General features: G+C 37.9%; 58 protein-coding genes, 1 pseudogene and 3 riboswitches (1 of these 62 running past the window's edge). Of the genes and pseudogenes, 46 read left to right on the forward strand and 13 right to left on the reverse strand.

Annotation, left to right across the window (positions count from 1 at the left end):
* Positions 1-222 precede the first annotated feature (222 nt).
* The 3 genes from ACHABW_RS14225 to ACHABW_RS14235 all read right to left on the reverse strand — a co-directional run bounded on the left by ACHABW_RS14225 (position 223) and on the right by ACHABW_RS14235 (position 1,637).
* The gene (locus ACHABW_RS14225) at positions 223-639 is read right to left on the reverse strand and encodes a VanZ family protein (protein WP_435755973.1); all 417 of its coding nucleotides are present in this window, start codon (positions 637-639) and stop codon (positions 223-225) included.
* 294 nt (positions 640-933) lie between these two features.
* Positions 934-1,287: a hypothetical protein gene (locus tag ACHABW_RS14230; protein ID WP_435755975.1), complete on the reverse strand. Its 354-nt coding sequence runs from the start codon at positions 1,285-1,287 to the stop codon at positions 934-936.
* A gap of 146 nt (positions 1,288-1,433) precedes the next feature.
* A complete protein-coding gene (locus ACHABW_RS14235; RefSeq protein ID WP_435755977.1) occupies positions 1,434-1,637 on the reverse strand; it encodes a hypothetical protein in 204 nt (67 codons plus the stop codon).
* Positions 1,638-1,930: 293 nt separating this feature from the next.
* Between ACHABW_RS14235 and ACHABW_RS14240 the strand changes: the two genes are divergently transcribed.
* The 3 genes from ACHABW_RS14240 to ACHABW_RS14250 all read left to right on the forward strand — a co-directional run bounded on the left by ACHABW_RS14240 (position 1,931) and on the right by ACHABW_RS14250 (position 3,417).
* Positions 1,931-2,569 carry a uracil-DNA glycosylase gene (locus tag ACHABW_RS14240; RefSeq protein ID WP_435755979.1) on the forward strand — a complete coding sequence of 213 codons (639 nt, stop codon included), beginning with the start codon at positions 1,931-1,933 and terminating at the stop codon, positions 2,567-2,569.
* A 154-nt stretch (positions 2,570-2,723) separates the two neighbouring features.
* Positions 2,724-3,023, forward strand: a complete 300-nt coding sequence (locus ACHABW_RS14245) for a hypothetical protein (protein ID WP_110938888.1) — start codon at positions 2,724-2,726, stop codon at positions 3,021-3,023.
* A 208-nt stretch (positions 3,024-3,231) separates the two neighbouring features.
* Positions 3,232-3,417, forward strand: a complete 186-nt coding sequence (locus ACHABW_RS14250) for a type Z 30S ribosomal protein S14 (RefSeq protein WP_435755981.1) — start codon at positions 3,232-3,234, stop codon at positions 3,415-3,417.
* 145 nt (positions 3,418-3,562) lie between these two features.
* On the opposite strand, the gene ACHABW_RS14255 is transcribed toward ACHABW_RS14250, so the two are convergent.
* Positions 3,563-4,933 carry a dipeptidase gene (locus ACHABW_RS14255; protein WP_435755983.1) on the reverse strand — a complete coding sequence of 457 codons (1,371 nt, stop codon included), beginning with the start codon at positions 4,931-4,933 and terminating at the stop codon, positions 3,563-3,565.
* 213 nt (positions 4,934-5,146) lie between these two features.
* On the opposite strand from ACHABW_RS14255, the gene zupT reads away from it, so the two are divergent.
* From zupT to secY, 4 genes are all read left to right on the forward strand, one after another.
* Positions 5,147-5,956, forward strand: coding sequence for a zinc transporter ZupT (zupT, locus tag ACHABW_RS14260; RefSeq protein WP_110938890.1), 810 nt, complete (start codon positions 5,147-5,149; stop codon positions 5,954-5,956).
* 133 nt (positions 5,957-6,089) lie between these two features.
* Positions 6,090-7,790, forward strand: coding sequence for a dihydroxy-acid dehydratase (ilvD, locus tag ACHABW_RS14265; protein ID WP_435755985.1), 1,701 nt, complete (start codon positions 6,090-6,092; stop codon positions 7,788-7,790).
* A 254-nt stretch (positions 7,791-8,044) separates the two neighbouring features.
* A riboswitch (SAM riboswitch) is annotated at positions 8,045-8,183 on the forward strand.
* Between the two features lie 224 nt (positions 8,184-8,407).
* On the forward strand, positions 8,408-9,694 hold the full coding sequence (locus ACHABW_RS14270) for a homoserine dehydrogenase (protein WP_435755987.1): 1,287 nt from the start codon (positions 8,408-8,410) through the stop codon (positions 9,692-9,694).
* Positions 9,695-9,901: 207 nt separating this feature from the next.
* A complete protein-coding gene (gene secY / locus ACHABW_RS14275; protein WP_435755989.1) occupies positions 9,902-11,203 on the forward strand; it encodes a preprotein translocase subunit SecY in 1,302 nt (433 codons plus the stop codon).
* Positions 11,204-11,684: 481 nt separating this feature from the next.
* Here secY and ACHABW_RS14280 read toward each other — a convergent pair whose 3' ends face one another.
* A complete protein-coding gene (locus ACHABW_RS14280) occupies positions 11,685-12,014 on the reverse strand; it encodes a spore coat protein (protein ID WP_435755991.1) in 330 nt (109 codons plus the stop codon).
* Positions 12,015-12,035: 21 nt separating this feature from the next.
* On the reverse strand, positions 12,036-12,305 hold the full coding sequence (locus tag ACHABW_RS14285; protein ID WP_110938895.1) for a hypothetical protein: 270 nt from the start codon (positions 12,303-12,305) through the stop codon (positions 12,036-12,038).
* Between the two features lie 275 nt (positions 12,306-12,580).
* Between ACHABW_RS14285 and ACHABW_RS14290 the strand changes: the two genes are divergently transcribed.
* The 24 genes and pseudogenes from ACHABW_RS14290 (at position 12,581) to ACHABW_RS14405 (ending at position 39,382) form a co-directional block, all read left to right on the forward strand.
* On the forward strand, positions 12,581-14,968 hold the full coding sequence (locus tag ACHABW_RS14290; protein ID WP_435755993.1) for a 3-hydroxyacyl-CoA dehydrogenase NAD-binding domain-containing protein: 2,388 nt from the start codon (positions 12,581-12,583) through the stop codon (positions 14,966-14,968).
* A 36-nt stretch (positions 14,969-15,004) separates the two neighbouring features.
* A complete protein-coding gene (locus ACHABW_RS14295) occupies positions 15,005-16,186 on the forward strand; it encodes an acetyl-CoA C-acetyltransferase (protein WP_435755995.1) in 1,182 nt (393 codons plus the stop codon).
* 23 nt (positions 16,187-16,209) lie between these two features.
* On the forward strand, positions 16,210-17,991 hold the full coding sequence (locus ACHABW_RS14300; RefSeq protein ID WP_435755997.1) for an acyl-CoA dehydrogenase family protein: 1,782 nt from the start codon (positions 16,210-16,212) through the stop codon (positions 17,989-17,991).
* A gap of 347 nt (positions 17,992-18,338) precedes the next feature.
* On the forward strand, positions 18,339-18,695 hold the full coding sequence (locus ACHABW_RS14305) for an arsenate reductase family protein (protein ID WP_435755999.1): 357 nt from the start codon (positions 18,339-18,341) through the stop codon (positions 18,693-18,695).
* An 86-nt stretch (positions 18,696-18,781) separates the two neighbouring features.
* Complete coding sequence (gcvH, locus tag ACHABW_RS14310) at positions 18,782-19,165, forward strand: glycine cleavage system protein GcvH (protein WP_110938900.1); 384 nt, start codon at positions 18,782-18,784, stop codon at positions 19,163-19,165.
* Positions 19,166-19,349: 184 nt separating this feature from the next.
* On the forward strand, positions 19,350-19,673 hold the full coding sequence (locus tag ACHABW_RS14315) for a DUF2553 family protein (RefSeq protein ID WP_435756001.1): 324 nt from the start codon (positions 19,350-19,352) through the stop codon (positions 19,671-19,673).
* A 210-nt stretch (positions 19,674-19,883) separates the two neighbouring features.
* Positions 19,884-20,216 (forward strand): SCP2 sterol-binding domain-containing protein, encoded by a 333-nt coding sequence (locus ACHABW_RS14320; protein ID WP_190238715.1) that lies wholly within the window; start codon positions 19,884-19,886, stop codon positions 20,214-20,216.
* Between the two features lie 73 nt (positions 20,217-20,289).
* A riboswitch (SAM riboswitch) is annotated at positions 20,290-20,407 on the forward strand.
* Between the two features lie 125 nt (positions 20,408-20,532).
* Positions 20,533-21,558, forward strand: coding sequence for a methionine ABC transporter ATP-binding protein (locus ACHABW_RS14325; protein ID WP_435756004.1), 1,026 nt, complete (start codon positions 20,533-20,535; stop codon positions 21,556-21,558).
* Positions 21,559-21,607: 49 nt separating this feature from the next.
* Positions 21,608-22,237 carry a methionine ABC transporter permease gene (locus tag ACHABW_RS14330; RefSeq protein ID WP_183041201.1) on the forward strand — a complete coding sequence of 210 codons (630 nt, stop codon included), beginning with the start codon at positions 21,608-21,610 and terminating at the stop codon, positions 22,235-22,237.
* Positions 22,238-22,270: 33 nt separating this feature from the next.
* Positions 22,271-23,170 (forward strand): MetQ/NlpA family ABC transporter substrate-binding protein, encoded by a 900-nt coding sequence (locus ACHABW_RS14335; protein WP_435756006.1) that lies wholly within the window; start codon positions 22,271-22,273, stop codon positions 23,168-23,170.
* Positions 23,171-23,671: 501 nt separating this feature from the next.
* Positions 23,672-24,049: a carboxymuconolactone decarboxylase family protein gene (locus ACHABW_RS14340; RefSeq protein WP_110938905.1), complete on the forward strand. Its 378-nt coding sequence runs from the start codon at positions 23,672-23,674 to the stop codon at positions 24,047-24,049.
* Between the two features lie 945 nt (positions 24,050-24,994).
* Positions 24,995-25,777: a Fe-S cluster assembly ATPase SufC gene (sufC, locus tag ACHABW_RS14345; protein ID WP_435756008.1), complete on the forward strand. Its 783-nt coding sequence runs from the start codon at positions 24,995-24,997 to the stop codon at positions 25,775-25,777.
* Positions 25,778-25,803: 26 nt separating this feature from the next.
* Positions 25,804-27,111 carry a Fe-S cluster assembly protein SufD gene (gene sufD, locus ACHABW_RS14350; RefSeq protein WP_435756010.1) on the forward strand — a complete coding sequence of 436 codons (1,308 nt, stop codon included), beginning with the start codon at positions 25,804-25,806 and terminating at the stop codon, positions 27,109-27,111.
* Positions 27,111-28,334, forward strand: coding sequence for a cysteine desulfurase (locus tag ACHABW_RS14355; protein ID WP_435756012.1), 1,224 nt, complete (start codon positions 27,111-27,113; stop codon positions 28,332-28,334). The genes sufD and ACHABW_RS14355 overlap by 1 nt, the downstream gene beginning before the upstream one ends.
* Positions 28,321-28,767: a Fe-S cluster assembly sulfur transfer protein SufU gene (sufU, locus tag ACHABW_RS14360; protein ID WP_110938909.1), complete on the forward strand. Its 447-nt coding sequence runs from the start codon at positions 28,321-28,323 to the stop codon at positions 28,765-28,767. Before ACHABW_RS14355 ends, sufU begins: the two co-directional genes overlap by 14 nt.
* Positions 28,768-28,945: 178 nt before the next feature.
* On the forward strand, positions 28,946-30,343 hold the full coding sequence (sufB, locus tag ACHABW_RS14365; protein ID WP_435756015.1) for a Fe-S cluster assembly protein SufB: 1,398 nt from the start codon (positions 28,946-28,948) through the stop codon (positions 30,341-30,343).
* A 159-nt stretch (positions 30,344-30,502) separates the two neighbouring features.
* Positions 30,503-31,362 (forward strand): annotated as a pseudogene (locus ACHABW_RS14370) (DUF72 domain-containing protein).
* A gap of 52 nt (positions 31,363-31,414) precedes the next feature.
* Positions 31,415-32,239, forward strand: coding sequence for a sulfite exporter TauE/SafE family protein (locus ACHABW_RS14375; RefSeq protein WP_435756017.1), 825 nt, complete (start codon positions 31,415-31,417; stop codon positions 32,237-32,239).
* An 89-nt stretch (positions 32,240-32,328) separates the two neighbouring features.
* Positions 32,329-33,729, forward strand: a complete 1,401-nt coding sequence (locus ACHABW_RS14380) for a bifunctional metallophosphatase/5'-nucleotidase (RefSeq protein WP_435756019.1) — start codon at positions 32,329-32,331, stop codon at positions 33,727-33,729.
* Positions 33,730-33,773: 44 nt separating this feature from the next.
* Positions 33,774-34,871 carry an HD-GYP domain-containing protein gene (locus tag ACHABW_RS14385; RefSeq protein ID WP_435756021.1) on the forward strand — a complete coding sequence of 366 codons (1,098 nt, stop codon included), beginning with the start codon at positions 33,774-33,776 and terminating at the stop codon, positions 34,869-34,871.
* 274 nt (positions 34,872-35,145) lie between these two features.
* Positions 35,146-35,940 carry a thymidylate synthase gene (locus ACHABW_RS14390; RefSeq protein WP_435756023.1) on the forward strand — a complete coding sequence of 265 codons (795 nt, stop codon included), beginning with the start codon at positions 35,146-35,148 and terminating at the stop codon, positions 35,938-35,940.
* Positions 35,937-36,422: a dihydrofolate reductase gene (locus ACHABW_RS14395; protein WP_435756025.1), complete on the forward strand. Its 486-nt coding sequence runs from the start codon at positions 35,937-35,939 to the stop codon at positions 36,420-36,422. The genes ACHABW_RS14390 and ACHABW_RS14395 overlap by 4 nt, the downstream gene beginning before the upstream one ends.
* Before the next feature lie 174 nt (positions 36,423-36,596).
* Positions 36,597-37,418: a sporulation protein YunB gene (yunB, locus tag ACHABW_RS14400; protein ID WP_110938917.1), complete on the forward strand. Its 822-nt coding sequence runs from the start codon at positions 36,597-36,599 to the stop codon at positions 37,416-37,418.
* A gap of 84 nt (positions 37,419-37,502) precedes the next feature.
* Positions 37,503-37,681: riboswitch (Lysine riboswitch) on the forward strand.
* 138 nt (positions 37,682-37,819) lie between these two features.
* Positions 37,820-39,382 carry a Na+/H+ antiporter NhaC family protein gene (locus ACHABW_RS14405; protein ID WP_435756027.1) on the forward strand — a complete coding sequence of 521 codons (1,563 nt, stop codon included), beginning with the start codon at positions 37,820-37,822 and terminating at the stop codon, positions 39,380-39,382.
* Between the two features lie 136 nt (positions 39,383-39,518).
* On the opposite strand, the gene ACHABW_RS14410 is transcribed toward ACHABW_RS14405, so the two are convergent.
* Positions 39,519-40,526: a M23 family metallopeptidase gene (locus tag ACHABW_RS14410; protein WP_435756029.1), complete on the reverse strand. Its 1,008-nt coding sequence runs from the start codon at positions 40,524-40,526 to the stop codon at positions 39,519-39,521.
* A gap of 106 nt (positions 40,527-40,632) precedes the next feature.
* On the reverse strand, positions 40,633-41,214 hold the full coding sequence (locus ACHABW_RS14415) for a YhcN/YlaJ family sporulation lipoprotein (protein WP_435756031.1): 582 nt from the start codon (positions 41,212-41,214) through the stop codon (positions 40,633-40,635).
* Positions 41,215-41,344: 130 nt separating this feature from the next.
* Between ACHABW_RS14415 and ACHABW_RS14420 the strand changes: the two genes are divergently transcribed.
* A complete protein-coding gene (locus tag ACHABW_RS14420; protein ID WP_110938920.1) occupies positions 41,345-41,635 on the forward strand; it encodes a YutD family protein in 291 nt (96 codons plus the stop codon).
* A 215-nt stretch (positions 41,636-41,850) separates the two neighbouring features.
* Here the strand turns inward: ACHABW_RS14420 and ACHABW_RS14425 are convergent, their stop codons facing one another.
* Complete coding sequence (locus ACHABW_RS14425; protein WP_110938921.1) at positions 41,851-42,120, reverse strand: DUF3055 domain-containing protein; 270 nt, start codon at positions 42,118-42,120, stop codon at positions 41,851-41,853.
* A gap of 112 nt (positions 42,121-42,232) precedes the next feature.
* The gene (glpX, locus tag ACHABW_RS14430) at positions 42,233-43,210 is read right to left on the reverse strand and encodes a class II fructose-bisphosphatase (RefSeq protein ID WP_435756034.1); all 978 of its coding nucleotides are present in this window, start codon (positions 43,208-43,210) and stop codon (positions 42,233-42,235) included.
* A gap of 169 nt (positions 43,211-43,379) precedes the next feature.
* Here glpX and ACHABW_RS14435 point away from each other — a divergent pair, with 169 nt between their 5' ends.
* The 3 genes from ACHABW_RS14435 (at position 43,380) to ACHABW_RS14445 (ending at position 46,047) form a co-directional block, all read left to right on the forward strand.
* Positions 43,380-43,832 (forward strand): DUF86 domain-containing protein, encoded by a 453-nt coding sequence (locus ACHABW_RS14435; protein ID WP_435756036.1) that lies wholly within the window; start codon positions 43,380-43,382, stop codon positions 43,830-43,832.
* A 306-nt stretch (positions 43,833-44,138) separates the two neighbouring features.
* Positions 44,139-44,906, forward strand: a complete 768-nt coding sequence (locus ACHABW_RS14440) for a TIGR01457 family HAD-type hydrolase (RefSeq protein WP_435756038.1) — start codon at positions 44,139-44,141, stop codon at positions 44,904-44,906.
* 406 nt (positions 44,907-45,312) lie between these two features.
* Positions 45,313-46,047 (forward strand): HAD family hydrolase, encoded by a 735-nt coding sequence (locus ACHABW_RS14445; RefSeq protein ID WP_435756040.1) that lies wholly within the window; start codon positions 45,313-45,315, stop codon positions 46,045-46,047.
* A 79-nt stretch (positions 46,048-46,126) separates the two neighbouring features.
* Here ACHABW_RS14445 and ACHABW_RS14450 read toward each other — a convergent pair whose 3' ends face one another.
* A complete protein-coding gene (locus ACHABW_RS14450; protein ID WP_435756042.1) occupies positions 46,127-46,300 on the reverse strand; it encodes a hypothetical protein in 174 nt (57 codons plus the stop codon).
* 144 nt (positions 46,301-46,444) lie between these two features.
* Between ACHABW_RS14450 and yutH the strand changes: the two genes are divergently transcribed.
* Positions 46,445-47,488 carry a spore coat putative kinase YutH gene (gene yutH / locus ACHABW_RS14455; protein WP_435756044.1) on the forward strand — a complete coding sequence of 348 codons (1,044 nt, stop codon included), beginning with the start codon at positions 46,445-46,447 and terminating at the stop codon, positions 47,486-47,488.
* 162 nt (positions 47,489-47,650) lie between these two features.
* Complete coding sequence (locus ACHABW_RS14460; protein WP_435756046.1) at positions 47,651-48,634, forward strand: 2-hydroxyacid dehydrogenase; 984 nt, start codon at positions 47,651-47,653, stop codon at positions 48,632-48,634.
* Between the two features lie 49 nt (positions 48,635-48,683).
* Here the strand turns inward: ACHABW_RS14460 and ACHABW_RS14465 are convergent, their stop codons facing one another.
* On the reverse strand, positions 48,684-48,920 hold the full coding sequence (locus ACHABW_RS14465) for a NifU family protein (RefSeq protein ID WP_110938928.1): 237 nt from the start codon (positions 48,918-48,920) through the stop codon (positions 48,684-48,686).
* A 162-nt stretch (positions 48,921-49,082) separates the two neighbouring features.
* Between ACHABW_RS14465 and ACHABW_RS14470 the strand changes: the two genes are divergently transcribed.
* On the forward strand, positions 49,083-49,391 hold the full coding sequence (locus tag ACHABW_RS14470) for a YuzD family protein (RefSeq protein WP_435756048.1): 309 nt from the start codon (positions 49,083-49,085) through the stop codon (positions 49,389-49,391).
* 91 nt (positions 49,392-49,482) lie between these two features.
* Here the strand turns inward: ACHABW_RS14470 and ACHABW_RS14475 are convergent, their stop codons facing one another.
* Entirely contained in the window at positions 49,483-50,553 is a 1,071-nt protein-coding gene (locus ACHABW_RS14475) for an NAD(P)/FAD-dependent oxidoreductase (protein WP_110938930.1), read from the reverse strand.
* 244 nt (positions 50,554-50,797) lie between these two features.
* On the opposite strand from ACHABW_RS14475, the gene ACHABW_RS14480 reads away from it, so the two are divergent.
* The 8 genes from ACHABW_RS14480 to kdgD form a co-directional block, all read left to right on the forward strand.
* Positions 50,798-51,034, forward strand: coding sequence for a YuzB family protein (locus ACHABW_RS14480; RefSeq protein WP_110938931.1), 237 nt, complete (start codon positions 50,798-50,800; stop codon positions 51,032-51,034).
* A 109-nt stretch (positions 51,035-51,143) separates the two neighbouring features.
* On the forward strand, positions 51,144-51,380 hold the full coding sequence (locus ACHABW_RS14485; RefSeq protein WP_110938932.1) for a hypothetical protein: 237 nt from the start codon (positions 51,144-51,146) through the stop codon (positions 51,378-51,380).
* A 411-nt stretch (positions 51,381-51,791) separates the two neighbouring features.
* A complete protein-coding gene (locus ACHABW_RS14490) occupies positions 51,792-52,520 on the forward strand; it encodes a FadR/GntR family transcriptional regulator (RefSeq protein ID WP_110938933.1) in 729 nt (242 codons plus the stop codon).
* Between the two features lie 227 nt (positions 52,521-52,747).
* The gene (locus ACHABW_RS14495) at positions 52,748-53,761 is read left to right on the forward strand and encodes a mannonate dehydratase (RefSeq protein ID WP_110938934.1); all 1,014 of its coding nucleotides are present in this window, start codon (positions 52,748-52,750) and stop codon (positions 53,759-53,761) included.
* Positions 53,762-53,788: 27 nt separating this feature from the next.
* Complete coding sequence (locus ACHABW_RS14500; protein WP_435756052.1) at positions 53,789-54,286, forward strand: tripartite tricarboxylate transporter TctB family protein; 498 nt, start codon at positions 53,789-53,791, stop codon at positions 54,284-54,286.
* 12 nt (positions 54,287-54,298) lie between these two features.
* Positions 54,299-55,816, forward strand: coding sequence for a tripartite tricarboxylate transporter permease (locus ACHABW_RS14505; RefSeq protein ID WP_435756054.1), 1,518 nt, complete (start codon positions 54,299-54,301; stop codon positions 55,814-55,816).
* Positions 55,817-55,884: 68 nt separating this feature from the next.
* On the forward strand, positions 55,885-56,940 hold the full coding sequence (locus ACHABW_RS14510; RefSeq protein WP_435756056.1) for a tripartite tricarboxylate transporter substrate binding protein: 1,056 nt from the start codon (positions 55,885-55,887) through the stop codon (positions 56,938-56,940).
* A 222-nt stretch (positions 56,941-57,162) separates the two neighbouring features.
* Positions 57,163-57,671, forward strand: the 5' portion of a protein-coding gene (gene kdgD / locus ACHABW_RS14515) for a 5-dehydro-4-deoxyglucarate dehydratase (RefSeq protein ID WP_435756058.1). The gene runs 430 nt beyond the window's last position; only the first 509 of its 939 coding nucleotides appear in the window; the start codon lies at positions 57,163-57,165; the stop codon falls past the right edge of the window.

A 57,671-nucleotide genomic window follows, 5' to 3' on the forward strand; every position in this document is an offset into this window, starting at 1 on the left:
GTTTCCCCTTTTTTATAAATAGTCATGTTTTTTCCCCTTTCATTGGCCACTTAAAAAAATGTCTCTTCATCCTATCGTACATATAATTTTTAAAAAGAAAAAGCTTATTGAAAAAAATCAAGCTGATGGCATTCTGATTAAGGCATCATTGTTTGATCTTAAATACCTTTTGTATGAGTGGATGAAACAGGAAGCCGAAACACACTCCTAACACGTTAAGTATCAAATCATCAATATCCAAACTGCCCTATTGCTTATATACTGTAATCCTTCAATCAAACAAACCGAGCCAATGGCTATTAGTATAAGATTTATGATCGATGGTTTCTTTTTTATGTATCTGTAATACAATCCGTATGGGAGAAATAAACCAATATTTGCACCTAAATTATAAACAGCGATTAAATGATCAACTTGTCCGGAAAGATAAAATTGAATGGTTTCAAATGGAATGAGATTTACTGCACCGTAATTTTGTTCTTGAGGTCTGAAAAACAATAAGATTAAAAGCCCGATAGAATAGAGTAATACTACTAAGTGAAAAATACGTTTTGATACAATGATCTTTTCGTCTTTTATCAAGCATATACAAAATAATACAAAGAAAGAAAAACAAAACCACAAAATCGCTATAACCATAAAGTGTAAATACCTTGTTAATTCAAACCAAACGGGTAATAGTAAAATAAAAAGAGGTTGAGAATATAGTAGACTTAGCTTGATGATTTTTTCATAACTCCCCCTTTCAAACAGATCCATTTTTAAAGCAGCTAATAAACCAATTATAGCAAGTTCTTTCGTTTAGAGGGGGAATAAAGTTTGGCAGAGGGAAGATATTTGGTGCGGATTCAAAACAACGAAGCTTCGTATTATACTTCATAAAAGAGGTATCAAAAGGGATGACCAATTGATACCATGAAAATTCAAGGACATCTAATACAGAGTTGTTACTAATTCAACCGGCCCATGATCATCACAGTGTTCTCCATGAACGTGGTGAAGACGACCATTCACTAAATAGTCCATATGGTCACCATGAGGAACTTTCTCATGTCCACAGCTATCTTCATGTAGACACCCACAACTTAGTGCATGACATCCATCGGGATTTGAATGAGTAATAGGGATTTTACATTCGTCCCAGTGGCCACTATGTTCATGATGCAAGTGACCATTATGAACATAGTCAATATGATCTCCATGACGGATTTTAGTATGTCCACAAGCGATGCTGTGCTTATGAGTGTGGTTCTCGTGGATAGGGTGATTTTTTGCTGATTCCTTCATGACAATCCCTCCTTTAATAATTTTGACGATAAGTGGATTATCCAAGAGAAAATTGGCTTGTTAATCATTGTGATTTGATTTTCGCGTTAATTAAAAAAAGCGCACAAAAGGAAGAAATCCTTATGTACGCTTGATTAGGGGAGAAATTAGTTATTATTGTTGTTATTGTTATTGTTATTGTTCTGGTTATTACGAGCGTTACGGTTGTTTAGATTTTGTGCAGCGTTGTCACTTGCAAATTCTGCATTTGCATTGTCAACATTCAATTCGTTGTTATTGTTGTTGTTTGCATTGTTACGATTGTTTCGTTGAGCGTCAGCGTTGTTATTATTGTTGTTGTTGTTCGCCATCACTATCACCTCCTGCTTCGTGTAACATTATTATGTGAGACAAGCCAGTTAAAAATACCCCGAATATTAATTTAATCTTGAAAAAAGTGTTGGGTGAAAATTCAAACTACTTGTATAAGTTAAAAATAATTGGGATATCACTGGATGGGCAGAATAAAAAGAACTCCATTTAGAAACTAAATTCTTCTTGTAAATAATGTTTACAGTTTAAATCGGCCTAGAGAGTTTTTTGTTTTTTAACCTAACTAATTGGGAAAATAAACAGAAATAAGAGTTGAGGAGGAGACGTTAACATGCAAATACCCGAATCTTTAGCGCAAAAAGGAATAGACAATATTTCAGATTTTCCCGTGGAGGGATTTGTTTATGGGAGCGGACCGGAGTATCCTGCAATTATGCTTGTTGGGGAAGCACCTGGAGAAACGGAAATACATAATGGCATTCCTTTTAGCGGCCGATCTGGCAAGGAACTAATGAAATTTCTGGAAATGGTCGGACTAACAAGAGAGGATGTTTATATAACGAGTGCCGTCCGAAGTCGTCCCTATCGATGGGGAGAAAAAAAGGAAAGAGATGGTACGATTGTAAAAAGGAAATATAATCGTGCTCCCACAGCAAGGGAAATTTTAGCTCATGCACCCCTTCTCGATTATGAAATTGAAAATGTTAAGGCACCAGTAATCGTTGCATTAGGAAATATTGGTTTACGTCGATTAGTCGGACCGGGGCAGAAAATCACAGAATGTCACGGGAAATTGATTAAAGGACCTGTCTTGCGCCTTGATAAAGATAAATATAAATGGACAGAAAAACATTACATGATTTTTCCAACATTTCATCCAGCAGCGTTTTTCTACAATCGTAAAGTACTTGAACTTATCCACGCCGATTTACTCGTTTTGAAAGATTTTTTAGGTAAGGATACTGAATAATAGAAGGAGTACACTGAACTATCTCCTTAGAAAGAGTCTGCTGAAACGGATTCAAATATTGCCTCCAAAAAGAACTATTAGAGAAAATAGCCTTTCATTTTTTCTTTGTAAGTTGGTTATATTATGACTATGCCAATGGAATGGAGGGATTTAAATGGTCGGAGACGATAAAAATTATACCGATTTTTCTACAGTAGAAACAGAAAGAAATTTTCTTACTCATGAGGAATTTTCAGAAGGTCCATATGGCTCTCCCCGCAACGCAAATGAGCCCGTAGAAAACAAGAGTACTCCTTGGGAAGAGGGGCAACAATATTACAGTAACTTTGCTTACGAAAACCGTAATTTGCACCAAGGCTTACCTCGGAAAGATCCCGGAGCCCACTTAACACACGATGACAAAGATAAAGCGACCGAAGACCCGTATAAAGATGCTCCCATAAGGCCTTCTTAAGTTAGTTGGAAGATCACGGAGAACAGTTTTTATCCGAGCAGACGTAGAGATTTAAGTATTCTAAAGTACACGACAATATAGGAACCTTTCATTGAATAAGAATTCCATGTGTTTAGATAATGTTACCTTTATTCCCATTTAAATCACCTAGTATTGAAAGTGATTTCCTTTAGACTAGTCTTTTAACTAGGAAATGGGAGGGAAAAGCATGGCTAAAAAGTCAATGATCGCGAAATCGATGCGTGAACCTAAATTTAAAGTTCAGGAATACACCCGTTGCCAAAAATGTGGACGCCCTCATTCAGTACTGAGAAAGTTTAAACTCTGTCGGATTTGTTTCAGAGAACTTGCTCATCAAGGAAGAATCCCCGGAGTGAAAAAGGCAAGCTGGTAATATAAATCAAGATTTAGAATGTTAAATCTTCCTTATAAAAAGCACCTCTTTCCCCCGTGAAAATGGGAGTAAGTAAGAGGTGCTTTTCTTTGTCGACTTATCAGCAATGTTGGATAGGTTGGTGCGGGAATTAAGAGCCATGCAGTCATCTCTTATCTGCAACGTTTTGCCAATAATGTACGAGGACTTCCATTCCCTTATCAAAATGATAGAGAGGGAAACTCTCATTAGGGGAATGCAGGTTGTCTTCAGGAGTTCCGAAACCGAGTAAGATAACCGGCATTCCGAAAAGTTCATCGATGGATTCCACAACTGGGATCGATCCTCCTAGACGAACAAATACCGCCTCTTTCTCAAATGCGGACGAGTAACTTTCAGCAGCTTTCTTTAAAAGTGGATGGTTTGGATCGACTTTATATGCTTTTGCTGACAAAGCTTCTTTTTGAACCGAAACAGTGACTCCTTTTGGACAAGCGTTCAGAAGGTGATTTGTGAGCAACTCTTGAACTTCTTCTGGATCTTGTCCAGGCACCAAACGGCATGTGATTTTTGCTGTGGCAGTCGAGGGTATAATCGTTTTCGTTCCTGGACCTTGGTAGCCACTATACAGTCCATTTATCTCAAGTGTTGGACGAGCCATTGTATGTTCCTTTGCTGTAAAACCTTTTTCTGGTGTCGTTTCCGGGATTCCAAGTGATGATGGATAATCTTCTCCTGGAGCTTCGTTCATAAGTTGTCGCTCGTGGGCGGATAATTCTTCGACACCATGATAAAAACCAGGTACTGTGACGTATTCATCCTCATCCTTCAACGAGGCTAGCAAGTGACTGAGTGCCATTGCAGGGTTTTTCACGGCGCCGCCATACAATCCTGAGTGAAGATCACGATTTGGTCCTTGGACGGTAACTTCCAGACCAGTAAAACCTTTGAGCCCATAAAGTATCGTTGGTTGACCTTTTTCAACCATACCGGAATCAGATATCATCGCAAAATCAGCATCGAACATTTGTTTATTTTCTTTTAGATGCGGATAGAGATTTTCACTTCCAGTTTCTTCTTCCCCTTCTATGCAAACTTTGATATTTAGTGGAAGGCTTCCCGTTGTTTTCATGAAGGCTTCAAAAACAGCCAGTTGCATAAATACTTGCCCTTTATCGTCACTTGCCCCTCGTGCAAATATTTTCCCATCCCGAATTTCGGGTGCGAATGGCTCACTATCCCATAATTCAAGTGGATCTGCAGGTTGGACATCATAATGCCCGTAAAACAAGGCTGTTGGTGCATCTTTTACTTCCAACCACTCTGCATAAACAAGAGGATGACCGGCAGTTTCTTTTAATTCAACTTTGTTAAAGCCAATTTCAATTAAGTAATCTGCGACAAATTGTCCGGCTTTACGAACATCATCCAGATTTGTCTTGTCTGTGCTTATACTAGGAATGGCTAGAAACTCCTCGAGCCTTTTCAGGAGTCGTTCACGATTGTCTTGTAAGTAGCCTAAAACTGATTCAGTCATAAATTTACCTCCTTTTTCTTATATTGTGTCATAATTCAGAAGTGAACACTATAAATACATAAATAGGAGCATTTTAAAAATTGAGAGTAGCGAAAAGCAAGGTAACTATCATAGACTGTAGGAGGATGTAGAAACATCCTTTTCTTATAGACGTTAAAAATGTAAGATATAGATTAGAGTTTTAACGAAAATAAAGTTAATGGAGGAAATAAGATGGACGGCGATGTATTATTTGCACTTGGACTAACGCTAGTGGCCGGTCTAGCAACGGGAATTGGCAGCTTACTTGCCTTTTTTGCGAAAAGAACAAATACAAAATTTTTATCATTTACTCTCGGGTTTTCAGCAGGGGTAATGATTTATGTTTCAATGGTGGAAATCTTTTTTAAAGCGAGGGAATCGCTTGTCGGTGCGTTGGGGGAACAGCCTGGAAGTTGGGCGACCGTAGCCGGTTTTTTTGGCGGAATGATCGTCATTGCAATTATTGATCAATTAATCCCGAAGCAAGGGAATCCTCATGAAGTAAAGAAAGTGGAAGAAATGAGTACACGGACACTGCCAGCGGATAACGCGGATCTTTTAAAAATGGGGACATTTACGGCGTTAGCGATTGCCATCCATAACTTTCCTGAAGGGATAGCAACATTCACCGCTGCCTTGCAGGATCCTGGATTAGGGGTAGCAATAGCAATAGCGATTGCCATTCATAATATCCCTGAAGGTGTCGCAATTTCAGTCCCGATTTATTATGCTACCGGCGATAAGAAAAAAGCATTTAAATTGTCCTTTTTATCTGGCTTAGCTGAGCCGCTCGGAGCGATAGTAGCTTTTTTAATACTGATGCCTTTCTTGAATGATGTCCTTTTCGGTATCATTTTTGCCGGGGTTGCGGGTATCATGATTTTCATTTCACTTGATGAATTATTACCAGCTGCAAAAAAGTATGATGAAACACATCTTCCTATTTATGGACTCATGTCAGGAATGGCTGTCATGGCAATAAGCTTGTTGTTGGTGATCTAAAAGGACATAATTCTGTCAAAATTAAAATTGTTTTCAGAAAACTCATTGCGTTGATGTGCTGAAATGCGTATGATAATGAATATAGAAAAGATAATCTAACAATGGTTTGAAACATATTGAAAGGGTGGAAATAATGAGTGAGAAAAAGGATTTACGGATACGAAGTAAAGTAATAAGTGAAGGCGTGAATAGAATGCCGAACCGATCTATGCTTCGAGCAGTCGGTTTTACAGACGAAGATTTCAAAAAACCTATGATTGGCATTGCTAGTACATGGAGTGAGGTAACGCCATGTAATGTACATATTGATGAGTTGGCTCGTCATGCCAAGACAGGTGCTTCCGATGGAGGAGGCGCTCCGATGATTTTCAATACGATTACTGTTGCTGACGGAATTGCAATGGGTCATGAAGGAATGAACTATTCGCTTCCGAGTAGAGAAGTTATCGCAGATTCAATTGAGACAGTAGTTGGAGCAGAACGATTGGATGGCATCGTAGCTATCGGTGGTTGTGATAAAACAACGCCAGCCTGTGTAATGGCAATGGGAAGATTAAATCTACCGTCAGTTTATGTATATGGTGGAACTATTCAGCCAGGGAAACATAACGGAGAAGACATCGATATCGTTTCTTCTTTTGAAGCAGTCGGAAAACATCAATCAGGATTAATTGACGATGAAGAGCTTCATAAAGTGGAATGTAGTGCATGTCCAGGGGCAGGAGCCTGTGGCGGCATGTACACTGCGAACACGATGGCATCCGCAGTAGAAGCTTTAGGAATGAGTATTCCGGGATCTTCCTCTACACCTGCAATAAATGATTACAAGAAGCAAGAATGTTTACAAGCTGGAGAATTGGTCGTTCAATTACTTGAAAAAGATATCTATCCTAGAGATATCATGACAAAAGAAGCTTTTGAAAATGCTATTACCGTAGTTATGGCACTTGGTGGTTCTACAAATGCGTTATTACATTTAACTGCAATGGCTCATTCAGCGGGCGTTAAATTGGAATTGGATGATTTTGAAAGAGTCCGAAAGAATGTTCCTCACCTTGCCGACCTAAAGCCAAGTGGAAAATATGTCATGCAAGATCTTTATGAGGTTGGAGGAGTTCCAGCTGTCATGAAATTATTGCTTGAGCACGGTCTACTTCACGGTGATTGCTTAACTGTAACAGGCAAGACGATTGCAGAAAACTTAGCGGAAGCTCCTGCGCTTAAAGAAGGACAAGTTATCATCCGTCCGTTTGATAATCCTATTAAACCAGACGGTCCGCTTGTTGTATTACGTGGAAACCTTGCTCCAGAAGGGGCAGTAGCTAAAATGTCCGGTCAAAAAATTAGTCGTTTTGAAGGACCGGCGAAAGTTTATGACAGTGAAGCAGATGCTACTACTGCCATTGAAGCGAACGAAATTCAAGCTGGAGACGTTCTTGTTATTCGTAACGTAGGTCCAAAAGGCGGCCCTGGTATGCCAGAAATGCTTTCTATTACAGCGATGATCGTTGGTAGAGGTCTTAACGGTAAAGTCGCACTTATGACAGATGGTCGCTTCTCAGGTGGATCGCACGGGTTTGTTATTGGTCATATTGCTCCGGAAGCCTTTGTAGGAGGTCCAATCGGATTGCTGCAAAATGGAGATATCGTTACGATTGATAGCGAGACGCAAGAAGTAAACTTTAAAATTACGAATGAAGAACTAGGACGCAGAAAAGCGGCTTGGACACAGCCTGCTTTAAAGTATAAGCATGGTATTCTAGCCAAGTATGCAAAATTAGTTTCATCATCTGCTAAAGGTGCAGTAACTGATTTGGATCTAGATAAATTGTAAAAAAGAGGTAGAGGCTGTGAATCATCGCAGCCTCTTTTTTTGTGCGTTAAAATTGGTTTGGTAGTTGGGCAAATGATTGTGTTGGGCTTGGAAATGAATGGGTGAGGTGCTGAAATGAGTGCGTTAGGTAGTGAAATGAACAGGTAAGGTGCTAAAATGATTGCGTTGCGCGTTGCGTGGAAATGCAACCATTAAAATTGCTTTTGACAAGCATACACTAGAGTGATAAAGTATTCTTACAACTTCAAATATTCAACTTATCATGAGTGGTGGAGGGACTGGCCCTATGAAACCCAGCAACCGGTATGAAGACGCATGAATGTGTGATGTCTTTAAATACAAGGTGCTAATTCCTGCAAGGGATTCTTATTAGAATGCTTTGGGAGATGAGGAAATGTAATTGTTTTTTAAGTTACGCATCTTCCAAACTCCCTTCATTAAATTGATAGGGAGTTTTATTAATTTACGTAGAATTATTTTGATTCGAGAAATTAGCGTGTACGACATTTATTTTATTTATGTAAACAAACACTGTTTTATGAAGAAAATTATGTATTGTATCTTTCTCATTTTTAAATAGAGATGTATACAATTCAACATTGGGAGGGAATATTCACATGAGCAAAGCTGTGAAAAAACTAGCAATCATAGGGTTCGGAACTGTTGGAAGTGGGGTTTATGAAACTCTGATAGAGCAAAGAAACAAGTTGGAAAGGCTAATTGGCGGTCCTTATAGTATTCCGGTTGTTTTAGTGAAAGATGCTAGTAAGGTAAGAGAACTAGGCGATAACACAGAAGTCACAGATAATTTTCAAGCGATTATCGATCGTGAAGATTTAGATGTGGTTGTAGAAGCTTCCCCTGACGCTGAGATCGCTTATCCATATGTGAAAGCTTTATTACAGCAAGGGGTTTCCGTGATAACGGCTAATAAAGAGCTGGTGGCTAAATATGGGGAAGAATTGTTGACGCTGGCTAGAAGTAATCATTGCCGGTTATTTTTCGAGGCAGCAGTGGCAGGCGGAATCCCAATCTTAACGAGTATTCGTCATACCTTAAAATCAAATGTTTTAGAAAAAGTTGAAGGTATTCTAAACGGCACGTCAAACTTTATTCTAACTAAAATGCGTAAAGAAGGGACTTCCTTTGAGACTGCACTAGAAGAAGCGCAAGCTCATGGGTACGCGGAAGCAGTCCCTGATAAAGATGTGGACGGATGGGATGCGTATTTTAAAACACAGATTTTAAGTCATTGGATATACGGTGTCGCTCCGAATTGGCAGACTGAAAAACCAAAGGGAGTCCGAGGTGTAAACGTGAATGACTTATTAATTGCAGAAACTTTCGGTGGACGAATTAAACACGTTGCTTCATTAGAAAAAAGTAAGGACAAAGTATCGGCATGTGTAGAGCCAAGATTTGTGCTATCTGATCACGCTTTGTATGGGGTAGAGGGTGTCAACAATGGCATTCACGTTCAAGGGAACATCGTAGGTTCCTTGCTTTTTCAAGGTCCGGGAGCAGGTAAGTTTCCTACAGCAAGTGCCGTTGTCGAGGATTTGATAAATTTCTGGACAGGTACAAGTGAAGAAGAACCGGTATCCGGAATCGAATTCGAAAAAATGATTTTATCTCATTCTGAGGATGATAGTGTTGTTGAACCGCTGAAAGCATGGCTTTTAACCGGAGAAAAACTTGGACCGCAGTTAGAAAATCAGTTTACAGTGAATTATATTTCTAAAGTATCAAGAGTGGATGGGCGTGAAGGGATTGTCATAACCGGAGACAATAAAGCCATAGAAGAATTATTCACTTGCTTAAATGATACGGTAGTAGCCTATCCTCTTTCCGGAGATCATACAGAAGTCTTTCCACTTTCTATAGCTCAAACAAAAGTGTCCTAAATACTGGAAGTAAAAGTTTTTTATGTGAAGGGTCCAAGAAAGTCTCTTTCGACTAATTGGGCCCTTAAAAGCTTCCTTTATATTAAAGGTACGGTATAAAAATAATATAAAAGTAAGGGCTTTCAAAAAAATGCTCTATTTTTCTGATTATTGTGGTATTCTTTAATAGGAAGTTATACATAATTTATAGGGTTGAGGTGTATATTTATGTTTAGAGTAATTAAGAACATGATGAGTATTAGTGATTTGCGTAACAAAATCTTTTTTACACTATCGATTCTTCTTTTTTTTAGAATTGGCGCTCACATACCAGCACCAGGTGTAAATGCCGACGTTCTTAATTTTGAAGGCCTTGCTGCATTGGGATTCTTAAACCAATTTGGCGGAGGCGCCTTAGAGAATTTTTCTATTTTTGCCACAGGAATCATGCCTTATATCACGGCATCGATTATCGTGCAGCTACTTAGAATGGATGTTGTACCGCTTTTCGCAGAGTGGGCAAAAGAAGGTGAATCCGGTCGAAAGAAGCTGGCCCAGGTTACTCGATACGGAACGATAGGAATTGCTTTTATTCAAGCTTTAGGGATGTCCATTGGCTTTAATAATATTATGCCAGGATTGGTACCGGATCCAACGATTTCAACGTATTTACTCATAGCAGTCATATTAACTGCTGGAACGGCATTTCTTCTTTGGTTAGGGGAGCAGATTACCGCTAATGGTGTTGGAAATGGTATTTCCATCATGATTTTTGCTGGTATTGCTTCAGGTATACCTGGAGGAGTTAATCAATTGTACAGCATGTATTTTACGGATGTTGGCGATCAATTGTTTCTGAATATTATTACAGTAGTACTTATTCTACTAGCTATTTTGGCGATTATTGTTGGTATTATTTTCGTTCAGCAAGCAGAACGAAAGGTTCCTATTCAATATGCGAAAAAAATAACGCCTGGAGGTAAACCATCAGGTGGCCAGTCCTCTCATCTTCCTTTAAAAGTAAATACGGCTGGAGTCATTCCTGTTATTTTTGCAATGTCTTTATTCATTTTCCCGCCGACAGTAGCGAACTTTTTTGGTGAGGGAAGTGCAACTGCCAGATGGATAGTTGAGACATTTGATTATACAAATGCAATCGGAATGATTGTCTATGCCGCGCTTATCATTGCATTTGCTTATTTTTATACGTTTGTTCAAATGAATCCTGAACAAATGGCAGCAAATTTACAAAAACAAAATGGCTTTATCCCAGGTATTAGACCCGGAAAAACTACGGAGAAATTCATTATCCGGATTCTTTACCGTTTAACATTTGTAGGGTCATTATTTTTAGCGGCGGTTGCTGTGTTGCCTCTCCTGTTTGGTAATTTCGCAGGACTTCCACCATCTGTTCAAGTTGGTGGGACAGGCCTTCTCATCGTTGTTGGGGTTGCTTTAGACACAATGAAACGCATCGAAAGTCAATTAATCGAACGACGTTATACAGGTTTCATGAAGAGAAGTTCATAATAAAATAAAAAAACTGAGTCGGGCAATATACCGGCTCAGTTTTTTTATAGGATTCATGTTTTTTTAGAGATTGTTGTATCTTTTTAACAGAGGACTCGAATCCTCTCTAGGCGGACGCTTTCCACGGGCAATGCTTCAGCCTCCTCGGACAAAAACCGTCGTCCTCCGGGGTCTTCAGCTATTGCTTTTCCCGTAGGAGTCGCCGCCTTCGCTCTTTCGAGTTATTTTTTAAATAATGAAAGTCTACAAAGACAGCCCTTCAACAAGGTTGTATTTATTCTTTTCATAGTTCAGAAACAATAACGTTTCGAAACTGCCTTTATAAAAAATTGTTGTTTGGAAGAATCCGCGAGACTCCTGTGGAAGAATGATCCAAGCGAGACCCCGCAGATCGTTTTTTTGATCGAGGAGGCTCGCGGATCATCCACGGAAAGGGAGCGGTAATTCTTTCAAACAACCTTCGATGATATAAAGCAATTTTTTATTGTTGGTAGGGGAATTGACTGCTATAGCCTGAGAATTGTTGAAAAGCTTGATCTATTTTTTGGGTATCTGCTTTTTCAAAGCTATACCAGCCTTTCTCAAACATCAAGTTAAATAATTCCCTCTGACATCGCTGTGAATCTAGAAAGGCTTTTTCAATGTCTAAGTATAACGCTTCGTGACTTGCTTCGTTAAGTGCTGTCGCATACGCGTCTGTCATATATTTTTCGGTAGACAGCATGTCGTTAGCATAGTCGCGAGCATTCATTTGAGGTGTTTTTGGTACTTGTGTAGGCGGGTTTGAAATTTTATTTGTTTGCTGATCCATATAAACACTCCTTTCTAATAATTATTGTAGAGTTGATGTTCCTTGTGGATTAGAATTATTCTGTAAATGAGAAAGTAATGTCTGATAATGTTGCTGATGCATTCTTCCAGCAGTATCCAACGATTGAGAAACTTGTTGATCAGAACAATTTTGTGACATATCATTAGCCTTTTTCATAGCCATAAGGTTCCACGACAGCATGTCACTAATGTAGAGAAGATCTTTATCCGTAAGTACTTGTGGTGGCTGCGACATGGATTGCCCCTGTTGGTTCATTGGTTGTTGTTGCATCTAACATTCCTCCTTATCTGCTAATATTCGTTGACGTTGTTACCTAAGTTAGTTTTCACAATAGATGAGGAGATATTCCTAATATCAACAAATGAAAAAAATTAGTTGAATACGAAATTAAAATTTTTTGTTAATTCTATTGCGTATCAGGTGAAAATTATATATAGTTATAGGTGTAGATAGTTGAGAATAAAAAAAGCGCAATTATAGGCGCCATATTTTTTGCCTTAAAAATGAATGAGTATTCATTCAAGATAGGGAGAAGGAGGTACTTCATGCTGAAAAGAATCGGTAAAGTTGCAGTTTTAGGATCAGGAGTCATGGGTTCAGGTATTGCAGCGCATCTCGCAAATGTTGGCATTCCAACGATATTATTGGACATAGTGCCAAGAGAGCTAAATGAAATGGAACAGAAAAAAGGGCTTACGTTAGAGGATAAAATTGTTCGAAATAGACTAGCTTCAGAATCGATAAAAAAACTTTTGAAGCAAAAACCAGCACCGCTTGCAAAAAAAGAAAATATCGAATTTATTGAAGCGGGGAACATGCAAGATGATATGAATCGTTTGGCGGAAGTTGATTGGATTGTTGAGGTAGTTGTTGAAAACCTTGAGATTAAACAGAGGGTATTTGCGCAAGTAGATGAACACCGTAAACCAGGTTCAATTGTAAGTTCTAATACATCCGGAATTTCTGTAGAAGCGATGGCCGAGGGTAGATCTGATGATTTCAAGAGTCATTTTCTTGGAACGCACTTCTTTAACCCACCCCGTTATTTGAAATTGTTAGAAGTGATTCGAACAAAGGATACATCAGATGAAGTAGTTAAGTTTATGAAGCAATTTGGGGAAGAGACACTCGGAAAAGGAGTCGTGGAAGCCAAGGATACACCAAACTTTATTGCAAACAGAATCGGTACTTATGGCTTGCTCGTAACAGTAAGGGAAATGGTGGAGCGAGGTTATTCCATTGGAGAAGTTGATTCTGTAACCGGTCCTGCTTTAGGACGTCCGAAGAGTGCAACTTTCAGAACATTGGACGTCGTTGGTCTTGATACGTTTTTACATGTAGCGAAAAATGTTTATGATCAAGTAGACGGGGATGAGAAGAAAGTATTTGATCCTCCCGCTTTTATGAAAGAAATGGCTGAAAAGAAGATGCTGGGAAGCAAAACTGGCAAAGGCTTTTATTATAAGAAAAAGACAGATAAAGGCAGTGAAATATTAGAACTGGACCTTGAGACAATGGATTATGTGGAAGGGAAAAAACTGAAGGCTGCCTCCGTTCAACAGAGCAAACAAGCAAAAGGTCGCTCAGCAAAAATGAAAGCGCTTATCTATGCGGATGATCGAGCAGGAGAACTTGTCTGGAATGTCCTTAAGGCAACACTACTTTATTCTGCTGAAAAGCTTTCGGAGGTCGCGGAGACCATTATTGATGTAGATCAAGCCATGAAATGGGGATTCGGTTGGGAATTAGGGCCCTTTGAAACCTGGGATGCTATTGGTCTTGAGAAATCCGTTGCTCGAATGAAAGAAGAAGGCGATAAGATACCGGCATGGATAGAAGAGATGTTAGAAAAAGGATTCACTTCTTTTTATCAAGCGCATGACAGCTATTACCACGATGGGGATTATAAGAAAACAGCGATGAATAAAAAAGTGATAAACATCAAAGCGTTAAAAGATAATGATCATGTCATTATGAAAAATGCTGGTGCGTCCTTGGTTGATCTTGGGGATGATATTGCATGCCTGGAATTTACATCACCAAATAATTCCATTGGGCTTGATGTGATGCAAATGATTAATAAATCGATTGAGGAAGTAGAATCGAACTATAAAGGACTCGTTATTAATAATCAAGGTAAAAACTTCTGTGTTGGCGCTAATTTGATGATGATTTTAATGGAAGCGCAAGATATGAACTTTCTTGAAATAGATTTGGTTATTCGCCAGTTCCAAAAGTCGATGGCAAAAATCAGATACTCGGGGAGACCAGTTGTTACTGCACCGTTTGCGATGACTCTAGGAGGCGGAACAGAGATTTGTTTACCATCAGCAAGTATCCAGGCTTCCGCTGAAACATACATGGGTCTCGTAGAAGTAGGTGTGGGTCTTATACCAGGCGGCGGTGGAAACAAGGAACTTTACCTCCGTAAAATAGAAAGTCTGCCAGAAGGTGCTCAAATTGACCATCAAGCCATTGCAAACCAAGTTTTCGAAACAATTGCGATGGCTAAGGTGAGTACGAGTGCACAGGAAGCAGAAGGACTTGGGTTTATCCGTGAACAAGACGGAATAAGCATTAATGGAGATCACTTGCTTTATGATGCAAAAGGAAAAGCGTTGCACCTGTTCAATCAAGGATATCAGCCACCTAAGCGTAAGAAGATTCCAGTTGTTGGTGAAACGGGTTATGGAACAATGTTACTAGGGGCAAAAACAATGAAATTCGGCGGAATGATTTCCGACCATGATTTGAAAATTGCCGATAAACTAGCGTTTGTTTTGGCAGGGGGACGTCTTCCTAAAGGAACAATGGTAGATGAACAATACTTATTAGACATTGAAAGAGAGGCATTTTTAAGTCTTGTCGGTGAACCGAAAACACAGCAGCGGATGCAGTATATGCTGTCGAAGGGCAAACCGTTACGCAATTAAACAAGTTGAACGTGAAGGAATGAGGAGGGGAATTTTTTGAGAGAAGCCGTGATTGTAGCAGGTGCTAGAACACCTATTGGAAAAGCAAAAAAGGGAAGCTTTGCTAACGTAAGGCCAGATGATTTAGCGGCTATTACGATTAAGGAAACATTAAAACGTGCGAATAATTTTGATCCAAACCGCATTGAAGATGTCATCATCGGTTGTGCAATGCCAGAAGCAGAGCAAGGGATGAATATGGCGCGAAACATATCTGCATTGGCCGGTTTGCCGGATCACGTTCCCGCAATTACGATCAACCGTTATTGCTCTTCGGGATTGCAAAGTATAGCTTATGCAGCTGAGCGAATTATGCTCGGACAATCCGAAGCAATTATCGCTGGTGGAGCGGAGTCGATGAGTATGATTCCTATGGGAGGTCACGTCATTGCACCAAATCCTAAGCTCGTAGAAGAAGCACCAGAATATTATATGGGCATGGGTCATACCGCTGAGGAAGTAGCAACACGCTTCGAGGTGAGTCGTGAAGATCAGGACGCATATGCAGTAGAAAGCCATCGACGCGCAGCAATAGCATTGAAGGAAGGTAAGTTTAACGATGAGATCGTTCCTGTTCCAGTTACGCTTCGTTCGGTCGATGAGAATAATAAATTAGTAGAAAAAGAGATTATTGTAGATACCGATGAAGGAGTTCGTCCTGAAACATCGGCAGAAACATTAGCAAAACTTCGGCCTGCATTTAAAGTCAATGGAGGAACAGTCACCGCAGGAAACACATCTCAAATGAGTGACGGTGCTGCTTCCGTTTTAGTGATGGACCGTGAAGTGGCAGAAGCAGAAGGACTAACACCTTTAGTAAAGTTCCGCTCATTTGCAGTTGCGGGTGTCGCTCCGGAAATTATGGGAATTGGGCCAATTGAGGCGATTCCGAAAGCGGTAAAACAAGCTGGATTAGAAATGGCTGATATTGGTCTTTACGAATTGAATGAAGCGTTTGCGTCACAATCCTTACAGATCATTCGCCATTTAGAATTAGATAGAGAAAAAGTAAATGTAAACGGTGGGGCAATAGCATTAGGTCATCCTCTTGGATGTACGGGAACGAAACTTACACTTAGTCTCATTCATGAAATGAAGCGTCGTAATGAAAAGTATGGTGTTGTTACGATGTGTATCGGTGGAGGAATGGGTGCCGCTGGAGTGTTTGAATTGATTTAAGATATTAAAGGAGGAACATTATTATGGCAACTGCAAATAAAACAGCTAAAGGTGGAAGTTTTCTACTGGACGATGTTTCATACGACCAAGTTTTTACACCAGAGGATTTTACCGATGAGCACAAAATGATTGCCAAGACAACAGAAGATTTTGTTGTTGAGCAAGTGGTTCCACAAATCGAGTTCATCGAAAACCATGAATTTGATAGGTCTGTAAAACTATTAAAAGAAGCGGGGGAACTAGGACTTCTTGGAGCAGACGTACCGGAAGAATACGGTGGTATTGGCTTAGATAAAATCAGTTCTTCTCTGATTACAGAGAAATTTGCTCTAGCAGGCTCTTTCTCTTTATCCTATGGTGCACACGTTGGAATTGGCTCTTTACCCATTGTCTTTTTCGGAACTGAGGATCAAAAGAAGACATATCTTCCTGCATTAGCAAGTGGAGAAAAACTAGCTGCTTACGCGTTAACGGAGCCTAGTTCAGGTTCAGATGCGTTAAGTGCAAAAACGACAGCCAAATTAAATGATGCCGGAACTCACTATGTACTCAATGGCGAAAAGCAGTGGATTACAAACGCTGGTTTTGCTGATGTATTTGTTGTCTATGCAAAAGTTGATGGGGAACATTTTTCAGCATTTATTGTAGAAAGAGAGTATGAAGGTGTGTCTACCGGACCTGAAGAAAAGAAGATGGGAATCAAAGGGTCTTCTACGCGTACACTAATATTACAGGATGTTCAGGTACCGAAAGAAAACCTATTAGGTGAGATTGGCAAAGGGCACGTTATCGCGTTTAATATTCTTAATATCGGCCGTTATAAACTAGGAGTCGGGTGTATCGGTGGTGCAAAGCGCGCGATAGAAATTTCCGCTAAATATGCAAATGAACGAAAACAGTTTAAACTGCCTATTTCGAAATTTACACTCATTCAGAAAAAATTGGCGGAAATGGCATTAAGAACTTATGCAATGGAAAGTCAAATCTATCGAACAGGTGGATTAATTGATGGAGCTTTTGAAAATCTTTCTGAAGAAGAACAGAAGGATGGAGCGAAGGTAGGAAAAGCAATTGGTGAATATGCAATTGAATGTTCATTAAACAAGTTTTTTGGTTCAGAAGTATTGGATTTTGTAGTCGACGAGGCAGTGCAAATTCACGGTGGATATGGCTTCATGGCAGAGTATGAAGTGGAATCTATGTATCGCAACTCAAGGATCAATCGGATTTTTGAAGGAACAAATGAGATTAACCGTATGCTCGTGCCAGCCACAATTATGCGGAAGGCCATGAAAGGCGAACTAGCTCTATTAGAAAGAGCAAGTGGTTTGCAGGAAGAATTAATGATGATGATGCCTGAAGAAGTTGGCGATGAGCCATTAGAGCAAGAAAAGTATTTGTTGGGTAATGCTAAAAAGATTTTCTTGATGATTGCTGGAACTGCAGACCAAAAATATGGAGAAAAGCTTCAAAAAGAACAAGAAATGCTTGCCAACGTGGCAGATATAGTAAACGAAATATTCAACATCGAGTCTATTATTTTACGAACGGAAAAAGCAATGGCAAAAGATGGAGAAGCTAAATCAAACCAAAAGCTTCTGATGACTCAAGTTTATTCTCAAGAGGCATTTAACCGAATTGAAGCAATAGCAAAAGAATCATTAGTAACACTTGAAGAAGGAGACAGCTTAAGAACAATGCTATCCATTCTTAAAAAATTAACTCGTCACACTCCAATTAATATGATTGCAAAAAAACGAGAAATAGCAGCACGAGTCATTGAAGAAGAGAAATACGTTATCTAAGAAAAACGTATAGTGTCTTTTCTGCCGATGAAGATAAAAATGAAGTTTTGTTATATAAACTATTGTTAACCAATTTGGGGCACTCCCCTGTCCCAATAAAATATGACTCCTTTCTAAATGAAAGGGCATTCTCCTCTCTTAAGGATGGCGAAGGACCTCATGAAAATCATGAGGTCCTTCGCTTTTTCGAGTTTTTCAGTTATGAAACTAGGACATTTAATTTCATTTTTCGATTTCCTTCTACTTTTGTGTAGGAATAATAACAAGCAGGAATGTGTGAAAAAAACCTGAATGTGGTATATGATGAGGACAGTGTGTGAATCATGTTTTACTAGGAGGAAAGAAAGATGAGCGTTACTTTTTATCATTATCCAAAATGCGGTACTTGCCGCAATGCAAAGAAATGGCTTGACGAGAACAATGTCGACTATGAAGCTGTCGATATCGTTAGTCATCCACCATCTAAAGAGGAATTAGCATCTTATTATGAAAAAAGTGGATTAGAATTAAAGAAATTTTTTAACACAAGTGGACTAAAATACCGTGAATTAGGCATGAAAGACAAAATGAAGACTTACTCGGAAGACGAGTTATTAGAAGTTTTGGCTTCAGATGGTATGCTTATTAAGCGACCTCTAGCAACTGATGGTAAAAATGTAACACTTGGTTTTAAAGAGGAAATCTATAACGAGGTATGGAAATAAGCAGTAGATTGTTGAAGCATAGCCTTAGGATATATTATAGTAAGGAAAGATAGAATAATTAATTACATAAATGGAGGGATTTTTAGATGAGTTTACCAAAAGATTTGAAGTATTCAGAAGAGCATGAGTGGGTTAAAACAGAAGGAGAAAAAGTTAGGATTGGGATTACTGAATTCGCCCAATCAGAGCTAGGCGACATTGTTTTCGTAGAGCTTCCAGAAGTGGGCGATGTCCTTGAAGCGGATGAGCCGTTTGGCAGTGTTGAGTCGGTTAAAACTGTTTCTGAACTGTATGCTCCAGTTAGTGGTAAAGTTGTGGAAGTAAATGAAGAATTGGAAGATTCTCCGGAATTCGTGAATGAATCACCATATGAAAAAGCGTGGATGGTTGTAGTTGAGCCTTCTAATAAATCTGAATTTGACAAATTAATGGATGCATCCGCTTATGAAGAAATGATTAATGAAGACTAAATAGTACTCTAAGGGCTTTCCAAATGATTTATATTTGGAAGGCTTTTTTATATATAATTATTGGATTTTTAGAGATTATTTTTTTGTGAAACAGAGAGATTGTTGGATTTTTGACTAATATTTCCTCTTGAATGAGATCATCTATACTCGCTCAAACTAGATGTATAGGAGGAGGGATATATAGATGCAACAAAATGATATTACGGAAAATACCAGCAATAATGATCAAGAAAATACAATGAATAACAATGTGGATGGTTTGGAAGCATCACCAACGTCATTGGTCGATATTTCCGATCAGGTAGAAAAAAAGGATGAAGCAGGGGAAACTGCGCTCTATTTTAACGCTGAAAAAATTGGTCAAATCCGAAAAAAAGGACATTCTCAAATGTATGAAATGTCGGAAGGATTTGAGTTTGAAAATGAAAAATTTTTCAAGGATGCCCAAGCGAAAAAAACGAAGCCACCTGAATCTTATGTAGAAGGCTGCGACATGGGTTGGTGTTAACAGTGAGTGTCTGCTTTTTGTCGAACTAAAGACAAATCGCAGGCACTCTTTTTTTCTATAATTTTCTGGAAATGTTTTAGAACGGTATTTCATTCAAAACAAAGCTTTTGATTAAAATAATATCGCCTAACTTTTCCTTAAAAAGAGGACTTACTGTTCGTCTCGTAGAATGAGTAATCAAAGACGAAGTTCGGATTAGAGGCGGATATCATGAATCATTTACTCATTAAATCAATGGAAGGCATGACAAAGACAAGCCACTTAAGAGAACTATTGAAAAAACATCATCTAATCGTTCAAGTTAAATATCTGGAAAAGCGTTGGTACATGAATTTAGATAACAAAGATTTTAAATTAACGTTGGATGAGGATGTTTGTGATATTATGATTAGTGGCGACGAAGATGAATTGAAACTCTTATTCCGTGGGGAAGACTTTCTGCTGGCCATGAAACGCAGAGGAGATCTTGAAGTTGAAGGTTCATTGAAACATTTGCTTTGGCTGGAATCACTTCTCTACCTCTCTCAAAAAACGGTGAAATAAATTAGTTGACAAGAATTAATCGATAATGATATTATGCATAACAGACTATAAATTAAATATTAATTCTTAATTCTTCTTATTAAGAGCGGCGGAGGGACTGGCCCTATGAAGCCCGGCAACCACTAAGGTATAAAAACCATTAGAAGGTGCCAATTCCATCAAAGTAAACAATTTACTTTGAAAAATGAGGAGAAGGGCTTTTAATTCATTACTAAAAACCTTTCTGCTCATTTTATCGAGTAGTGAGGTTTTTCTTTGATCTTTAACTTTTGTGCTTTAATACGACTAAACCGATCGGTTTAAAAAGGGGAAGCAAATGATTACTTTATCAAAATTAGCAAAAACATTTAATACGCGTGACGGTAAAGTAACTGCCGTCGATCAAATAGATCTCACGATTGAAAAGGGTGAAATTTTTGGTGTGATTGGCTATAGTGGTGCTGGAAAAAGCACGCTCATAAGAATGCTGAACATGCTGGAAGTGCCAACTACAGGGGAAGTAAGTGTCGCTGGTAAAAATATGAATACATTGTCTCAAAGGAAACTACGAGAGGCAAGACAGGAAATAGGAATGATTTTTCAACACTTTAATCTTTTGTGGTCGAGAACAGTAGCTGAGAACATTTCATTTCCATTAGAAATTAAAGGTGTACCGAGCACAGAACGAAAAACCAGAGTGGAAGAACTTATTAAACTGGTAGGTTTAGATGGTCGAGGGGCATCCTATCCTTCTCAGCTAAGTGGAGGGCAAAAACAACGAGTCGGCATAGCACGGGCGCTAGCGAATAATCCACAAGTATTATTGTGTGATGAAGCAACATCCGCATTGGATCCCAAAACAACCGATTCAATTTTAGAATTATTGATAGATATTAACAAAAAGTTGAATCTGACCATTGTACTTATCACGCATGAAATGCATGTTATCCGTAAAATATGTCATCGGGTGGCTGTAATGGAAAATGGGCGGATTGTTGAACAGGGTCCAGTCCTTGATGTTTTCAGAAGACCGAAAGAGCACATGACAAAAGAATTTGTGAAACAAGTGACAGAACCTGAAGAAACCGAAGAAGCCCTTAAACATTTGTTTACTGAAGAAGGTATTGGGCATGTCCTTCAACTTACATTTGTTGGTGGCGATGCAAAAAGAGCACTTATTACGGATCTTATTCGTAAATTTGAGGTTACGATAAACATTTTACAAGGTAAACTTTCGCAAACCCAAGATGGCTCCTATGGATCATTGTTTATAAATGTCACTGGTGACGAGCATCATATAAAAGAAGCTATCGATTATATCCGAAAGCAGGAAGTAGAAGTGGAGGTGATCCACGGTGAATAATCTTTTGGTTGGATCAATTCTACTTCTTGAAAATGTTAATTGGGTAAACATGTGGGAAGCGACAGCAGAAACAGTTTATATGTCGTTAATTGCGCTTTTATTTACGTTTATATTTGGTACAATACTCGGACTACTATTATTTCTTACTGCTCGGGGTCAACTTTGGCAAAATAAGATCGTTCACAGTATTATCGCAGCTTATGTAAATATATTCAGATCAATTCCATTTATTATTCTCATCGTCCTGCTTGTTCCGTTCACCAGTGCTTTAGTTGGAACAATGTTAGGGCCATCAGCCGCATTGCCTGCGCTTATTATTGGAGCAGCACCATTTTATGCGAGAATGGTTGAAATTGCGTTGCGGGAAATTGATAAAGGTGTAATAGAAGCATCAAAAGCAATGGGAGCAAGCAATTCTCAGATTATTTTTAAAGTGTTAATCCCAGAATCAGTACCAGCACTTATCTCTGGGATTACGGTTACAGCGATCGCGCTTATTGGTTACACAGCGATGGCAGGTGTAATTGGTGCCGGTGGATTAGGTGACCTAGCATACCGTGATGGTTTTCAACGAAATAATCCAGATATTACTTTAATAGCAACAATGATTGTGTTAGTATTCGTCTTTGTTTTACAATTCATCGGCGATTACTTTACCAATAAATTAGACAAACGCTAAAGGCGTAATAAAAAACAAAAGGGGAAATTCAACATGAGAAAGTTACTACAAGGCTTAGGAATTACAGCACTATCTGTAGGAGTATTAGCAGCATGCGGTACGGAAGAAAATACGAATGAAAATAACGCCGCGGGTACAAATAATACAGAAACCAATAACACAGAAAACGCAAATGAGGAAGCAGAAGGAGAAGATCTCGGAACATTAGTTGTTGGTGCTTCCAACGTTCCTCACGCTGAAATCTTAGAATTTGCTGCACCACTTCTTGAAGAAGAAGGTGTGACTCTAGAGATCGAGTCATTCAATGATTACGTTCTTCCAAACGAAGCGTTAGCTGCCGGAGAACTAGATGCAAACTACTTCCAGCACATTCCATATCTTGAAACACAGATTGAAGAGCATGGATATGACTTTGTAAACGCTGGAGGAATTCATATTGAGCCAATTGGTTTGTATTCTCAGGAATTTGACAGCATAGAAGAACTTCCAGAAGGTGCAGAAATTATTATGAGTAGTGCTATTCCTGACCACGGAAGAATCTTGAAGATGCTTGAAGAAAAAGGATTAATTACGCTAGCTGACGGAGTTGGTATTGAAGCAACAATTGACGATATTGAAGAGAACCCGAATAACTTTGAATTCTCCGCAAATGTGGAAGCGGCATTGCTTCCAACAGCGTATGAGAATGGAGAAGGGGATGCTGTTCTTATCAATTCAAACTATGCATTAGATGCTGGGCTAAATCCATTAGAAGATTCTATCGCTATTGAATCCTCTGACAGTGACAATCCTTACGTTAATGTTATTGCAACAAACAGTGGAGACGAAGAAGATGAGCGTGTCTTGAAATTAATCGAAGTTCTACGATCAGAAGATGTTCGTGACTTTATTCTTGAAGAATATGAGAATGCAGTAGTACCTGTTACTGAATAATAATTTGAATAATGAAAGGCATCAGAGAAATTCTCTGATGCTTTTTTTAGAGTGAAAAATTTAATTATAAGTATGTATTTCGAATAGAGGGATCGAACCAGCACTAGGCGGCTTGCAGATCACCCACAGAAAACGAACGGTAATTCTTCCAAACAACCTTCCACCTTATCAAAGTAAGGTAACAAATTTGATATTATAGATGCTAAGTTTTTTTAAAGGCGTTATGCGTTTGGTTACGTATTTTCTACTGGGAATGCTGATAGTAACACTCAAACAAGGGTTCTCTGTCCGAGTGTCACTAAACAGAGGACATAGTGACACTCAGGTGTTGAGAGCCAAACTGAGTAGAGCTAAACATAGCATATAGTGACATTCAGGCCGTATCGAATTGATTGAGTGGAACTAAATGCTATAAAGATCAAAAAAGAACAGTGTATGTACATACTTCTTCTGCTTTCACGCCAAAATAAGTGTATCTTAGCAAGAGGAGGAGTGAAAGTTATGGATGAACAAGAGTTTAGCAATTCATCGATTCAAGAATCATTGCTACATTATAAAGAAGGATTAGGTTATTTCTCAGAGCAAATGCCGGATGTTGCATCTAAATATCAAGCGTTTACGGAGGCTTGTTTCCATCCTGGCAAGCTGTCAGCGAAGGAAAAACAAATGATAGCATTAGGAATCAGCCTGTATGCTCAAGATGAGTACTGCATTATTTACCATGTAAATGGGTGTCTAGAACAAGGAGCATCAAGAGAAGAGATTTTAGAAGCTATCGCAGTTACGGGTGCATTTGGAGGCGGCGGAACTATGAGCCAAGCTGTAACACTTGTGGAGGAATGTCTCATGGAACTTTCAGGGGATAATCTGACATCTTAAATGTTTCAATTATAAAAATAAACTGCATAACTTGTCAAAACATGAATATTTGCTCGTAAACGGCAGTTATTCTAAATGAAAGTGTGGTCATATTTCTTCACAAGTTGTGAGTCTTAATTGTCAGATTATTTAACAATAGGTGCTGATTGGTTTAAATACTTAATAAAGATATAATTAATCTTGTTAAAGAAGATCTTGATTCCACTGTTTTAGATACTTTTAGTTGATAGAGAACAGGATGGCAAAGATCAAATCTAAAAACCAATCAGGAAGGAAAGTGATCTGTTATCCATCAGATACAGACAAAACACACAACTGAAATGGAAAAAGCGATGTACCAATCTTATGGAATAGGATATGAGGAATATAATCGCAAACTAGACAATCGACTTAAAGTAGAACAAGCGCGAGATAAAGATTATCAGCGAAGCTTGGACATTTTAGTTAATACTTGATTACTGACATAAAGCTGAATATAGTGTAGATAATAGGACGGACCAGTATTTTCTCTGGTCCGTTCTATTTGATGTTTATGGAATGTGCAATCGGAAAAAATTATTGTTATACTTAATGGACAAGTTTAATTAAGATTAATTCTCAATTAAAGGAGAAAAAGTTACTTCTATTGAGAATCAATATCAAATATATCACGGTGAAACCTGTTCAATAGGAAGAGGACGGGATATATTTTGGACGAATTAATCATAAAATCGACAGTTTTTTTGAAAGCAGAGGAAGAAGAAATTCAATAATAACGGAGGTATAAGTATAAAGTGTAAAATGAGTCAGGGGAGTTTGAAAAGAATGGTGTATTTTCCTTGAACTCATTTTTGATTTGATATAAGATTGTAATGAGAATAAAATGAGAATGTCGATCTTCTTTGCTTCTCTTATCTTAACAGTTTGAAATTAAACTTTCAAAAAATAAATGGAGGTATTTAAATCATGACAAAACCAAATCTAACAGTTAAAGATCTTCATGTTTCTATTGAAGAAAAAGAAATTCTAAAAGGCTTCGGTATTGAAGTAAACGGTGGAGAAATCCACGCAATTATGGGACCTAACGGTACAGGTAAGTCCACATTAGCTTCTGCGTTAATGGGTCACCCGAAATATGAAGTGACTAGTGGAGAAGCAACATTGGGTGGAGAAAACCTGTTTGATATGGATGTAGATGAAAGAGCACGTGCGGGTCTTTTCCTAGCGATGCAGTACCCAAGTGAGGTTTCCGGTGTGACAAATGCAGACTTTATTCGTTCTGCAATGAACGCAGGTCGTGAAGAAGGCGATGAAGTTTCTTTAATGAAATTCATTCGTGGGATGGATGCAAAAATGAAAACATTGGAAATTGACGAATCTTTCCAACAGCGTTATTTAAACGAAGGTTTCTCTGGTGGAGAGAAGAAACGAAACGAAATTCTTCAACTTATGATGCTAGAACCTAAAATTGCAATTTTAGATGAGATTGACTCTGGTCTTGATATAGATGCTTTAAAAGTAGTTGCAGAAGGAATTAATTCTCTACGAAGTGAAGACTTTGGCTGTATGATCATTACTCACTATCAACGTCTTCTTAATTATATTAAGCCAGACTTTGTACACGTAATGATGCAAGGACGTATCGTTAAATCAGGCGGACCTGAATTAGCTAAGAAGCTTGAAGAAAATGGTTATGACTGGATTAAACAAGAATTAGGAATTGAAGACGAAACTGTAGGTCAACAATAAGTTTCGGCTAAAGAGGAGGAATGAAGATGACAACGGAAATCACTTTTCCAGTTAATCAGCAAGATCTAGCAAGCTTCTCTAAAGACCAACAAGAACCAAAATGGTTCGCTGACTTACGTCTATCGTCTCTAGAGAAAGCACTAACTTTGAACTTACCTAAACCAGAAAAAACAAATATAACTAAGTGGAGCTTTACAGATTTTGATACGGATCCTAAAACTTCTGCAACAGGGAATTACGCAGACCTGTCTGACAGCGTTAAAACGTTAGTTGGAGAAGAAACGAACGTTCAAAATTTAATCACTCAAAAGAATGGTGTCACAACTTTCTCTGCTTTAAATGCAGACTTAGATTCTAAAGGTGTCATTTTTACTGATCTTAAAACTGCATTGAGTAAACACGAGGATCTTGTGAAAAAGTATTACATGCAAGATGCTGTATCTGTGGATGAGCATCGACTTACTGCACTTCATGCAGCGCTCGTTAATGGTGGAACATTTATATACGTTCCTAAAAATGTGGAAGTCACATTGCCGTTGCAAGCTGTATATTCTCATGAAGGAAGTTTCGGTCTCTTTAACCACGTTGTGATCGTAGCGGAAGAAAATAGTTCTGTAACTTACGTAGAGAACTACTTAAGCGAAGGAACTTCTGCAGGAGCGTCTGTAAACATTATTGCAGAAGTTTATGTGGAAAATGGTGCTACGGTTAGATATGGTGCTGTGGATAATTTGTCCGATGCAGTTACTACTTACGTAAACCGTCGTGGTCAAGTAAATGGTAGAGATGCTAAAATTTATTGGGCGCTTGGTCAAATGAATGACGGTAATACTGTTTCTGAAAACTCCACATATCTTATGGGAGAAGGGTCGCAAGCAGATACGAAAACTGTGTCTATCGGCCGAGGGAAACAATCTCAAAACTTCACGACGAACGTCGTTCATTTCGGTAAAAACACGGACGGTCAGATCCTTAAGCATGGTGTTATGAAAGATGCAGCTACTGCTATTTTCAATGGTGTATCGAAAATCGAACATGGTGCTACAAAATCAAACAGCGAGCAAACAGAACGTGTGTTAATGCTAAGTGAAAAAGCGCGCGGGGATGCAAACCCGATTTTGTTAATTGATGAAGATGATGTTACTGCAGGGCACGCAGCTTCTGTTGGTAAAATTGATCCAATGCAAATGTTCTATTTAATGAGCCGTGGCTTATCCAAACGAGAGTCGGAACGATTGATTATTCATGGTTTCCTAGCGCCTGTCGTAAATGCTTTGCCAATCGATTCAGTGAAAGAGCAACTGTATGATGTGATTGAAAGGAAAGTATACTAATGAATGTGCAAGAAGTCCGTCGGCAATTTCCGATTCTTGATCAGGAAGTGAATGGACATCCGCTCGTTTATTTGGATAGTGCAGCAACCTCTCAAAAGCCTCGACAAATTATTGAAGCAGTTGAAGATTATTATAAAAGGTATAATTCTAATGTCCACCGGGGGGTTCATACCCTCGGATCATTAGCAACAGACGGATATGAAGGTGCACGAGAAAAGGTTCGTCAATTCATTCATGCCAAGAGTACTGCTGAGATCGTATTTACCCGTGGTACGACAACTGCAATTAACCTTGTGGCAACGAGCTACGGCCGTGATAACGTTGGACCTGGGGATGAGATCGTTATAACTCCTATGGAGCACCACAGTAATATCATTCCTTGGCAGCAGCTTGCAAAGGTTACTGGAGCGACACTAACTTATCTTCCGTTGCAAGAGGATGGCACAATTTCATTAAAAGATGTGGAAGCGACAATATCAGACAAAACTAAAATTGTTTCTGTTATGCAAGTTTCCAATGTTTTAGGAACAATAAATCCGATCAAGGAAATTGCTGCCGTGGCACACAAACATGATGCTGTTATGGTTGTAGATGGAGCTCAGTCTGTTCCTCATATGAAAGTAGATGTACAAGATCTCGATGCAGACTTCTTTGCATTTTCCGGTCATAAAATGTGTGGGCCAACAGGTATTGGAGTTCTTTATGGTAAGAAAAAATTATTGAACAAAATGGAACCTGTTGAATTCGGTGGTGAGATGATCGATTTTGTTGGTTTACACGAGTCGACATGGAAGGAACTCCCGTGGAAGTTTGAGGGAGGAACGCCAATTATTGCTGGTGCCATTGGATTAGGAGCTGCAATTGATTATCTTGAGGACATCGGACTTGAGAATATTGCAAGCCACGAAACAAAGCTCGTAAATTATGCCATACAACAGCTTAGCGATGTAGAAGGTGTAACGATTTATGGTCCTAAAGAACGCGCCGGAATTTTAACGTTTAATTGTGACGACGTTCATCCTCATGATGTGGCCACTGTATTGGATGCTGAAGGAGTAGCAGTTAGAGCTGGACACCATTGTGCTCAACCGTTAATGAAGTGGTTAGACGTGAATGCAACTGCAAGAGCTAGCTTTTATCTTTATAATACAGAAGATGATGTCGATGCTTTTGTAAAAGCATTAATAAAAACAAAGGAGTATTTTGGCGATGTCTTTGGGTAATCAACTAGATACTTTGTACCGACAGGTGATTATGGATCATTATAAGAGCCCTCGAAATCGAGGGGAGCTTGAAGGCGATACTTTGAAAATAAATATGAATAACCCTACTTGCGGTGATCGTATTCAATTGCAAATGATCGTAGAAGATGGCAAGATTGCACAAGCAAAATTTGTGGGAGAAGGTTGTTCTATTAGTCTTTCTTCTGCGTCAATGATGACTGAGGCTGTCAAAGGTGTTCCTGTAGAGGATGCCTTAAAGATGTCCGAAATGTTTTCTGATATGATGCTTGGAAAAGATGTTGACACCGAAAATTTTGAGCTTGAAGATATTGAAGCGCTAAAAGGCGTTGCTAAATTTCCAGCAAGAATTAAATGTGCAACATTAGCATGGAAAGCCATGGAGAAGGGACTCAATGACGAAGAAGTTGAGTAATATATTATAAATACAGGACTTCCCCTTGGTTTTCACTGTCTATATGATGTAAAATGAAGATATTAATACTTTACATTCAATTAGAGTATTTTTTAAAAAGTTGTCAACCGTATGCAAACATGTTGGTTTTATTATAGAGGGTGGGAAATCCATCTACTACTATGAAGGAGGGTTTCACATGGCTAAAAAAATGCCTGAAATTAGTGAATATCAATACGGATTTTCAGATAAAGACGTATCGATTTTCCGTTCAAAAAAAGGTTTAACTCGTGAAATTGTAGAAGAAATTTCACGTATGAAAGATGAGCCGAAGTGGATGTTAGATTTCCGTTTGAAATCATTAGAGCAATTTTATAAAATGCCGATGCCACAATGGGGCGGGAATTTAGCTGAATTAAATTTCGATGAAATTACGTACTACGTGAAGCCATCTGCTCAATCTGAACGCTCATGGGATGAAGTTCCTGAGGAAATTAAAAACACATTCGACAAGTTAGGGATTCCTGCAGCAGAGCAAAAGTATCTCGCTGGTGTATCTGCACAATATGAATCTGAAGTCGTTTATCATAATATGCAACAAGATATGACTGATTTGGGTGTAATTTTCAAAGACACAGACACTGCACTTAAAGAAAATGAGGATATTTTCCGAGAACACTTCGGTAAAACAATTCCACCAACTGACAACAAATTCGCTGCGTTAAACTCTGCAGTATGGTCAGGCGGTTCGTTCATTTATGTACCTAAAGGAGTTAAAACGGAGCAACCTTTACAAGCTTACTTCCGTATTAATTCTGAAAACATGGGACAATTTGAGCGTACGCTCATTATTGCCGATGAAGATAGTTCTATTCACTATGTAGAGGGTTGTACGGCACCAGTTTATACTACAAATTCCTTGCACAGTGCGGTTGTAGAGATCGTTGTTAAGAAAGATGCTTACTGCCGTTATACAACGATTCAAAACTGGGCTCCGAACGTCTTTAATCTTGTTACAAAACGTGCAGTTGCTCATGAAAATGCAACGATGGAATGGATTGATGGTAACATTGGCTCCAAGCTAACCATGAAGTACCCAGCTGTTGTAATGAAAGGCCGCGGTGCTCGTGGTAATGTTCTTTCCATTGCAATCGCAGGTAAAGGTCAACATCAGGACGCTGGTGCAAAAATGCATCACTTGGCACCTGACTGTTCCTCAACGATTGTTTCTAAATCAATTTCTAAACAAGGTGGAAAGGTTACCTACAGAGGAATCTGTCACTTTGGTCGTAAATCTGAAGGCTCTAAAGCAAATATTGAGTGTGATACGCTCATTATGGATAACAAATCTACATCAGATACAATTCCATACAATGAGATTTTGAATAACAATATCACATTAGAGCATGAAGCAACGGTATCAAAAGTATCAGAAGAGCAACTCTTCTATCTAATGAGCCGTGGTATTTCTGAGCAAGAAGCAACTGAAATGATCGTAATGGGCTTTATCGAGCCATTCACGAAAGAACTTCCTATGGAATATGCGGTTGAAATGAACCGTTTAATCAAGTTCGAAATGGAAGGCTCAATCGGTTAAAATACTAATCAATTAAGCGAATCCGACTCGTTCGGGTTCGCTTTTATTTATTTTCACTACTACATAAAGGTCCAAAGATACTAAGTATTTTCATGGTGACAGAAGCTAACGCTACATAAAAGAAGGCCATGCCGTTTTTCTTATAGAAAGGATTTAACTATGAAAGATATCAAAATTGGCTTAACTGGCTGGGGAGATCATCATACTTTATATGAGCAAGGATATTCTCCATCAAATAAATTAGAATCATATGCAGCACATTTTCCAATTGTTGAATTGGACTCTTCTTTTTACGCAATTCCTCCGCAAAGAAATTTAGAGAAATGGGTAAGAGAAACCCCGGCCTCCTTGAATTCATTGTTAAAGCTTATCAAGGTATGACGGGGCATCAGCGAGGAGAAATCCCATATGATTCAAAAAAAGAAATGTTTCAAGCCTTCACCAATACATTTCTTCCTTTAAAGAAAGAAGGCAAGTTAGCAATGGTCCTTTGTCAATTTCCACCTTGGTTTGATTGTCAAAAGAAGCATGTTGATTATTTAAGGTACGCTAGGCAAGAACTAATAGATTTTGAAGTAGCGTTGGAATTTAGGCATCAATCCTGGTATCAAGAGTCATTAAGAGAAAGCACGCTAGAATATATGAGAAATGACGAATGGATCCATAGTATTTGTGATGAACCTCAGGTAGGGGAGCGCTCTGTTCCATTTGTACCGGTGAATACAAGTGACGAGAAAGCATTTATTCGCTTACATGGTAGAAATAAAGCAGCATGGAACAAACCTGTTACTGGAGAAGCATGGAGAGAAGTACGATATTTATATGATTACTCAAAGGATGAAATAGATAGTCTTGCCAGACAAGTGAATAGCATTTCCGGTAATGTAAAGAAAACGTATATCGTTTTTAATAACAATTCCGGTGGACATGCAGCAGATAATGCCAAATCATTAATCTCAAATCTTCATATAACATATAATGATTTGGCACCTCGACAATTAAACTTATTTGATGAATAATAGAGAGTGTGCACATTAAAGTATGAACTTTATTTAAGAAGGCAGGCATTATATGGAATGGATACTTTTGCTTTTTTTAGGACTTGTCGCAGCCATTTTAGGAAGTATCATGGGTTTAGGTGGAGGAATTATTGTCGTTCCGGCACTGATGATCTTAAGTGAGTATACAACAATCATTAGTGGCATAACGCCTCAAATAGCTGTTGGAACTTCATTGTTAATCATGATTTTCACAGGGTTATCTTCTACGTTAGCCTATTTAAAACAGAAAACGGTAGACGTAAAGAGCGCACTCGTTTTTTTTATTGGAAGTGGACCTGGAGCCCTATTTGGGGTATGGCTAAATAAAGATATTGAAGTTGATGTATTTCTAATTGCATTTGGAGCATTTATTATCGTTATTTCTTTTATTTTAATGATTAGAAAACATATTAAACCATTGAAAAGGAATACGAAGGGCATTACAAGGTCTTATATTAATGAGGTTGGAGAAACAGTTAAATATGGTTATAATCCTCTTATTGCAATTCTAATCTCTTTTTTTGTAGGCATGTTTTCAGGGTTATTCGGAATTGGAGGGGGGTCATTAATGGTACCTGCGATGATCGTCCTCTTTGCTTTCCCAGCGCATCTGGCAGTAGCGACCTCTATGTTTATGATATTATTATCGGCGATCATAAGTTCATTTTCACATATAAGTTTAGGAAATATTGATTGGTATTATGCGATGGCCCTTATTCCAGGGGCTTGGTTTGGTGGACAGTTAGGAGCTGCAATAAACCGTCGTATGAGCAGTGAGGCAGTGGTCATTTTATTACGAATTTTTTTAGTGATTATTGGCATACGATTAATATATCAGGGCGTCTCGAGTTTATAATAAACGATCGAGGAATGTTCACTTTAAATGAAGTTGATAGTAGGACAGTTTTGAAAAACAAGATATAATGAATGAAGGTGTGATGTCCTTTGACTTTAGGAAAGCTGCGAATATTACATACGAATGATTTACATAGTCAATTAGAGCAATGGCCTTCCGTCGTAGCTGCTTTAAAGCAACAACGAAAAGAAGCTGAGGATGCAGGAGAAGACGTTCTTTTAATGGATATCGGCGATCACTGTGACAGAGTTCATCCTATGACAGAGGCATTGTTAGGGAAAGGAAACGTTCAGCTTCTCAATGATATGAATTATGATGCAGTTACAATTGGTAATAACGAGGGTATTACATTTTCTAAAAAAGATTTGAATGCACTTTATGATCAAGCTGATTTTTCAATCATTTTATGCAATTTAAGACATGAGAAGGGTTTACGGCCAAGTTGGAGCGTACCTTACAAAATATACACTCTTAAAACAGGTGTGAAAATAGGTGTTACGGGGGTCACTGCGCCCTTCCGGTTTTTTTATGAACCGTTAGGATGGACACTCACGGATCCATTCGTAGAATTAAAGCATGTGATCAATGAAGTTAGGCCACAAGTAGATGTGATGGTATGTCTTTCCCATTTAGGTCTGGGGGAAGATGAGAAAATGGCTATGGAGTTTACTGGTATCGATATTATTCTCGGATCCCATACGCATCATGTCTTGCCGGATGGTAAATATGTGAATCAAACGTGGATTAATCAATCGGGAAGATCAGGTGAATATATCGGCGAAGTTTCATTAGTCTTTCAACAAGGCTCCAGGAGTAATATTGAAACGAAAGTTGAATCCGTAAAATCATTGAAAGTAGATTCAACGCAAAAGGATAGTGGGACGGAACAGAAACTAAATGAGCTCTTTAAGGCAGGAAACGAATTACTCGAAGTGCCAGTAACAAGGCTGGAATATCCGCTCAAGGTTGATTGGTATGAAAGAAGTGAATCTCCTGTCCTTCTATCTGAAGCTCTCCGAGAATGGTGTAAAGCGGATATTTCCATGGTTAATTCCGGCGTAATCTTGGATAATTTAAATGCTGGAAACGTAACACTGGGGGATCTTCACAGGATCTGTCCTCATCCGATAAATCCTTCAACAGTTATAATTTCAGGTGACCGCTTGCTGGAAACAATACGTCAATCGCAACAAAGTGATATGGTAAACTACGCCTTGAAAGGTTTTGGTTTTCGTGGAAAAGTCTTGGGGTATATGATTTTTGATGGTGTGGAAATCCTGGATCATTTTAGATTGATAAGTGAAAAAAATGTTATCATTAACGGTGTACCCCTAATTCGGTCGAAAGATTATAAACTTGCGACACTTGATATGTTTACTTTCGGTCATTTGTATCCATCAATTAGTTCTCTAACTGAAAAAGAATATTACATGCCTGAATTCCTTCGTGATGTATTAGCATGGAAGTTAAAGGGGCTCAAAAATAAATAGTATGAAATGAATTCTAAATAATCGATGAGGGGAACGTATTTATTATGAAGTTAAAGTCAATTTATTCGATTCAAATTAGTGATCGTTTGGCTAAGCCTATTTACAATGATAATGGCCAACGATTATTAAATAGTGGGATTGCCCTGTCAGAGTCGATGATAAGCAGATTAAAGGAAAAAGGGATTTCCTATCTTTATATTGAAGACGACCTTACCTCAGATATCTATGTGACTGATGTTATTTCTGAACAAACAAAGGCCAAGTCATTAAAGACTATTAGTGACAATTTCACGAGTATATCTTACCGGATTAAAACAGGTAAATCAGTAAATTTACATGAATTGACGCCTTCCTTTTCAAACATTATTGACTCTATTTTACAGGAAATATCCGGCAATGACGAAGCGATTTCCATGCTCGCAAACGTTGTTTCTTTTGATTCTTATGTGTTCCATCATTCCTTAAATGTAACGGTGTATACCATTGCGTTGGGAAGAAAACTTGGTTTAAATGAGAAGGAATTAAAAGATTTAGGGCTTGGAGCAATTCTTCACGATGTTGGAAAGATGGGTATTCCGGTTGATATTCTAAATAAAACAGATAAATTGACGGAAGAAGAGTATGAAACCATTCAAAACCATGCGGAATTAGGTTTTGAAATGATTCGTAAGTCAGGTGATTTATCCTTATTAACAGCACATTGTGCATTTCAACACCATGAAAGACTTGACGGATCAGGTTATCCCAGACAATTATCGAGTAAAGATATACATTATTATGCAAGAATCATTGGGGTTGCAGATGTTTATGATGCGATGACTTCCAATCGTGTTTACCGAAAAGCTTTTCTGCCACATGAGGCTCTTGAACTTCTTTATAGTGGGGCAGATATTCTTTATGATAAAAAAATTATCGAAGTCTTTTCTAAAACAATTGCTATATACCCGATAGGTTTAGAAGTAACGCTAAGCGATGGCAGACAAGGGATTATCATTAACAATAATACTGAACTTCCATCCAGACCAATTATAAGAGTTAAGTTTGATGGAGAAGGTAATGGGTCTTATGATATAGATCTGTCAGATGAATTAAATGTCACGATTTCATCTTGTGATTCTTTGACACAGGAGACCAAAATATAACTTTACATGTAGCGATAGAAACTCTGCCTGCGGTTTTAGTCGTATAAAAGAAACTGCTAATCGCGCAGATCCTGTGCAGGCAGGAGAAAACGCTACATTTAATAAAAGACGGCTATGCGGTTTTGATTAGAGGTAAGAATTTATAAGTTGACAGCTATCTTTACGCCACACGCATCAAGGGAAGTTCGCTCTTGATGCTTAAATGATGGTGGCTTTAAAGATCACGCTGTATTTAATAAAAGACGCTGCGCGTTTTCATTAGGAGGTTCAACCATTGAAACAGTATTTAGACTTGTGTCAACATGTACTTGATAAGGGTGTTAAAAAAGAGGATCGTACAGGTACGGGAACGATAAGTACTTTTGGTTATCAAACAAGATTTGATTTAGCAAAGGGGTTCCCGGTCGTAACTACTAAGAAATTAGCGTTGCGTGCAATTATTCATGAACTGCTTTGGTTTATTAAAGGCGATACGAATATAAAATATCTTAAAGAAAACAAGGTGCGTATTTGGGATGAATGGGCAGACGAAAATGGCGATTTAGGCCCGATTTATGGGGAGCAATGGCGATCCTGGCCGACTCCATCAGGAGAAAGTATAGACCAACTAGGTTCTATTATTGAACAAATTAAAACGAATCCTGATTCAAGGAGACTTATTGTAAATGCTTGGAATGTTGCAGATTTAGATGAAATGGCTCTAGCGCCATGTCATTGCCTGTTTCAATTTTACGTGGCCGACGGGAAGCTCTCGTGTCAGTTGTATCAACGAAGTGCAGACGTTTTCCTGGGTGTACCGTTTAATATTGCTTCCTACTCTTTATTAACGATGATGATTGCACAAGAGTGCGGCTTAGAAGTGGGTGAGTTCGTTCACACGTTCGGTGATGTACATATCTATAACAATCATATAGAGCAGGTTGAACTGCAGCTTACAAGAGATCCTCGTGCTTTACCTACGATGAAGCTAAATCCTGATCGAAAGCATATTGAAGATTTTACAATTGAAGATTTCGTGCTTGAAGGATACGATCCTCATCCACATATTAAAGGGGAGGTATCTGTATGATCTCCATGATTGCGGCGATGAGTGAAAATAACGTAATCGGAAAAGATGGGCAGATGCCCTGGCATCTGCCCGGTGATTTACAATTCTTTAAACAGACAACCAACGGACATTCAATTGTAATGGGAAGAAAAACATTCGAGTCTATTGGACGACCTTTACCAAAACGCAGAAATATAGTGTTGACGAGAAATAATGACTTTTCGGCAGAAGGAGTTGAAGTCATTAATAATTTTTCTGAAATGGATAAGCTTGTAAAAGATGAGGAAGAATTTTTTGTCATTGGTGGTGCAACGATTTATGAACAGCTGTTGCCACTAGCCGACCGATTATATATTACGGAAATACATGAATCATTTGAAGGGGATACATTTTTTCCGGCCATTGACGATGGCCAATGGGAAGTTGTGGCCTCAAAAAAAGGCAAGGTGGATGAGAGGAATTCCCATGCTCATACCTTCCTTACATATGAACGAAAGAATTAATTATTTTACGGTGGGCTCATTAGTCCATCGTATTTTAATGAGAAGCCTTATCTACTTTAAAAACAACATTCAATGTGTAACAAAGCCTAATGAAAAATAAATACTACTTCACAGTTATTGTTGGTACAATCTTTGCCTTTTCTAGCATATGTATGTGCTGAAGGGGGAATCACAATGAAGACATTTCGCACCGTTCGGCCAAAAAGCCGAAAGAAGAAAGGACCTCTTCCTTTCCGTTACGTTTTTATGATTTCGTCTATTATATTTATTATGCTAACACTCACCGGCTTAGGCATCATTGACGCGGGTGTTAGACCGACTCTTATTGCTATTGCGAAGACTGAGACGCAAAGGATTGGTACCTTAGCTATTAATGATGCTGTTTCTGGTCAATTTCTTGATAATACGGATATGGATGATTTAGTAGAATTAGAAAAAAATGAAGAGGGTGAGGTTACTTCTGTTCAGTTTAATTCTGTCATCTATAATCGGGTATTGCAGGAGACCACGGAAAGTGTACAAAATTATTTAAACGACATAGAACATGGGCGTTCAAAAGATAATAGATTTCCAAAGGATGTTGACGTTAATGGAGAGGGAGCGGTTTTTTCTGAAGATGGAATCATTCATATGATTCCGCTTGGGCAAGCTACAAACAATGCACTGTTAGCTCACTTGGGGCCTCGAATTCCTGTGCGGTTATCAGCAATAGGGGCTGTGAAGTCCAATTTAAAAGAAAATATTTTAGATGTTGGGATTAATAATACCTATATGAGTATATCAGTGGAAATTGAAGCGGACGTACAAATAGTGATTCCATTTGCTACAGCTACGGAAGTTGTGAAAACTTCTATCCCGGTTGGAATGATCTTGATTCCAGGGGAAGTTCCAGAGTTTTATGGTGGTGAAAGTGGCACTGGCACCGGAGGAATGACTCCAGCTGTGATTCAAAGACCTGATGGACTGGATGATTTAGATTTGGAAACAAATAACTAGTGAGTTATTGTTGAAAATAAGTGATACGTTTGGTATAATAATTCAGGCTTAAAAAAATTGAATATTAAAGTAGACCTCATCAATCGGTGAGGTAGAGGCGCAAAGTTTATTACTAGGAGACTGGAGTTAGGACAACGAGGAAAGTCTTTGAAAGGAAACATTGCCGAAGCATTGTGATCGTGTCCTACGATGCAACAGCTGGGGTAATATTCAATAAATATTACACTGTCACTATCTGTTAATAGTGGAGAACTACTGAACTGTGTTGGAGATTCGTCTTAACTTCATATTGAAGTGGCAAGGGATTTTTCCTTTGCTGCTTTTTTTAGTTAGAGCTAACAGTACAGTCTAAAGTTAAGGTGTTATAATCAGTCATTTTATTTTTACAGGAGGAGAAAAGTATGGAACTTGGAATTTTATCAATTGTACCCCCAATTTTAGCGCTTTTAATGGTCATTATTACGAAAAGAGTACTTGTTTCTTTAGGGGTAGGAATTATTGTTGGTGCCTTGATGGTAAATCAAGGAGAGTCAATGATCATCGACTCTATTTCTCAAATAGCATCCATTGTTTCTGGAATATTTATTGTGGATGGGGCAATCAATTCATGGGAATTTTATATCATTTTATTTTTGCTATTATTGGGGATGATTGCTTCTCTCATTACCATCACAGGCGGGAGTCAAGCATTTGGGGAATGGGCTCTAACAAAAGTTAAATCACGTATTGGAGCACAATTTGTATCAGCCTTTCTTGGAATTATTATATTTATTGATGACTATTTCAATAGTTTAACGGTCGGAAATGTTAGTCGTCCTTTTACGGACAGGCATAATATCTCTCGGGCAAAATTAGCGTATATCGTTGATTCGACTGCAGCACCTATGTGTGTTATTTCTCCACTGTCGAGTTGGGGTGCGTACATTATCACGATCATTGGCGGAATTCTTGTAACACACGGTGTGACTCAATACGAGGCGTTACAGGCGTTCCTATTTATCGCACCGATGAATTTTTACGCGATATTTGCCATCTTATTTGTGCTTGCAGTTGCATATTTTAAATTGGACATTGGTCTCATGCGAACTCATGAAAACCGTGCGATCAATACAGGTGAGTTAGTAGATACTAAAAAAGGACCAGCACCTGGTGAAAGTGATCAAATGAAACCAGCTGTAAAGGGGAACGTTGGAGACTTAATCTGGCCAATTGCTGTATTAATTGTTGCAACTATCCTGTCGATGATTTTAACAGGAATCCAAGCAACGGAAGGCTCTGTTACATTGCTGGCAACGTTTGAAAATACAGATGTTGCAGCTTCTCTTTTGTATGGTGGGATCATAAGTTTAATTGTCGCAATAGGAATTTCTTTTTCACGTCGTCTACCAGTTAAGATTTTAGGGGTTGGTTTAGGAGCAGGAATAAAATCGATGCTTCCCGCAATATATATTTTAATTTTTGCATGGACGATTATTGAAATTATTGGAGCTTTGGGTACAGGGGAATATTTAGCCGGACTAGTTGATGAGCATATTCAATTAGGCTACTTACCAGCTCTATTGTTCATCATTGCTGCATTTATGGCATTTAGTACTGGTACTTCATGGGGAACGTTTGGAATTATGCTACCGATTGCAGGTGATATTGCTGCAGTAACAGACATTAATTTAATGCTTCCTGTTTTAGCAGCAGTATTGGCAGGAGCAATTTTCGGTGATCATTGCTCTCCGATTTCCGACACGACAATACTTTCGTCTACAGGAGCAGGAAGCCACCATATTGATCATGTCATGACACAATTACCTTATGCCCTAATAGTGGGTGTTATCGCAACATTATCCTTCTTGGCTCTCGGTTTTTCCGGCAGTGTTTGGATTGGATTACTTGTCGGGTTTGCACTGTTTGCATTAACAATTTTCATTCTAAAAGTACTAGTGAACAGCTCTGTGTATCAAGAAGTATAAATCTTATATTAACGCAAAAAACGGCGAGTATTCTACTCGTCGTTTTTTTAGTTAAGTAAGTTAATAAAAGATGCTAAGCGTTTTTCTTTCCATGTAAGGGTTTGGAGCTATTTTTCTTATCGATTAAACTGTTTTTTTATTTTCCTTGCTTTCTTTCAGCTCTTTCCCAGACTCTTAAAGAAGGATAGGGATCGAATGACCATTCCGTATAACCACTGTCTTTGTACATGCCATAATGTAGGTGTGGGGGGAATTTCCCTTGTGTACCTTCTTTACCATACCCGGAGCTTCCAACATAACCAATGACATCTCCTGGTTCAACGACTGTTCCTCGTTCCATGCCTTGCTCAAAGGAGCTTAGGTGTGCAAAGTAATGATAGACGTTACTTGTATCCCGAATACCTACGCGCCATCCACCGTATTTATTCCAACCCTTTAATTCAACAATGCCGTATGTGGTTGCTCTGACAGGTGTACTATGTCCTGCAAATATATCTGTACCTTCATGGATTCGTTTTCCGCCCCATCCTCGAGCATTTCCCCAAGTTGTTCGATAGCTGTAATTAAAATGTAAGGGAACCGGGAAAGCTCTCTTTGATACATCAAGTGAATCAATTTCACGATAGACACTGGCGTGACCAAGGATTAATTCAACTGCTTTGTCACGTTGATAAAAATCCCATAACCCCGCTCTTATACTAGATTCTTTGGAACCATACTTGTTCATATGCACAGCAAAGGTATGAAGGACATCTTCGTCATTTGTTCGTTCAGCTCTTCCATCCTCATTACCATCTAATCCTTTGCCACCAAAAAAAGCAATCGATTTTGGGGTTGTATCTTGTTTATTCGGATTTAATTCACCTGACCAGTTATCCTCGGAATAATAAATGGCAATTAACCCTTCTTCTTCCGGTAAATCTTTTTTTGCCTGTCTTAAACTTCTCTCATAGCTATCTATACCGGCAAAATAAAACCATGGAATTGATGTTTCTGCTTCTGTTTTTAGATACAATGCCATTCGTTCCTTGTGTAAATCCTCAGAGGATAAATCTTCTTTATCAGTTGCTGAAGTTAACGTTGCAGGGGAGAGGATCAACAAAATGACGAATATGAAGAATATCTGGTAATAGGGAAGTTTCACTCAACTAGTCTCCTTTCAATTATTTTCTTGTATCGTTTGATTATTATGATGTATTCATACGTGAAATATGAAAAGCCTCGTACGACCGCACGAGACCGTCACTAAATTAATCATTTTGGGCTGATTCGTTTGCTAGGTCACCTTGGGGAGAATTTTTCATTCTTTCTATTATTTGTTCCAAAGCCCGCATATTTTCAATATCTCTAGAGGACTCGCCTTCAAAACTTTCAATGTCTTCCATTAACAGAACATCATCACTAACATAAATATCGTAATAATCAGGTACCACTGATTTTGCTGTTTTTCTTACTTGTTCTGCGACAGCTTCGCGATCCTCGGAGGAATGTTCAAATGCAATCAACACATGTTGACCAGTGACTAATACACCTGCATCATGAACATTTTTTAAGTTTGCAGACATCTCACTGATACTTTCTGCTAATAAGGGACGATCATAAACTGCATAACCGGGCACTTCTTCCTCTTGCGCTTCTTTTTTAGAATGACGTTCAAATCCATATTGTGTGAATTGATTCGTATCTCCTACGTTTTCCTTGTTAATGGCGTGCGATTGTTCATTAGATCCATTCATGAAGTTGAATCCTTCCATATTGTCGCCACAACCGGTCAATAGGATGGATAGTACAAGGAAAAAACCACAGCTTTTACGAAATTGATTCGTTAACATATTTTCCACCTCCTTCTTGATTAGGATGTACAATTTTTCTTTAAGTTAAGGTGGTAATTTATGATAACTAAGCATTGAATTTTAGAAAGAAATAAGGCAAGATAGAAGAAGTGAAGGCAGGTGATCATAGATGGTTGAAATTCAGGGAAATACGTATGAAGTTGTGGAAGAGTTTCGAGAAGGTTGGTCTGAAGAAGATTTCAAGGCTAGATTCAGTGACGTCTTAAATAAATATGATTACATTGTCGGGGACTGGGGTTATGAGCAACTTCGCCTTAAAGGTTTTTTTGAAGAAAAAAATCGTAAGTCCTCTGTTGATGCCAAAATAGGTTTTTTACCGGAATATCTATATGAATATTGTAATTTTGGATGTGCCTATTTTGTGGTAAAAAAAGTAACAGGAACACAAACGAATTCGTAACGGTGGAGACTCACACTGTATTAAATAGTATGTTTTATAAGGAATCTATATAAAAACAGCTTCTTTTACCTATATGGCAAAAGAAGCTGTTTTTAATTAAAGTGTTTTCTGAAAGATTCTTTTATTGCTTCGAAAAGAGAGGTACTTGAAATTGCTCTAGGCGACGCTTTCCAATAGTAAAAGGTTTATAAAAAGTAAAATTAAAGAACCTACAATTAAATGATCTCTAAGAGGAAATTACGCAGTTCATTTCCTTCTTCTTCATCGGAAATGTCAAATGCTCTTTCAATGTAGCCTTCTGTTTCAAGATCGTCACTACCAAGAATTGCAAATCGGTTTGATTGCATATCGAGTACTAGTTTTTTACCGTAATGTCGTGAAGTTGTCGTAATCGCTAAATCAAATCGCTGTGCTTCTCCCATAAAGCTTACGAATCGTGTATTGGTTTCTTCTTCATCGTCGTAAAGGAAAAATCGTTCACTCATACGGTCACTCCTCCGAATAGGATATTTGATATAGGTTATTTTCTGCAAATCACCGTCTATCGATTGCTCGACAATTATTATAAAACAATACAGTTTATGACGATTTTTCTAATCAGCTATTTTCTGGCATGACTAAGTGCGGCTTTTTATTTAAACGATGCTGGGCTTTGATGTAACGAACAGTTCCGGTTTTGGCACGCATTACAATGGAGTCTGTCTCTACCAAGTCCCCGCCCATAAAGCGAACACCTTCCAATAATTCACCAGATGAAACACCTGTAGCAGCAAAAATAGCGTCATCACTTTTAACTAGGTCGTCCAATGTTAAAAGCATGGTTGGATCAGCTAAACCCATTTGTTTACAACGCTCTGTTTCCTCTTCATTCATTGGAACGAGTCTTGCTTGCATGTCTCCACCTAATGCTTTGATCGCAGCAGCGGAGATGACGCCTTCCGGGGCCCCGCCAGTACCGACGAATAGATCAATACCTGTTTGTGGTAACGCGGTTGCAATAGAAGCTCCAACATCACCATCTCCAAATAGTTTAACACGAGCACCTTTCTTTTGGACACGTTCAATTAAAGTTTGATGTCTTTCTCTCTCCTGAATGATGACAGTCATATCGCGAACACGTTTGTTATTCATTTTAGCAACAATATCGATTGTTTTTTCAATAGGATCGGTTAATCTTACTAAGCCGGCACTCTCAGGACCGACAACAATTTTTTCCATGTACATATCAGGAGCATGCAATAGTCCGCCTCGATCGGCTATTGCGATTACTGCCATAGCATTTGGGTGACCTTTAGCAACAATATTCGTTCCTTCAAGCGGATCAACAGCGATATCTACATCTGGACCATTTCCAGAACCCAACTCTTCTCCTATATAAAGCATAGGTGCTTCATCAAGCTCTCCTTCACCTATAACAACAGTTCCTTTCATATTAACTGAATCAAACATGGTTCTCATTGCTGTAGTAGCTGCATCATCGGCTTCATTTTTAAGTCCTCTGCCCATCCACTGAGCTGAAGCCAGTGCAGCAGCTTCTGTTACGCGTACTATTTCCATTGCTAATTCTCGATCCATATTGATTCCTCCAATAGTTGTTATGTTTCGGTTATAATAAGTATATAGTTCTTTTAATCCTTCATCATAATATCAAAAATTACATACAAAATATATCTTTTTCGCGTATTTAGTCTATATTTTTTATGGGAAACCCTTTCAATGTGTCATACTAATTAAAGTTAAGGAGATGATTGTCTTGTATTTCGTCGATAGGGAACTAATGGAAACCAGAATTGTATATTTAGAGTCGTTAATAAAAGAGCTAGAGAAATCAGAAACCCCATCAACTCTCTTTTCAAAAATGGCAACGGAAAGAATGTGCCATATGATTATCGAAACGGTAATGGATATAGGAAACCAAATGATTGATGGTTTTATTATGAGAGACCCAGGAAGCTATGAAGATATCCTCCATATTATGGTAGATGAAAAAGTGCTTCTAAAAATAGAGGGAGATGCATTGACCTCGCTAATTCCTTGGCGTAAAGATTTATTACAGCAATATACACAATTAAACGATAAAGATCTATATGATGCTTTTCAATCACAAATGGAAGCTTTAAAAACCTTTCCGTTAAAGGTCAGGTCATATTTAAAGACAGAATTAGGACCAGTTTCCGCTTTTTTACCGGAGAAATAATGATCATAAAAATGTGTCCTAGAAATGAAGCGGATGGACATAACGGTTTTTTTCATGTAAGCTTGAACAAAATTAAAAATAATATGGCGCAAATCTCTTACCTACAAACAAGGAAGTATAGGTAGGAGTCGAATTTAATAAAAGACGGCTCTGCCGTTTTTCTTAGTAGATAAGAATTTATAAAATTGACAGCTATCTTTACGCCACAAGTATCAAGGGAAACCCACGCATACTTAAGTGATGGTGGCTAAAGATCACGCTGTATTAAATAAAAGACGCTACGCGTTTTTCTTAAGAGGTGAAGGTATGAAGCATTATAAAGGATATTTGATTGATCTAGATGGGACGATGTATCGGGGCGAAGAAAAAATTGAAGCCGCATCCCGTTTTGTGGAGAAGTTAATTGAGAAAGAACTTCCTTATTTATTCGTAACAAATAACTCGTCGAGAACACCGAAGCAAGTAGCCGATAAGCTTGTGTCAATGGGAATTCCGACTACGGAAGGTCATGTTTTTACAACAAGTATGGCAACGGCGCAATATATTGACGAAACGCATGGAAAAGCGAATACGTTTATGATCGGAGAAAATGGACTGGAAGAAGCTTTGATTAATCAGGGTTTAAAAGTGACGGATAAAGACGTAGACGTTGTTGTAATGGGGATCGACCGAAATATTACATATGAAAAACTATCAATAGCTTGTTTGGCAATAAGAAACGGCGCAAGGTTCCTTTCTACAAATGGAGATGTTGCAATACCGACAGAGAGAGGACTTTTACCAGGCAATGGTTCACTCACATCCGTTGTTCGTGTTTCAACAGGTGTAGAGCCAACTTTTATCGGTAAGCCAGAATCAATTATTGTAGACCAAGCCTTGGAAGTTTTAGGAGTTCCTCTTGATGACACAGTGATGGTGGGCGATAATTATCAAACAGATATTATGGCCGGTTTTAATGCCAATATGGATACGCTTCTTGTTCACACTGGTGTGACATCCAAGGAACAATTGGCCCTAGAAAAAAAGAAACCAACATGGTCTATTGATTCCCTAGATGATTGGACAGTGTTATAAACAAAGTATATCAGAAGCTAATATTTAAAGTTCTTTCAAATTAGAATTTGGATTCGCAAAAGGTGGATTTTCTCTGCTTCGATCAAGCTATTTAACATTCTAAATAAAAAAACCAGTCCAATTGACTGGTTTTTTTGTGTTAAAAAGATTTTCTTATTCTGTTATTTGTCATATTCCCCATCTTTACTGTGGCTAATCGGCTTGATGCGGCAGCCAGCGATAAGCTCCAACAATAGTATATATCAAAAACTAATTGGGGAAAAATAAAGAATGTCCTTATAACAGTGATATAGACAATTTACTCCAATCGTTTTGATTTTAAAGAGGGAAGATAGACATAATAAGCAACGTAAATAGTGACTCAAACATTAAAACATAATTAGTTCTTTTGGAAGGGGTATTAAATTTGGAATCACAAACATTAATTTTTGATTTAGACGATACATTGGTTCACTGTAATAAATATTTTAAGAATGCAGTTGATGAATTTGTTGAACAAATACAAGAATGGTTTGACCATTTAAGCAAAGAAGAAATTAGAAAAAGGCAAATAGAAATTGATATAAAAAGTGTTAAAGAACATGGTTTACATTCTTCAAGGTTCCCTAAGTCACTTGCAACAACTTATATGTCTTTCTGCACAGAATGTGATAGAAATAATGAGAAGGAAAAACTACAAATAGTAAAAAATATCGGGAAAAGTGTATTTGAAATTGAGGTGCAACCATTTCCAGATATGTATGATGTCTTGAATACTTTAAAGGATGAAGGTCATTCTATGTACCTTTTTACTGGTGGAGATGAACCGAATCAAAATAGAAAAATTATGCAGTTAGAATTAGAAGAATACTTTAAGGATAATGTTTATATTTTTGAACACAAAAATGCAGATGCTTTACGTAAAGTAATAGAAGAAATTAAAATAACCCCTAAGTCAACTTGGATGATTGGTAACTCCCTAAGAACTGACATTCAGCCGGCGATTGATTTAGAAATTAACGCCATTCACATTCCCTCAGATATTGAATGGGCATATAATAAGAAGAACTTAGAAATCGAAACGGAGTTTAAGGGGAAATTTATTGAATTAAAATCTTTAAAAGACTTACCTAATTATATTAGGGAGCATGCCAATAGATGAAAAGACACCAAACCACAAAAGCAAAATGTGGTTTGGTGTCTTTTTAACCATTATGTAATTATTTCCATACCTTTTTAATTCATAGTAATCTTAAGTCAAAAAACTTAGGCTTTTTATGAGGACTTTTTCTACGTTCTCCACGCACATCCTTCTGTAATCCATAAACCAAATCGGCAATATCGGGAATTGTGACACCTCTTTCGGACAACCACCTTCTAGCTGTTTCTTCAACAATCATATGTTCCTGCGACATTCTTTCACCTACTTTTATAAGGTTTCACTGTTTTGTTAGTGTATTCAGATATGAAAAAGTTATTCTAAGGCAGGAGAACGTTTTGGGCGTTTGAATCATACGATAACCAGAGAAATGAGGAACAAGAGAAAGGGGAGAGTCTGAATGCTTGAAAGACACTTGTATGAACATTTTGGCATTCATCTCAAAAATGTTGAGCAGGCTGGAAATGATCTGATTATCTTTGATGAACAGGAAACCTATATTTTAAGACCATATCCGCAAACTCAAATTGTCCATTTAGAAGAGAGACTAAAAATGGCCGAACATTTTCAATCATTAAATCATCTGGGAATTGCCTATCCAATGAAGGCAAAAGGAGGGAGCACGCTTAATATAATAGACGGACAAGAAACGGTCCTTTTTCAATTGAAAACCGGGTTAAATAGGGAACAGCAAATTCAAGAAAAATCAAAGGCAAAAAAACTTGCGCAGTTTCATTTGGATGGAGAGAGCTATGTGTCCACATCGAAACAGGAGAATGCTACCTGGACATCTTGGAGAGAAAGATGGATCAAACGGTTAGAGCAGTTAGAGAGCTGGTATGTAAAAATAATGAATGAGCCAGTTAAAACAGCATTAGATACTGAATTTATTCTGACGTTTCCTTATTATTTAGCAATGACAGAAAATGCGATACAAATGGTCACTGAAATGATAAGTATGAAGCCCTCCTATTATCCTGACGGCAACGGACGTACAGTATGCCATCATCGGTTTCATGAAAATAGCTGGTTAAAGACAGATAGCCTAAATGTATCTGATGTAAAGTTCCCAACCGACTTTGTGTGTGATCATTTTACGCGAGATATAACGGAATACTTACGACATATAGCAAAAAATGAACAAGTGCTGCAAGAAAAGATCGATCGGGCGAATCGGTTTATTAAAAGATACCATTCAGTAAAGAATTTAGTAGAGTGGGATGGATATATCATTGTCTCAAGGTTGCTTTTTCCTGCACAATACTTTGATGTTTTAGAAAAATATTACCAGGCTATTGATGACAAAACAAGATCTGAAATGGAAACAAAGTTTGTAAACATGGTTACTAATTCTGAGGATTATGAAATATTTATTCAGCATATATGTTCCTTGTTTTTCACAGCCAAAGATCCATCTATATTACCCGAGTGGTTGATTAATTGAGGCTCTTTCAACCAACAGGGAATTAGTTTTTGCAACGGAAAGAACTCTCCTTGGAAGAAAATCTTGAATAAACGAAGATTACTTTAAAATAAATGAGAGATATGGCCAAATTAAGATATACTTGCATCAGAAGTATTTTTAAATAGGAGGCCAGATTAGTATATGACAAAAGTATTTGTTACGAGGTGTGTTCCTGAAGAATCATTACGCGCATTGAAGACAGTTGCAGAAGTTGAAGTATGGCCGGAAGAAGAAATGCCAGTCCCAAGGGAAGTGTTGCTTGAAAGGGCAAAAAAAGCGGATGGGTTACTAACCATGATGTCTGATCAAGTAGATGAAGAATTATTGAGTGTGGCTAGCAATTTAAAAGTTGTAGCAAATATGGCTGTAGGTTTTGATAATATTGATGTTGAAACAGCATCTGCAAAAGGAATTGTTGTCTGCAACACTCCAGATGTACTTACAGACACAACGGCTGATCTGACTTTTATTTTGTTAATGGCAACTGCTAGACGCATCCTTGAGGCAGCCGATTTTGTAAAGCATGATAAGTGGAAAAATTGGGCGCCAATGCTTTTAGCCGGGAGTGATATTCATCACAAAACACTTGGTATATTTGGAATGGGCAGAATTGGAGCTGCTGTGGCTAAACGGGCATCAGGATTTGATATGAAGGTTTTATATCACAATCGATCTCGAAATCAACATATAGAAGATACACTTGGAGCAGAATATGTTCCGTTTCAGGAGTTACTTTCTCGTTCAGATTTCGTCGTTTGTTTAGCCCCTTTAACCAAGGAGACAAAAGGAATTTTTCATGAAGGTGCTTTTCAGAGCATGAAACGATCAGCATTTTTTATTAATGCTTCAAGAGGAGGTCTTGTAGTAGAGGAAGACCTGGAAAGAGCGCTGCTAAACAAGGAAATTGCAGGAGCAGGCTTAGATGTTTTTGAGGAGGAACCCATTTCTAATAAGCATCCATTATTGACTCATCCAAATGTCGTTGCTTTGCCCCATATCGGTAGTGCCAGTGTGGAAACACGGCTTAATATGGTTTCTCTGGCAAGCCAGAATATTGTTGATGTATTAAATGGGGACAAGCCTAAAACTATTCTCAATCCTGAAATATGGCGTACTGAATCATAAAAAAAGAGTTCTGACAAATAATTGTCAGAACTCTTTTGCATATATTGTCTTAGAATACTTGTTCTAATTCAGTTACACCAGGTACTTCTTCTAAGAGTGCGCGCTCAATACCAGCTTTTAAAGTAATTGTTGAACTTGGGCATGAACCGCAAGCTCCCATAAGACGAACTTTTACAACTCCGTCTTCGATATCAACTAGTTCTACGTCTCCACCGTCACGAAGAAGGAATGGACGTAATTTATCGAGCACCTCTTGAACTTGTGAATCCATTGTTTCTGTAGTCATTTTGCAACACTCCTTTCTTTAATATCTATTATAGTATCTTTTTCGAAAAAAATCCATGATGATGACTTAATTTTTATGTCATTTTTTCTATTAGAAGGCAGGGTTCATAAATTTAATTTTAGGCTTATGATAAAATGTACGTATGTGGAGGGGATTGAAGATATGGTTGTTATAAAAATAACGGTATATGGTGCAGAAATAAAGTGCGCTAGTTGCATCCATTTACCAAGTGCTTATGAGACGAAAGAATGGTTAGAGGCTGCAATTAAACGTAAATTTCCTGAGATGGCAATTGACATACACTATTGTGACATTGAAAATCCAGTAACAAAGGAAGAACATTCTTTTTCGGATAAAATTGAAGAAGAAGAATATTTTTATCCACTTGTCGTTTTAAATGGTGAAGTGGTGGCAGAAGGAAATCCTAAATTAGCAACTATCTTTAAAAAAATAGAAGAAATTAGTTTATAAAATAAAAAAACGCGCTATGGCGTTTTTTTTGATTTTTATATTCCTAAGTGATGGTGGTAGTCGTTTTACTTCGACTATAGATTAGCTTTGATTAGTGACCGGAATGGTTTTTATACATCCATAACACACCGGATTTTAATACTCTTGGTACTCGACCGGTGAGAGACTTTTCTCCCATTAGTCCAAAGCCATGTTTTTTACCTAGGGAGCCTAAAACGCCTTTTAGTTTAATTTTAGGCATTTCATCAGGATAAGGTTCGTCATTCCACTTTTTTAAGAGGAGCATAGCTACTTGCTCAGCCTGGGCTTCCGCTAATTGAGCACTGGGTGCATGACTGGAGGCGGCACAGTCACCAACAACGAATACATTATCATAATCCGGCAAATGGTGATATTTCGTAACGTGAGCTCTAGCCATATGATCTTTTTCAATGTCTAATTCGCGGACAATTTTATTCGCTTGAATTCCTGCTGTCCAAATAATAGCATCAGCTTCAATTGGCTCGTCATGATTGTAGAAGACATTCGACTCGACCTTGGTAATGTTTGCTCGATTTACTAATGTTACATTATTTTCGAGTAACCAATCAGTGACATAGTTGTAAAGTCTGGCTGGGAACATGGAGAGTATATTTTCCCCTCGATCGAGCAACATAATTTCAAGGTCAGGACGACTTTCCCGTAATTCACTGGCTAATTCAACGCCACTTAAACCACCGCCAACGATAGAAACCCTGCCCTTTGGTTTTACACCTTGTAAAACCTGGTACGTTTTTCGTGCTCTTCTCATCGATTGTATACTAAGCGTATTTTCATTGGCTCCAGGAACACCGTGGTATTTGTCTTCACAGCCAAGACTGACAATTAAATCATCGTATGGAATTAATTCACCATTTTCAAGTTCAATTTCGTTCGATTCAAGTTGAATTTTCTTTACGGTTTCAAACTTTAATTCTAGTCGGACATCATTTGGAAAAGACATTCTTAAGTGTCTATCCGCAACTGTTCCCGCGGCAAGCGCATAAAATTCCGTTTTTAAACTGTGATAAGCTTCTTTTTCAATTAATGTAATCGTAAAATCTTTGAAATCTTTTTCATTTAACAGCTTCTGTATCGCTCGAAGCCCACCGTATCCTCCACCTAAAACGATTAGATTTCGCACGGGCTTAACCCCCTTCGATCATAACAAAAAAAATAAACAATCCGAACGCTTATTTTTTTCTACATCGATATTATTGTGAGAAATTGTTGACAATCTAAATATATCAGTTTCCTGTGGATTCTACAATGGTTTTGGAAGCGGTTTTAATATTAATATAATAAAAATCAAGCTTGATTAATTGACAAAATTCAAGGACGAAGGTAGCATAGACGAGGAAAGTTAGCAATACAATGAGGTGATGAATGTGGGCCCAATCATTGAGTTTTGCGTAAGTAACTTAGCAAGTGGAACTCAAAAAGTTAAAGAAGAACTGGAAAAAGATCCTGATTTAGATGTGATCGAATATGGCTGTTTAAGTTTTTGCGGGCAATGTGCACGTAATCGTTTTGCATTAGTGAACGGAGAAGTTGTCACAGGTGAAACGAATGAAGAATTGCTGCAAAATATCTATACATTTATTGAAGAAAACCCTATGTTTTAGTATATCTAGCTTGCCATGAAATTCATGCAAGCTTTTTTTTTCAGAGCTAGGAGAAAACGTTAACTATTTATTAAAAGTTAGTAAAGCTTATTTATAAGGAGGACTTTCTTTGAAACCAATCCCTTTTGATCATACATGGCCCTACGAAAAACAAATGGGGGATATCTATTTAGCATCATGCCCATATTGTTCTACCGATAATGTATTGACAAATCTATCCTCTGCAGCTTTGGGACGAGCAAAAGAGCAGGTGAAAGTCAGAGTAAATATGCCTTGCTGTCATAAAACGATGATCGTATTAGAGGCTGACGAAGATTATTTTTGGACGACGGAGAAGTTAAGGTGAGGTCAGCATTTCATTAGTCAATGACTTATTCTCAAAAACAAAAAACGATGAATATAGAAGTTTGAGGTGGTTGTTCGCGTTTACATTGCAAATGTTGCCGATTTCATGGAGGGAAATGACCTTTGCTAAAAGTTTTGAAGGTTATCATAATAAAGGTAACTTAAAACGAAGGAAGGTTTTTATATGAGAAAACTTTTCAAAAAAATTGATGCTTTTTTCGATGAGGTTCAAGAGTTACGTAAACATGGAGAAAAAAATATGCAAGATAAATAAATATTGATTATTTCGCCTATCTCTTAAATTATGAGGTAGGCTTTTATTTTGAAAAAATATAAAGTATTTTAATGAAATTGTATATTTTTATGGAATATTGTCTTACAATTATAATTAATAACAAAGGAGGAAAAGAGTATGATAGATAATGATAAAAAAGGGATGGATATAAAATCGCTCAGTCGTAAATCGCTTTCTAAACAAGTAATGGATGAATTAATTGACCTGCTAATGACTGGGAAGTATAAACCAGGAGATCGTATCCCATCTGAATTTGAACTAATGGATATTTGTAATGTTAGCAGACCTGTGATTAGGGAAGCTTTGACATCTTTAGAGGTAATGGGGATTATTAACCGAAAAACCCGAAGTGGTAGCTTTTTTTCCGATAAAATAGGCAGCAAACCTTTTTCTATGATGCTTGCTCTTTCGGCCGGAGACCTTCCTTCTATCATTGAAATAAGAGTTGCACTGGAGCTAGGTTTAGTAACACTGGCAGCTGAAAAAATTACGGATGAAGAATTACGTATGCTAAGAGAAAATATTGAAAAAATGAGAACGTTACCAACAGAAGATTCTTCTGAAATTGATAAAGTATTTCATAAAATAATTGCTCATAGTGCCCAAAACTCACTTTTTGAAGGAATGATTGATCCATTGCAAAAGTTTCACCAAAAGGTTTTGGATCACATTCCTTTAGAAGATCGAAACTTGACTGATACGTTGAATTATCATATTGATATTTACAATGCGTTAGAAAAACGTGATCCGGTAGAGGCATATATAAGTATGTATCGTCATCTAGATTTCGTAAGGAAAAAAGCATTAAAAGGAATAGAAAAAAGCATGTTAAGCTCCGAAGAATAGATCATTGTGTTCTATTTTTCACCTTTTTAATAAAATTAAGAAAATTCAGTATTGACTTATTTTTTTAATTGTCTTACAATAAAATTATCTTACAGAGGGCTACTCAGTTTAAAGACTTTTAAAAACAATTAATGAAAGCGTATTCTTAAAAGTGTTTCACCGGTTAATATCAAAGGAGATTATAACAGGCCAACATAGAAAGAAACGGTCTGAATGGAGGAATAGTAATGATGAAAGTTTCTGTAACAACAACTAAATTTGACTTGTCGGATGGCGATCTAAAACAAATGTGTCAACTAGGAGTAGATTGCGTTGATTTTGGGACAGGTTCTTCGTTTCCGGGTGTAAAAGAACAAGGGTTTCCAGATTTGGATGCCGTTTTGAAAATGAAAAAACGAGTACGTTCTTTTGGTTTAGATGTTAATCGAGTGACATTACCTGATATTTCGCAAAAATTTATGAACGATGAAAAAGGTAGCGAGAAGGAATTAGAAAACTCTGTGAACTCGGTAAAGGTGTTTGGTGAAGCAGGTATTAAACTTGTTAGACAACGTTTCGCTGGAGATACTTTTAATTACATGACGAAAAGTTACCAAGCTCTTCAAAGAGGAGGAGCGATTGCTCGAGGAGAAAGCTTAAGTTTCCAAAAAGAACTGTTTGAAACGCCTACTTTGGAGCAGCATGAACAGTGGAGAAGTCGTTTCCGTGATGCATATTCCAAACTAGTTCCAGTTTGTGAAGAATATGAGGTGAACTTAGGAATGCACCCTTCCGATTCACCAAATCATGAAACGCCATTTGGTGGTTTAGGTTTCCGGCGAATAATGGATGAGTTTCCAAGCAAAAACGTAGGTTACATTTACTGTGTTGGAACAAGAGCAGAGGAAGGTGGAAGCCCATTAGTGTTAAATGAAATTAACCACTATGGCAGAAAAAATCGAATCTTTCTTGTTCATTTTCGTAACGTACGTGGATCGTTACCAACTGCAGGAGCTTTTGAAGAAGCCCTACTAGATGATGGTGATATGAACATGTATAAGATTCTACTAGAACTGAAAAAGGTTGGATACAATGGCTGTTTAAATCCTGATCATGTTCCAATGATGGAAGGTGATAACCCTGACCTTGATGGAAATTGGGCTCACTCCAATATAGGTTGGAGTTATGGAAGTGTAGGTTTTGCATACTCAATCGGATATATCAAGGCTTTATTAGCAGCACTAGTGGAATTTGAAGGATAGTTTTTCTTAAGATTGGGGGAGGCTGCGATGGTAAAAGAATATAAAGATATTTATGCAAGTGTTTTCTTACTAGTTGTATCAGTTATTATGTTTATTGCTACTTTTAGTATTCAAAAATTAACAGTATCTAAAATTGGTGCAGATTTTGCTCCGAAGTTGGTCGCTATTGGGATTTTCATACTTAGTTTAATTTTATTATTTAACACTATTAAACAAGTAAAAAATCCACAAGCTATCGTTGTCGATGATGAAGACGATGACGATGAAAAGGGGAATCAGCCAATTAGCAAGTTGTCTGTTTTAGGTACATTAGGCTTATTAATTGGATACGTTGCATTAATGCCTTTAATTGGTTTCCCAATTATGACAGCTATTTATCTGTTTTTACAAATGTATTTACTGGCAGAAAAAGCACATCGGAATATTACACTTTTTCTAATTATATCCGTTGTTTCTTCTGGGATAATCTATTATTGTTTCAAAACAATATTTCATCTAAGGTTACCATCTGGAATCTTAGGTTAAGGAGGTGTTTGAATGTTTGATTTATTTTTGGAAGGGCTTACATCAGTAATGACCTTTAAAACGATCCTGTTTATCCTACTAGGTGTAATTATGGGGCTTGTGTTTGGTTCAATTCCGGGACTAACAGCTACCATGGCCATTGCAATCACCTTACCTATGACATTTGGGATGAGTCAAATGGATGGGATGGCGATCTTGATGGGGTTATATATTGGTGGTGTATCAGGTGGTTTAATACCAGCAATTCTGCTGAAATTACCGGGAACTCCCTCATCCATTGCAACAACTTTTGACGGCTATCCAATGGCAAAAAATGGTGAGGCAGGAAAGGCCTTTGGATATGCGATCGTGTTTTCTTTCTTAGGTGGATTATTAAGTATCTTCATCTTGATGCTTGTAGCCCCACCATTAGCGAAAATTGCTCTCAAGTTTGGACCTTATGAATACTTCGCGATCACGATATTTGCTTTAACGATGATATCCAGTTTAGCTGGCAGTTCATTAGTGAAAGGTGTACTGGCTGGATTAATGGGAATTGGATTAGCGATGGTTGGTTCAGCACCAATTGATGCGTTTCCAAGGTTTACATTTGGATATAGCGGCCTTGATGCAGGTTTCAATTTACTTCCTGTTCTAATCGGACTGTTTGCAGTAGCGGAGATAATAAAAGCATCCGAAAGGAAAATCAAAAAAGAGAAATCAATCGAATATAAAATGAAAGGTTTTGGATTTTCACTGGTGGACTTTTTCAAACAGGGATGGAATGGTTTAAGGTCAAGTATCATCGGCGTTGCTATCGGAATATTACCTGGAATCGGTGGAGGAACCGCTAATATTATTGCTTATGTGACGGCTAAAAACCAATCAAAAACTCCTGAGAAATTTGGAAAAGGAATTCCAGATGGAGTTGTAGCTTCTGAATCAGCGAATAACGCTGCGATAGGAGGAGCACTTGTACCTTTGATTGCCTTAGGAATTCCTGGAGACACGGTGACAGCTCTTCTTCTTGGAGGATTAGTTATTCATGGGTTAACCCCTGGTCCATTGTTATTCCAGGATAATGGCGATGTTGTTTATGGGATTTTTATTGCACTAATTATTGCGAACATAGCTATGATAGCTTTCCTTTACTTTGGAATGAGATTCTTTACGAGAATTTTAAGTATACCTAAATATATTCTTTTACCAATCATCTTAGTATTATGTGTGGTGGGAGCGATTGGCGTAAACAACCGTATGTTTGATGCAGGAGCACTTTTATTATTCGGAATCCTTGGCTATTTAATGCTGAAATATAAGTTTCCAGTTGCACCTGTTATTCTTGGATTTATTTTAGGTCCACTAGTGGAAACAAACTTGCGAAGAGGACTTATGTACTCACAAGGCGATTTCTTACCTTTCCTTACACAACCAATTGCAGCAGTATTCTTAGGTTTAGCTGCCTTATCTATTATCTTAAAAATTAGAGATAATTATAAAAAGAAACGGAAAAAGTTGGAAAGTCTAGACAATATGAATAATGGTATTTAGTCTACATTGATTTTGATAGGGGGGTTACTCCCTTGTTAGAATATAAAAAAATTATAGGAGGGTTTATTATGAAATTAGTATTAAAACCATTGGTAGTATTGTTGGCTATTATGTTTCTAACTGCAATTATTATTGGGTGTTCGAATGAAGAAAGTTCTAGTGAATCGACGGGTAATACTGAGGAACCAGCAGAAGCAGAACAAACTGATGAGGCCGAAGAATCGGAAGAAACGAATGATAGTTCAGAAGATGCTGTCGATTACCCTACTGAACCAATAACATTTGTTGTTCCTGCTGGAGCAGGCGGCGACACGGATCTAAATGCAAGAACACTAGGTAAATATCTGGAAGAAGAATTGGGTCAACCTGTTGTTATTTCCAATGTTACCGGAGCTGGTGGTACTGTAGGAGCAAGAGAGGTTTTAGATGCCGAAGCAGATGGTCACACTGCATTATTCTTTCATAACTCCATGTTATTAAATAAAATTTTAGGTTTAGTTGATTTTAGCTATGAAGATATGAAACTAGCAGGAATTGCTGTACTAGATCAAGGAAATACATTTATGGTAAGTGCTGATTCTGAATTTGAAGACCTTCAAGATATGATTGAATTCGCTAGCGCTAACCCAGGAGAAGTTTCAATTGCCACTGAAGTTGGTGGACTTACACACTTACAACTACTAGCACTAGAAAAAGACCAGGATATCGAATTAAATATTGTGGATGTTGGTGGAGCAGCTGATAAAATTGCAGCTCTTCTAGGTGGACACATTGATATCGTTCCTACTTCTTTAGGGTTAGTAACAGAATATGTAGAATCTGGAGATATGAGATCTCTTGGCATTATGGCTGAAGATTCAGTCGACTTAATGCCTGACGTTCCGACCTTCAAGGAGCAAGGCGTTGATAGTAGTTTTGAAAAATTCTTCTTCTTAGGTTTTCCTGAAGAAACACCTGACGAAATTGTAGAAGCATTTTCAACGGCTCTTGAAAAAGTCGTAAATAATGAGGAATATGTAGCTGAGGCTAATAAATTCTTGGTTTCACCAACATACATGAATCCGCAAGAGGCATTTGATTACATGCAAGAAACAGAAGCTTACTACACAGAACTTTCTGAGTAAGAGGTTTTGATTGCAAGTCAAACTGAATGGGGCTCATGACATGGTTATGTTATGAGCCCAAACAGTTTTAGTTGGTAGGAATAGTTGTGAAAATTAAGTTTTAACGTTGACACATAAGTTCATTTGTCTTACAATTAAAACAATCATTGAATTGTAAGACAAATGAACAAAATAATTAATTAACATTAAAAGAACTTTTAAAATCGAAGGGAGTATTTGGTCATGACTAGTAAAAGAAAAGCCCCCACAGGAATTTTAGGTTTTCCAACAGCGCCATTAAATGAAAGCGGAAACATTGATGAAAAAGCATTAGCCATCAATATAGACTACCTAATAAGAGAGGGGCTAAGTTCTATCTTTATTGCTTGTGGATCTGGTGAGTTTCATGCAATAAGCAGATTAGAGTATCAGAGAATGGTAGAGGTTGCTATTGAAACTACAGATGGCAGAGTACCAGTTTACACTGGAGTTGGCGGAAACATTAAAGACGCTATTGAGTTACTCAGATTATCGGAAGACTTAGGTGCAGATGGGTATTTAATTCTTCCTCCATACCTTGTTAATGGAGAGCAAGAAGGTCTATACAACTACTACAAAACAATTATTCAAACGAGCGAACTAAATGCAATTCTTTATAACCGTGATAATGCAATTGTTAATTTAAATACATTACAACGTCTAGTAGATGAGTTCCCACAAATTGTTGCTCTAAAAGATGGCCATGGTGATAT

It is taken from the genome of Salipaludibacillus sp. CF4.18, from assembly GCF_051262595.1.
GTDB classification, from domain to species: domain Bacteria; phylum Bacillota; class Bacilli; order Bacillales; family Salisediminibacteriaceae; genus Salipaludibacillus; species Salipaludibacillus neizhouensis.

Excerpts from the sequence above, each read along its gene's own strand:
- ACHABW_RS14225 (WP_435755973.1), bottom strand. The coding sequence starts at position 639 with ATGGTTATAGCGATTTTGTGGTTTTGTTTTTCTTTCTTTGTATTATTT.
- ACHABW_RS14230 (WP_435755975.1), bottom strand. The coding sequence starts at position 1,287 with ATGAAGGAATCAGCAAAAAATCACCCTATCCACGAGAACCACACTCAT.
- ACHABW_RS14235 (WP_435755977.1), bottom strand. The coding sequence starts at position 1,637 with ATGGCGAACAACAACAACAATAATAACAACGCTGACGCTCAACGAAAC.
- ACHABW_RS14240 (WP_435755979.1), top strand. The coding sequence starts at position 1,931 with ATGCAAATACCCGAATCTTTAGCGCAAAAAGGAATAGACAATATTTCA.
- ACHABW_RS14245 (WP_110938888.1), top strand. The coding sequence starts at position 2,724 with ATGGTCGGAGACGATAAAAATTATACCGATTTTTCTACAGTAGAAACA.
- ACHABW_RS14250 (WP_435755981.1), top strand. The coding sequence starts at position 3,232 with ATGGCTAAAAAGTCAATGATCGCGAAATCGATGCGTGAACCTAAATTT.
- ACHABW_RS14255 (WP_435755983.1), bottom strand. The coding sequence starts at position 4,933 with ATGACTGAATCAGTTTTAGGCTACTTACAAGACAATCGTGAACGACTC.
- zupT (WP_110938890.1), top strand. The coding sequence starts at position 5,147 with ATGGACGGCGATGTATTATTTGCACTTGGACTAACGCTAGTGGCCGGT.
- ilvD (WP_435755985.1), top strand. The coding sequence starts at position 6,090 with ATGAGTGAGAAAAAGGATTTACGGATACGAAGTAAAGTAATAAGTGAA.
- ACHABW_RS14270 (WP_435755987.1), top strand. The coding sequence starts at position 8,408 with ATGAGCAAAGCTGTGAAAAAACTAGCAATCATAGGGTTCGGAACTGTT.
- secY (WP_435755989.1), top strand. The coding sequence starts at position 9,902 with ATGTTTAGAGTAATTAAGAACATGATGAGTATTAGTGATTTGCGTAAC.
- ACHABW_RS14280 (WP_435755991.1), bottom strand. The coding sequence starts at position 12,014 with ATGGATCAGCAAACAAATAAAATTTCAAACCCGCCTACACAAGTACCA.
- ACHABW_RS14285 (WP_110938895.1), bottom strand. The coding sequence starts at position 12,305 with ATGCAACAACAACCAATGAACCAACAGGGGCAATCCATGTCGCAGCCA.
- ACHABW_RS14290 (WP_435755993.1), top strand. The coding sequence starts at position 12,581 with ATGCTGAAAAGAATCGGTAAAGTTGCAGTTTTAGGATCAGGAGTCATG.
- ACHABW_RS14300 (WP_435755997.1), top strand. The coding sequence starts at position 16,210 with ATGGCAACTGCAAATAAAACAGCTAAAGGTGGAAGTTTTCTACTGGAC.
- ACHABW_RS14305 (WP_435755999.1), top strand. The coding sequence starts at position 18,339 with ATGAGCGTTACTTTTTATCATTATCCAAAATGCGGTACTTGCCGCAAT.
- gcvH (WP_110938900.1), top strand. The coding sequence starts at position 18,782 with ATGAGTTTACCAAAAGATTTGAAGTATTCAGAAGAGCATGAGTGGGTT.
- ACHABW_RS14315 (WP_435756001.1), top strand. The coding sequence starts at position 19,350 with ATGCAACAAAATGATATTACGGAAAATACCAGCAATAATGATCAAGAA.
- ACHABW_RS14320 (WP_190238715.1), top strand. The coding sequence starts at position 19,884 with ATGAATCATTTACTCATTAAATCAATGGAAGGCATGACAAAGACAAGC.
- ACHABW_RS14325 (WP_435756004.1), top strand. The coding sequence starts at position 20,533 with ATGATTACTTTATCAAAATTAGCAAAAACATTTAATACGCGTGACGGT.
- ACHABW_RS14330 (WP_183041201.1), top strand. The coding sequence starts at position 21,608 with ATGTGGGAAGCGACAGCAGAAACAGTTTATATGTCGTTAATTGCGCTT.
- ACHABW_RS14335 (WP_435756006.1), top strand. The coding sequence starts at position 22,271 with ATGAGAAAGTTACTACAAGGCTTAGGAATTACAGCACTATCTGTAGGA.
- ACHABW_RS14340 (WP_110938905.1), top strand. The coding sequence starts at position 23,672 with ATGGATGAACAAGAGTTTAGCAATTCATCGATTCAAGAATCATTGCTA.
- sufC (WP_435756008.1), top strand. The coding sequence starts at position 24,995 with ATGACAAAACCAAATCTAACAGTTAAAGATCTTCATGTTTCTATTGAA.
- sufD (WP_435756010.1), top strand. The coding sequence starts at position 25,804 with ATGACAACGGAAATCACTTTTCCAGTTAATCAGCAAGATCTAGCAAGC.
- ACHABW_RS14355 (WP_435756012.1), top strand. The coding sequence starts at position 27,111 with ATGAATGTGCAAGAAGTCCGTCGGCAATTTCCGATTCTTGATCAGGAA.
- sufU (WP_110938909.1), top strand. The coding sequence starts at position 28,321 with ATGTCTTTGGGTAATCAACTAGATACTTTGTACCGACAGGTGATTATG.
- sufB (WP_435756015.1), top strand. The coding sequence starts at position 28,946 with ATGGCTAAAAAAATGCCTGAAATTAGTGAATATCAATACGGATTTTCA.
- ACHABW_RS14375 (WP_435756017.1), top strand. The coding sequence starts at position 31,415 with ATGGAATGGATACTTTTGCTTTTTTTAGGACTTGTCGCAGCCATTTTA.
- ACHABW_RS14385 (WP_435756021.1), top strand. The coding sequence starts at position 33,774 with ATGAAGTTAAAGTCAATTTATTCGATTCAAATTAGTGATCGTTTGGCT.
- ACHABW_RS14395 (WP_435756025.1), top strand. The coding sequence starts at position 35,937 with ATGATCTCCATGATTGCGGCGATGAGTGAAAATAACGTAATCGGAAAA.
- yunB (WP_110938917.1), top strand. The coding sequence starts at position 36,597 with ATGAAGACATTTCGCACCGTTCGGCCAAAAAGCCGAAAGAAGAAAGGA.
- ACHABW_RS14405 (WP_435756027.1), top strand. The coding sequence starts at position 37,820 with ATGGAACTTGGAATTTTATCAATTGTACCCCCAATTTTAGCGCTTTTA.
- ACHABW_RS14415 (WP_435756031.1), bottom strand. The coding sequence starts at position 41,214 with ATGTTAACGAATCAATTTCGTAAAAGCTGTGGTTTTTTCCTTGTACTA.
- ACHABW_RS14420 (WP_110938920.1), top strand. The coding sequence starts at position 41,345 with ATGGTTGAAATTCAGGGAAATACGTATGAAGTTGTGGAAGAGTTTCGA.
- ACHABW_RS14425 (WP_110938921.1), bottom strand. The coding sequence starts at position 42,120 with ATGAGTGAACGATTTTTCCTTTACGACGATGAAGAAGAAACCAATACA.
- glpX (WP_435756034.1), bottom strand. The coding sequence starts at position 43,210 with ATGGATCGAGAATTAGCAATGGAAATAGTACGCGTAACAGAAGCTGCT.
- ACHABW_RS14435 (WP_435756036.1), top strand. The coding sequence starts at position 43,380 with ATGATTGTCTTGTATTTCGTCGATAGGGAACTAATGGAAACCAGAATT.
- ACHABW_RS14440 (WP_435756038.1), top strand. The coding sequence starts at position 44,139 with ATGAAGCATTATAAAGGATATTTGATTGATCTAGATGGGACGATGTAT.
- ACHABW_RS14450 (WP_435756042.1), bottom strand. The coding sequence starts at position 46,300 with ATGTCGCAGGAACATATGATTGTTGAAGAAACAGCTAGAAGGTGGTTG.
- yutH (WP_435756044.1), top strand. The coding sequence starts at position 46,445 with ATGCTTGAAAGACACTTGTATGAACATTTTGGCATTCATCTCAAAAAT.
- ACHABW_RS14460 (WP_435756046.1), top strand. The coding sequence starts at position 47,651 with ATGACAAAAGTATTTGTTACGAGGTGTGTTCCTGAAGAATCATTACGC.
- ACHABW_RS14465 (WP_110938928.1), bottom strand. The coding sequence starts at position 48,920 with ATGACTACAGAAACAATGGATTCACAAGTTCAAGAGGTGCTCGATAAA.
- ACHABW_RS14470 (WP_435756048.1), top strand. The coding sequence starts at position 49,083 with ATGGTTGTTATAAAAATAACGGTATATGGTGCAGAAATAAAGTGCGCT.
- ACHABW_RS14490 (WP_110938933.1), top strand. The coding sequence starts at position 51,792 with ATGATAGATAATGATAAAAAAGGGATGGATATAAAATCGCTCAGTCGT.
- ACHABW_RS14495 (WP_110938934.1), top strand. The coding sequence starts at position 52,748 with ATGATGAAAGTTTCTGTAACAACAACTAAATTTGACTTGTCGGATGGC.
- ACHABW_RS14500 (WP_435756052.1), top strand. The coding sequence starts at position 53,789 with ATGGTAAAAGAATATAAAGATATTTATGCAAGTGTTTTCTTACTAGTT.
- ACHABW_RS14505 (WP_435756054.1), top strand. The coding sequence starts at position 54,299 with ATGTTTGATTTATTTTTGGAAGGGCTTACATCAGTAATGACCTTTAAA.
- ACHABW_RS14510 (WP_435756056.1), top strand. The coding sequence starts at position 55,885 with ATGAAATTAGTATTAAAACCATTGGTAGTATTGTTGGCTATTATGTTT.